The sequence below is a fragment of the Gordonia liuliyuniae genome (assembly GCF_021738805.1).
Taxonomy (GTDB): Bacteria; Actinomycetota; Actinomycetes; order Mycobacteriales; family Mycobacteriaceae; genus Gordonia; species Gordonia liuliyuniae.
Genome location: NZ_JAKKOR010000011.1, coordinates 167,777 through 224,628, shown reverse-complemented (window position 1 = coordinate 224,628; position 56,852 = coordinate 167,777). Strand labels below are relative to the sequence as shown.

The 56,852-nt window shown below is 66.8% G+C and carries 56 protein-coding genes and 1 pseudogene (1 of these 57 cut by a window edge); 12 read left to right on the top strand and 45 right to left on the bottom strand.

All coding sequences use genetic code 11. The features are described 5' to 3' along the window. Window positions 1-267 precede the first annotated feature (267 nt). Entirely contained in the window at window positions 268-666 is a 399-nt protein-coding gene (locus tag L5G33_RS15130) for a DoxX family protein (RefSeq protein ID WP_236999017.1), read from the top strand. A gap of 6 nt (window positions 667-672) precedes the next feature. Here L5G33_RS15130 and L5G33_RS15125 read toward each other — a convergent pair whose 3' ends face one another. The 10 genes from L5G33_RS15125 to L5G33_RS15080 form a co-directional block, all read right to left on the bottom strand. Further along, window positions 673-1,398, bottom strand: a complete 726-nt coding sequence (locus L5G33_RS15125) for a DNA alkylation repair protein (RefSeq protein WP_236999016.1) — start codon at window positions 1,396-1,398, stop codon at window positions 673-675. Next, a complete protein-coding gene (locus L5G33_RS15120; RefSeq protein ID WP_236999015.1) occupies window positions 1,399-2,598 on the bottom strand; it encodes an NAD(P)/FAD-dependent oxidoreductase in 1,200 nt (399 codons plus the stop codon). It abuts the gene before it with no gap. 78 nt (window positions 2,599-2,676) lie between these two features. Then, window positions 2,677-3,159, bottom strand: coding sequence for a hypothetical protein (locus tag L5G33_RS15115; protein WP_236999014.1), 483 nt, complete (start codon window positions 3,157-3,159; stop codon window positions 2,677-2,679). After that, the gene (locus L5G33_RS15110; RefSeq protein ID WP_236999013.1) at window positions 3,156-3,755 is read right to left on the bottom strand and encodes an Rv1363c family protein; all 600 of its coding nucleotides are present in this window, start codon (window positions 3,753-3,755) and stop codon (window positions 3,156-3,158) included. Before L5G33_RS15110 ends, L5G33_RS15115 begins: the two co-directional genes overlap by 4 nt. Then, window positions 3,752-4,249, bottom strand: coding sequence for a hypothetical protein (locus tag L5G33_RS15105; RefSeq protein ID WP_236999012.1), 498 nt, complete (start codon window positions 4,247-4,249; stop codon window positions 3,752-3,754). Before L5G33_RS15105 ends, L5G33_RS15110 begins: the two co-directional genes overlap by 4 nt. Continuing rightward, a complete protein-coding gene (locus L5G33_RS15100; protein ID WP_236999011.1) occupies window positions 4,246-4,833 on the bottom strand; it encodes an Rv1363c family protein in 588 nt (195 codons plus the stop codon). Before L5G33_RS15100 ends, L5G33_RS15105 begins: the two co-directional genes overlap by 4 nt. 10 nt (window positions 4,834-4,843) lie before the next feature. Then, window positions 4,844-5,719 carry an SDR family oxidoreductase gene (locus tag L5G33_RS15095; RefSeq protein WP_236999010.1) on the bottom strand — a complete coding sequence of 292 codons (876 nt, stop codon included), beginning with the start codon at window positions 5,717-5,719 and terminating at the stop codon, window positions 4,844-4,846. 43 nt (window positions 5,720-5,762) lie between these two features. Next, on the bottom strand, window positions 5,763-6,362 hold the full coding sequence (locus tag L5G33_RS15090) for a TetR/AcrR family transcriptional regulator (RefSeq protein ID WP_236999009.1): 600 nt from the start codon (window positions 6,360-6,362) through the stop codon (window positions 5,763-5,765). Then, complete coding sequence (locus tag L5G33_RS15085; protein ID WP_236999008.1) at window positions 6,359-7,699, bottom strand: cytochrome P450; 1,341 nt, start codon at window positions 7,697-7,699, stop codon at window positions 6,359-6,361. The genes L5G33_RS15090 and L5G33_RS15085 overlap by 4 nt, the downstream gene beginning before the upstream one ends. Before the next feature lie 104 nt (window positions 7,700-7,803). After that, window positions 7,804-8,748 (bottom strand): o-succinylbenzoate synthase, encoded by a 945-nt coding sequence (locus L5G33_RS15080; RefSeq protein ID WP_236999165.1) that lies wholly within the window; start codon window positions 8,746-8,748, stop codon window positions 7,804-7,806. Window positions 8,749-8,959: 211 nt separating this feature from the next. Here L5G33_RS15080 and L5G33_RS15075 point away from each other — a divergent pair, with 211 nt between their 5' ends. After that, window positions 8,960-9,880 carry an oxygenase MpaB family protein gene (locus L5G33_RS15075; protein ID WP_236999007.1) on the top strand — a complete coding sequence of 307 codons (921 nt, stop codon included), beginning with the start codon at window positions 8,960-8,962 and terminating at the stop codon, window positions 9,878-9,880. A gap of 66 nt (window positions 9,881-9,946) precedes the next feature. Here the strand turns inward: L5G33_RS15075 and L5G33_RS15070 are convergent, their stop codons facing one another. Continuing rightward, window positions 9,947-10,627: a nitroreductase gene (locus L5G33_RS15070; RefSeq protein WP_236999006.1), complete on the bottom strand. Its 681-nt coding sequence runs from the start codon at window positions 10,625-10,627 to the stop codon at window positions 9,947-9,949. Window positions 10,628-10,800: 173 nt separating this feature from the next. Between L5G33_RS15070 and L5G33_RS15065 the strand changes: the two genes are divergently transcribed. After that, on the top strand, window positions 10,801-11,208 hold the full coding sequence (locus tag L5G33_RS15065) for a VOC family protein (protein WP_236999005.1): 408 nt from the start codon (window positions 10,801-10,803) through the stop codon (window positions 11,206-11,208). A 1-nt stretch (window position 11,209) separates the two neighbouring features. Here L5G33_RS15065 and L5G33_RS15060 read toward each other — a convergent pair whose 3' ends face one another. From L5G33_RS15060 to rpsL, 7 genes and pseudogenes are all read right to left on the bottom strand, one after another. After that, entirely contained in the window at window positions 11,210-11,671 is a 462-nt protein-coding gene (locus L5G33_RS15060; protein ID WP_236999004.1) for a flavodoxin family protein, read from the bottom strand. A gap of 43 nt (window positions 11,672-11,714) precedes the next feature. Next, window positions 11,715-12,467, bottom strand: a complete 753-nt coding sequence (locus L5G33_RS15055; RefSeq protein WP_236999003.1) for an alpha/beta fold hydrolase — start codon at window positions 12,465-12,467, stop codon at window positions 11,715-11,717. 83 nt (window positions 12,468-12,550) lie between these two features. Next, a pseudogene (locus tag L5G33_RS15050) lies at window positions 12,551-13,053 on the bottom strand (SDR family NAD(P)-dependent oxidoreductase). A 297-nt stretch (window positions 13,054-13,350) separates the two neighbouring features. Continuing rightward, on the bottom strand, window positions 13,351-14,541 hold the full coding sequence (tuf, locus tag L5G33_RS15045; RefSeq protein WP_236999002.1) for an elongation factor Tu: 1,191 nt from the start codon (window positions 14,539-14,541) through the stop codon (window positions 13,351-13,353). Window positions 14,542-14,745: 204 nt separating this feature from the next. Next, window positions 14,746-16,851 carry an elongation factor G gene (fusA, locus tag L5G33_RS15040; RefSeq protein ID WP_236999001.1) on the bottom strand — a complete coding sequence of 702 codons (2,106 nt, stop codon included), beginning with the start codon at window positions 16,849-16,851 and terminating at the stop codon, window positions 14,746-14,748. A 116-nt stretch (window positions 16,852-16,967) separates the two neighbouring features. Next, window positions 16,968-17,438 (bottom strand): 30S ribosomal protein S7, encoded by a 471-nt coding sequence (rpsG, locus tag L5G33_RS15035; protein ID WP_161062017.1) that lies wholly within the window; start codon window positions 17,436-17,438, stop codon window positions 16,968-16,970. Window positions 17,439-17,443: 5 nt separating this feature from the next. Then, on the bottom strand, window positions 17,444-17,815 hold the full coding sequence (gene rpsL / locus L5G33_RS15030) for a 30S ribosomal protein S12 (protein ID WP_236999000.1): 372 nt from the start codon (window positions 17,813-17,815) through the stop codon (window positions 17,444-17,446). Window positions 17,816-18,274: 459 nt separating this feature from the next. Between rpsL and L5G33_RS15025 the strand changes: the two genes are divergently transcribed. Further along, window positions 18,275-19,546 carry a CynX/NimT family MFS transporter gene (locus L5G33_RS15025; RefSeq protein ID WP_372476915.1) on the top strand — a complete coding sequence of 424 codons (1,272 nt, stop codon included), beginning with the start codon at window positions 18,275-18,277 and terminating at the stop codon, window positions 19,544-19,546. Here the strand turns inward: L5G33_RS15025 and L5G33_RS15020 are convergent. From L5G33_RS15020 to L5G33_RS14985, 8 genes are all read right to left on the bottom strand, one after another. Further along, entirely contained in the window at window positions 19,543-20,286 is a 744-nt protein-coding gene (locus tag L5G33_RS15020; RefSeq protein WP_236998999.1) for an anti-sigma factor, read from the bottom strand. The two genes, L5G33_RS15025 and L5G33_RS15020, sit on opposite strands and share 4 nt — an antisense overlap. Then, entirely contained in the window at window positions 20,279-20,932 is a 654-nt protein-coding gene (gene sigK, locus L5G33_RS15015; protein WP_372476914.1) for an ECF RNA polymerase sigma factor SigK, read from the bottom strand. The genes L5G33_RS15020 and sigK overlap by 8 nt, the downstream gene beginning before the upstream one ends. A gap of 15 nt (window positions 20,933-20,947) precedes the next feature. Next, window positions 20,948-21,742 (bottom strand): DUF1295 domain-containing protein, encoded by a 795-nt coding sequence (locus L5G33_RS15010; protein ID WP_236998998.1) that lies wholly within the window; start codon window positions 21,740-21,742, stop codon window positions 20,948-20,950. Next, on the bottom strand, window positions 21,739-23,007 hold the full coding sequence (locus L5G33_RS15005) for an SAM-dependent methyltransferase (protein ID WP_236998997.1): 1,269 nt from the start codon (window positions 23,005-23,007) through the stop codon (window positions 21,739-21,741). Before L5G33_RS15005 ends, L5G33_RS15010 begins: the two co-directional genes overlap by 4 nt. Further along, a complete protein-coding gene (locus L5G33_RS15000; protein WP_236998996.1) occupies window positions 23,004-23,762 on the bottom strand; it encodes a DUF1365 domain-containing protein in 759 nt (252 codons plus the stop codon). Before L5G33_RS15000 ends, L5G33_RS15005 begins: the two co-directional genes overlap by 4 nt. Beyond that, window positions 23,759-25,111: an NAD(P)/FAD-dependent oxidoreductase gene (locus L5G33_RS14995; RefSeq protein WP_236998995.1), complete on the bottom strand. Its 1,353-nt coding sequence runs from the start codon at window positions 25,109-25,111 to the stop codon at window positions 23,759-23,761. Before L5G33_RS14995 ends, L5G33_RS15000 begins: the two co-directional genes overlap by 4 nt. 43 nt (window positions 25,112-25,154) lie before the next feature. Continuing rightward, window positions 25,155-26,501, bottom strand: a complete 1,347-nt coding sequence (locus tag L5G33_RS14990) for a TIGR01777 family oxidoreductase (protein WP_236998994.1) — start codon at window positions 26,499-26,501, stop codon at window positions 25,155-25,157. Window positions 26,502-26,605: 104 nt separating this feature from the next. Continuing rightward, entirely contained in the window at window positions 26,606-27,274 is a 669-nt protein-coding gene (locus tag L5G33_RS14985) for a fasciclin domain-containing protein (protein ID WP_236998993.1), read from the bottom strand. Between the two features lie 222 nt (window positions 27,275-27,496). Here L5G33_RS14985 and L5G33_RS14980 point away from each other — a divergent pair, with 222 nt between their 5' ends. Next, complete coding sequence (locus L5G33_RS14980) at window positions 27,497-29,242, top strand: cytochrome c biogenesis protein DipZ (RefSeq protein WP_236998992.1); 1,746 nt, start codon at window positions 27,497-27,499, stop codon at window positions 29,240-29,242. A gap of 24 nt (window positions 29,243-29,266) precedes the next feature. Here the strand turns inward: L5G33_RS14980 and L5G33_RS14975 are convergent, their stop codons facing one another. After that, window positions 29,267-30,151 carry an exodeoxyribonuclease III gene (locus L5G33_RS14975; protein ID WP_236998991.1) on the bottom strand — a complete coding sequence of 295 codons (885 nt, stop codon included), beginning with the start codon at window positions 30,149-30,151 and terminating at the stop codon, window positions 29,267-29,269. A 51-nt stretch (window positions 30,152-30,202) separates the two neighbouring features. Beyond that, complete coding sequence (locus L5G33_RS19450) at window positions 30,203-30,361, bottom strand: hypothetical protein (RefSeq protein WP_236998990.1); 159 nt, start codon at window positions 30,359-30,361, stop codon at window positions 30,203-30,205. Here L5G33_RS19450 and L5G33_RS14965 point away from each other — a divergent pair. From L5G33_RS14965 to L5G33_RS14955, 3 genes are all read left to right on the top strand, one after another. Continuing rightward, window positions 30,354-31,958 carry a helix-turn-helix domain-containing protein gene (locus L5G33_RS14965; RefSeq protein WP_236998989.1) on the top strand — a complete coding sequence of 535 codons (1,605 nt, stop codon included), beginning with the start codon at window positions 30,354-30,356 and terminating at the stop codon, window positions 31,956-31,958. The two genes, L5G33_RS19450 and L5G33_RS14965, sit on opposite strands and share 8 nt — an antisense overlap. Window positions 31,959-32,100: 142 nt before the next feature. Further along, window positions 32,101-33,597, top strand: a complete 1,497-nt coding sequence (locus L5G33_RS14960; RefSeq protein ID WP_236998988.1) for an aldehyde dehydrogenase family protein — start codon at window positions 32,101-32,103, stop codon at window positions 33,595-33,597. Between the two features lie 44 nt (window positions 33,598-33,641). Next, on the top strand, window positions 33,642-34,754 hold the full coding sequence (locus L5G33_RS14955) for an NDMA-dependent alcohol dehydrogenase (protein ID WP_236998987.1): 1,113 nt from the start codon (window positions 33,642-33,644) through the stop codon (window positions 34,752-34,754). Window positions 34,755-34,887: 133 nt separating this feature from the next. On the opposite strand, the gene pgi is transcribed toward L5G33_RS14955, so the two are convergent. The 3 genes from pgi to gnd are packed head-to-tail and all read right to left on the bottom strand — an operon-like array spanning window position 34,888 to window position 38,416. Next, window positions 34,888-36,513, bottom strand: coding sequence for a glucose-6-phosphate isomerase (gene pgi / locus L5G33_RS14950; protein ID WP_372476922.1), 1,626 nt, complete (start codon window positions 36,511-36,513; stop codon window positions 34,888-34,890). Window positions 36,514-36,515: 2 nt separating this feature from the next. After that, window positions 36,516-37,523 carry a glucose-6-phosphate dehydrogenase (coenzyme-F420) gene (gene fgd / locus L5G33_RS14945; protein ID WP_236998985.1) on the bottom strand — a complete coding sequence of 336 codons (1,008 nt, stop codon included), beginning with the start codon at window positions 37,521-37,523 and terminating at the stop codon, window positions 36,516-36,518. After that, a complete protein-coding gene (gene gnd, locus L5G33_RS14940) occupies window positions 37,520-38,416 on the bottom strand; it encodes a phosphogluconate dehydrogenase (NAD(+)-dependent, decarboxylating) (protein WP_236998984.1) in 897 nt (298 codons plus the stop codon). Before gnd ends, fgd begins: the two co-directional genes overlap by 4 nt. Window positions 38,417-38,561: 145 nt before the next feature. Between gnd and L5G33_RS14935 the strand changes: the two genes are divergently transcribed. Beyond that, window positions 38,562-39,314, top strand: a complete 753-nt coding sequence (locus L5G33_RS14935; RefSeq protein ID WP_236998983.1) for a DeoR/GlpR family DNA-binding transcription regulator — start codon at window positions 38,562-38,564, stop codon at window positions 39,312-39,314. 29 nt (window positions 39,315-39,343) lie between these two features. On the opposite strand, the gene L5G33_RS14930 is transcribed toward L5G33_RS14935, so the two are convergent. The 8 genes from L5G33_RS14930 to L5G33_RS14895 all read right to left on the bottom strand — a co-directional run bounded on the left by L5G33_RS14930 (window position 39,344) and on the right by L5G33_RS14895 (window position 49,385). After that, the gene (locus L5G33_RS14930; protein ID WP_236998982.1) at window positions 39,344-39,949 is read right to left on the bottom strand and encodes a TetR/AcrR family transcriptional regulator; all 606 of its coding nucleotides are present in this window, start codon (window positions 39,947-39,949) and stop codon (window positions 39,344-39,346) included. Beyond that, entirely contained in the window at window positions 39,946-40,740 is a 795-nt protein-coding gene (locus L5G33_RS14925) for an enoyl-CoA hydratase family protein (protein ID WP_236998981.1), read from the bottom strand. The genes L5G33_RS14930 and L5G33_RS14925 overlap by 4 nt, the downstream gene beginning before the upstream one ends. Before the next feature lie 50 nt (window positions 40,741-40,790). Further along, window positions 40,791-41,948: an acyl-CoA dehydrogenase family protein gene (locus L5G33_RS14920; protein WP_236998980.1), complete on the bottom strand. Its 1,158-nt coding sequence runs from the start codon at window positions 41,946-41,948 to the stop codon at window positions 40,791-40,793. Window positions 41,949-42,022: 74 nt separating this feature from the next. Then, on the bottom strand, window positions 42,023-44,044 hold the full coding sequence (locus L5G33_RS14915) for an acetyl/propionyl/methylcrotonyl-CoA carboxylase subunit alpha (protein ID WP_236998979.1): 2,022 nt from the start codon (window positions 44,042-44,044) through the stop codon (window positions 42,023-42,025). An 11-nt stretch (window positions 44,045-44,055) separates the two neighbouring features. Then, entirely contained in the window at window positions 44,056-45,651 is a 1,596-nt protein-coding gene (locus L5G33_RS14910) for an acyl-CoA carboxylase subunit beta (protein WP_236998978.1), read from the bottom strand. Then, on the bottom strand, window positions 45,648-46,808 hold the full coding sequence (locus L5G33_RS14905; RefSeq protein ID WP_236998977.1) for an acyl-CoA dehydrogenase family protein: 1,161 nt from the start codon (window positions 46,806-46,808) through the stop codon (window positions 45,648-45,650). The genes L5G33_RS14910 and L5G33_RS14905 overlap by 4 nt, the downstream gene beginning before the upstream one ends. A gap of 69 nt (window positions 46,809-46,877) precedes the next feature. After that, window positions 46,878-48,599 carry an acyclic terpene utilization AtuA family protein gene (locus L5G33_RS14900; protein ID WP_236998976.1) on the bottom strand — a complete coding sequence of 574 codons (1,722 nt, stop codon included), beginning with the start codon at window positions 48,597-48,599 and terminating at the stop codon, window positions 46,878-46,880. Continuing rightward, window positions 48,600-49,385, bottom strand: a complete 786-nt coding sequence (locus tag L5G33_RS14895) for a TIGR03084 family metal-binding protein (protein WP_236998975.1) — start codon at window positions 49,383-49,385, stop codon at window positions 48,600-48,602. 119 nt (window positions 49,386-49,504) lie between these two features. On the opposite strand from L5G33_RS14895, the gene L5G33_RS14890 reads away from it, so the two are divergent. After that, complete coding sequence (locus L5G33_RS14890) at window positions 49,505-50,410, top strand: PaaI family thioesterase (protein ID WP_236998974.1); 906 nt, start codon at window positions 49,505-49,507, stop codon at window positions 50,408-50,410. A 56-nt stretch (window positions 50,411-50,466) separates the two neighbouring features. Here the strand turns inward: L5G33_RS14890 and L5G33_RS14885 are convergent, their stop codons facing one another. The 6 genes from L5G33_RS14885 to L5G33_RS14860 are packed head-to-tail and all read right to left on the bottom strand — an operon-like array spanning window position 50,467 to window position 55,983. Next, window positions 50,467-51,732, bottom strand: a complete 1,266-nt coding sequence (locus tag L5G33_RS14885; protein ID WP_236998973.1) for a hypothetical protein — start codon at window positions 51,730-51,732, stop codon at window positions 50,467-50,469. Window position 51,733: 1 nt separating this feature from the next. Then, window positions 51,734-51,925: a ferredoxin gene (locus tag L5G33_RS14880; protein ID WP_236998972.1), complete on the bottom strand. Its 192-nt coding sequence runs from the start codon at window positions 51,923-51,925 to the stop codon at window positions 51,734-51,736. Next, entirely contained in the window at window positions 51,925-53,328 is a 1,404-nt protein-coding gene (locus tag L5G33_RS14875; RefSeq protein WP_236998971.1) for a cytochrome P450, read from the bottom strand. Before L5G33_RS14875 ends, L5G33_RS14880 begins: the two co-directional genes overlap by 1 nt. Before the next feature lie 31 nt (window positions 53,329-53,359). Then, on the bottom strand, window positions 53,360-54,145 hold the full coding sequence (locus tag L5G33_RS14870; protein WP_236998970.1) for an SDR family oxidoreductase: 786 nt from the start codon (window positions 54,143-54,145) through the stop codon (window positions 53,360-53,362). A 6-nt stretch (window positions 54,146-54,151) separates the two neighbouring features. Further along, a complete protein-coding gene (locus L5G33_RS14865; protein WP_236998969.1) occupies window positions 54,152-55,402 on the bottom strand; it encodes a cytochrome P450 in 1,251 nt (416 codons plus the stop codon). Then, window positions 55,399-55,983 (bottom strand): TetR/AcrR family transcriptional regulator, encoded by a 585-nt coding sequence (locus L5G33_RS14860; protein WP_236998968.1) that lies wholly within the window; start codon window positions 55,981-55,983, stop codon window positions 55,399-55,401. Before L5G33_RS14860 ends, L5G33_RS14865 begins: the two co-directional genes overlap by 4 nt. A gap of 153 nt (window positions 55,984-56,136) precedes the next feature. Here L5G33_RS14860 and L5G33_RS14855 point away from each other — a divergent pair, with 153 nt between their 5' ends. Together L5G33_RS14855 and L5G33_RS14850 are read left to right on the top strand one after the other, a co-directional pair. After that, window positions 56,137-56,802, top strand: a complete 666-nt coding sequence (locus L5G33_RS14855; RefSeq protein WP_236998967.1) for a hotdog domain-containing protein — start codon at window positions 56,137-56,139, stop codon at window positions 56,800-56,802. A 24-nt stretch (window positions 56,803-56,826) separates the two neighbouring features. Beyond that, window positions 56,827-56,852: the start of an amidohydrolase family protein gene (locus L5G33_RS14850; RefSeq protein ID WP_236998966.1), read on the top strand. It continues 883 nt past the right edge of the window; only the first 26 of its 909 coding nucleotides appear in the window; the start codon lies at window positions 56,827-56,829; its stop codon lies beyond the right edge, outside the window.

Here is a 56,852-nt window from a genome sequence, read left to right as displayed (position 1 = left end):
CGGAAACGCGAACCGAGCGCACGCATCGCCGCAGGAGACCCGCCGACACCACGTCGGGTGGGCACGAGCCGTCGCGGCATTCCCACGAACGTGCAGCCGATCGGTCGGCGAGACCCATACGCCGTGTAGGCGGAGTGCGGACGCTCAACTCAGTACCCCACCGGACCTCAGCACGCACGACCTCGGGCATCGCGCCCTGCGTCGCATACCACCCGTGCCGCAGGCGAACTAAGTCACCGCATTCGACACCCGGCTAGACTCGACCCCATGCTTCATGATCGTCTGGCGCGCATCCTGTCCGGCATTCTCCTGGTTCCCGGCGTCCTTCATTTCGTCGCGCCGAAGGCGTTCGACTCGATCGTTCCCGAGGAGATACCCGGCCCGAAGCGGTTCTGGACGTACGCGTCGGGTGTCGCCGAGGTCAGCATCGGCGCCGCCGTCGTCGTTCCTCGAACGCGCCGCACCGCGGCCGGGCTCGCCGCAGCCCTGTTCGTCGCAGTGTTCCCGGCGAACGTCAACATGATCCGGCTCTGGGTAGACAAGAGCCCGCTCCTCAAGTCGATCGCGTGGGCCCGTCTGCCCATGCAGATCCCGATGATCGTCCTGGCGCTGCTCGTCCGACGCGGCGCACCCGAGCGGGAGACGGACCGCACTCCCAGCGCGTGATCCGGTTCAATGCATCGCGCGGTACCGCGACCGTTCGTCGGACGTCAGATGTTCGGCTGCGTACGACAGCGCCGTGCGGCCCATCCGTGCCGCATGCGCGTCGAGGTAGTCGGTGAGGACGGCGCGGTCGACGCGCTTCCCGGTTTCCCGCAGCATCCATCCGAACGCCTTCTGAATCAGGTCGCGGCGGTCGTCGATGACAGACGGCGCGACGGCGAGGATCGCGTCGGACCGCCCGACCCGAATGAACGCGAAGGCGCCGATGATCCCCACTCGGCGCTCCCACAGATCGTCCGACGACGCCCAGTCGAGCAGCTCGGAGTAGTCGTCGGCGTCGACGAGGAACGCGCCCAGGATCGGCTCGGCCGAGCAGTCGACGAGATCCCAGTTGTCGACGTGGCCCGACCGCACAGCGTCGCGGTAGACGTTGACCCAGTGGGCGCGATCGGATCCGCGAGCGGCGAAGTTGACGCCCAACGTCAACAATGCGAGCTGTCTGGCCTCGTGCAGCGGGTTCGACACGAGTTCGGCGAGCACATCGCCGGGCAGCCCCCGCAGTCCGCGCGCGAGCTTCCGTAGCTCCGGCACACGGACGCCGACGAACTCGTCGCCCTCGGCGTACTCGCCGGGCCCCGTCTTGAAGAAGCGGCACGCGCCTGCGGCACGGACCGGATCACCGAGTTCGACGAGTACAGCGAGGATGTCAGCGGCCGAAGCCGTGTCGTCGAGCATTCACTGGTCCAACAGCGCCGACACGGGCGTCGGCGTCTGCAGGTACTGCCGCGTCTTCATCAGCTTCCCGACCCGGCCCGCACCGATCACACCGGTGAGCACACCGTCGCGACTGTAGTACGCCAGGAACTTGCGTCCGTCGTCGTCGACGACGTGCACCTCGTCGTCGGGGTGCGGCGACCCGAGCATCTGGATCTTGAGGCCGAACTGATCGCTCCAGAAGTACGGGACGCTCTGATGGGTGATCGCGTGGCCGAGCAGTTCGGCTGCGACGAGAGCGGCGTGGTCGACGACATGATTCCAGTGCTCGACACGGTGATGATCACCGTGTGCGTCGGCCCAGTTCGCGGCGTCGCCGAGGGCATAGACGTCGGGCACACTCGTCCGTCCGACACCGTTGCATGCGATTCCGCCGCCCGAGGACCGGGGCGCGAGTTCGATGCCGGAGCCATCTAGATAACCCAGTTCGGGGTACCCGCCGATGCCCACGACTACGACGTCGGCGTCCACTCGCGACCCATCCGAGAGCACTACCGCCGATGCCGCTCCGTCCTCGACAACGATCTCATCCACACCAATACCCGTGCGCAGGTCGACGTCGGCCTCGACGTGCAGCCGCGTCACCATCTGTCCCATCCGCGCACCGATCGCCACGGCCAGAGGCGTCGGCGTGGGCTCGATGAGGGTGACCGGAACATCGTGTTCACGCAGGCTGGCCGCTACCTCGCAGCCGATGAACCCGGCGCCGATCACCGCGGCGTGCTTCGCCGTCCCGGCAGCTTCCCGCAACGCGAGCGCGTCTTCGATCGTCCGGATCACGTGCACGCCGGACACGTCGTCGGCGAGGCCCGGGAATCGGCGCGCGACGAGGCCGGTCGCCAGCACGAGCGTCCCGTAGGCGACGTCGCTGCGCTGCCCGCCGCGCTCGACGGTCACGGTGTGCGCGTCAGGGTTCACTGCGACGACACGTGTCCCGGTCCGCAGATCGATGTCCTGCTCGGTGTAGAACTCGGCGGGTTTGAGATCCACGCGCTCGCTGTGCCCGGTCACGACACTCTTGGACAGCGGCGGACGATCGTACGGCGGATGCGTCTCCTGCCCGAGCAGCACGATGCCGCCCGTGTGTCCACCGTTGCGCAGGTTCTCGGCGAGGCGCACGCCGCCCAGCCCTGCGCCAACGATCACAATGGGGTCATTCACAGGTGTGTCCTTAGGGTCTCGATACTCGAGGCTCGCTTCACACCGCACCTGTCCGCGCAGCCGACCGGTGATCGCCGATCACTGCGGAGACACCGGGGTGAGCCGAGCCAACAACCAATGACCTTCGACTCTAGTCATCCACGCCCACCGTGCAATACCCACGTGCGATGGATCCGTATGCGCGCCAACGGCGACGGTCTGCTGGGCGAACACCAGTACCCGGGCCGACCGGTCGGCGCGCTCGACGGTCGCGGCGTCGGTGACGTCGACGGTCATCGTCGCCTCGGACGCGACCGCCGACGGGAAGACGACGTCCGGTCCCCGCAGCGCGTAGTCGGCGGCGAGCACACCGGTCAGCGATTCCTCGGCTCGGCGGCGCTCGTCCGCCGTGTCGTCCGGTGCGAACGTCATCAGCTTCCCGACCGCTGCCGCCGCCGCTTCCGCAGGCGCGATATCCGGGCCTGCGAGCTCGCGGTGCGCGTTCGCCGCCAGGAGGCCGAAGACCACAGCGACGATCAGCGCGCACGCGCCCACCACTGTCCAGAGCGCACGGCGCGTCACGAGAGCACCTCCGTGTCGGAGACGAGCCAGCTGTCGTCGCCGGGTGTCATCCGTACTCGGACGGTCACTCTGGTGTCTCCTGACGTGTCGCCGACCAGGCTCGGGTCCGTGGTCTGCGCGACAACCAGGACGTTGACCGAGTCGTCGGACGCCGATTCGACTCCCGCGGACACCACGCGACCGTCTGGTCGGACCTCGAGCCCACTCACGTACCCGACGAGGGCGTCGCGCCCGGAGTCGAACCGTTGCCGCTGTTCGCCGGTGCTGTCCCCGCTGATCGCGTCGACGTATCCCGACGCGTCGGCCGGGTCGGGCGTCAGCATCGTCGTGACGGCCGACGTCGCATCGGCGACGGCGGCATCGGTGGCAGCTGCATCGGCGTTCAGGTCGTCGGCTGAGAAGAACCCCCACAGTCCGACGCCGAGCGCGACGACCGCGACCACGACCGCGGCCACCGCCGCCAGCCGGAGCGCGGCGCGCAGGCGACGGGCCCGCGCGCGCAACTCGGGGGCCGCCGCGATCCGGGCGAGACGTTCCGCGCGGACGGCGTCGTCGTACTGCTCACGGGCTTTCCGTACCCGCGTCGGCTCGGTCATTTCAACTCGTCCATTCCCGTGACCATCCATCGGCCGTCGACGCATCGCAGACTCGTCTGCACGGTGCGGTTCGCCGTCTGCGGCGGTTTGCCGCGCGGGGTCACCGTCACGCGTGCGACGACGATCACGGTAGCCGTGTCTGCGTCGACGTCGACGGTCGCCGCATGCTGCGGCTCCCAGTCGACGGAGACGACGCCAGCTGCCGGGCCGCCCGCCAAGGCGGACGCCAGTGACGTCGACATAGGCTCGGCGAGGTACGTCGTCGCCTTCTGCCGATCCTGCCGCCAGGTCTTCTCCGACACCGAAAAGACGGCCGCGACGGCGTCGGCGGCCTCCTCGGACACTGTGTCACGGGCGGCGGCCGCGGCCCGCGCGTCCGAGCGGTGATCCACACCGACGACGCACACGGCGAACACACCCACCAGTACGACGAATGCGACGACCACGCCGATCAACGTGATCCGGGTGACCGGCCGTTCGAGTCGACCCCTCACCCGAGCACCTCCACCGCGGCGATCTTCAGTTCGCCGTCCTCGGGCGTCATCAACACGCGCATGCGGAACGCCGCAGGCGCTTCGTCCTGGCCAGTCGACGTCGCCACCCGCACGCTCGCGGCCACGAGCATCAACGCGGAGTCTCCTTCCCGTCGTGCGAGCCCGACCCCGTCCACCGAGCCGGCACCGCTCGTCTCCGCGGATGCCACGAACTGGGTGTACGCATCGGCCGACTGTGCGAACGAATCATGGAACGCGCCGGTCGCCCCCGACAAAATGCGTTCGGCGCGTCCCTGATCGTCGCTGTCCGCCTCCACGAGGAGGCGAACACGGTCGGTGGTCGCGGATACGTATTCAGCGTCCGAATAGTGATGCGGCGCAACCAGGTACTGCCACACCGCGACACCTGCCAGCACGACGGAGAGGACGGCGAACACGATCGGTAGAGAACGACGACTGCCCCGAGTCGGCCCACCTGACGACGAGCGTCGCTGCTCACTCAGGACGGTGTCGAGCTCGCCCCGACGAGTCCGACGTTCGACGCGGGCGGCACGCAAGGCTGCGAGATGGCGGTCGGACGGCATGCGAGCAACACTAATCGGAATGACTCACCTGACCGATCCGCTTGCTGTAGTCGGCGCGCGCCGACTGATCGGCGTGCAGGAAGATCGTGTCCGTCTTGGCGAACTTCGCCAGTCGACGCTTCAACCCGATCGGCGTCATCGGCATCATGTCGACCCAGCGGAGCGAGGCGGGTGCCATCGCGCGCGTCCGCCGCGTGGCGATCGTCGTCAAGACTTCGCGGCCGACGATGTCGGTGTCGACGGTCTTGACGAACGCGTTGGTCTTGAGGCCCGTGACGAGCCCGGTCTTGGTGAACGACGGGAGGACCGCCGAGACGCTGACGCCGTGCGGCGCGAGCTCGAAGTCGAGGGTCTCGGAGAATTCGATGACCCCGGACTTCGCACCGTTGTACACCGACAGTCCGGGCGCGGCGAGACGGCCGGCGACGGATGCGATGTTGACGACCTGGCCGCCACCGCGCGTAACCATCCTGCGTGCGGCTGCGCGGGTACCGAGGATCACGCCGAGGAAGTCGATCTCGATGGTGCTGCGGATCAGCGCCTCATCGTAGTCGAGGAACGAACCGACGGGCATGATCCCGGCGTTGTTGACGAGGACGTCAATCGGCCCGACTCGCTCTTCGACGACGTCGAGGAATCTCTCGAACGACGCGGCGTCGGTGACGTCGAGTTCGGCGCCCTCCACACCGAGGTCGGCGGCCGCTTTTCCGACGGCGTCACCGTCGATGTCGCCGAGTGCGACCAGGCCGCCCGCGGCGAGCACCTGTTCAGCGATCTCGAATCCGATACCGCGCGCGCCACCGGTGATGGCGACGACCTTGCCGGAGACGCCTGCGCGTGTCTGCGCCAGACGGTGTTCGGACGAGAACCGATCGAGAATAGACATGGAGCTCCTTGTCGAGCAGGCGGGGTGGTCAGCAGTGCGAGGGTCAGTAGATCATCGGCGCGAGGTAGGTGGCCGCGAGGTGCGCCGCGTACTCGACAGTCTGTTTCTCGGGTTCCGTGTTGGGGACTTCGAGGAACGAGATGACCAGGCGCACATGCAGTTCGACGGCTTGCAGCAGATCGTCGTCGGGCATCTCGGCGCCGGCCCGGCGCAGCGTCCCACCGACCCTGGCGGTCACCATCTCGATGAACAGACCGCTCATGGTAGCCGCGGTGATGGTACGCAGTTCGACGTCTTCGAGCACCATGCGACGCAACAGCGGATCGGTGTGAACCATCTCGGCGCCCGCGGTGAACGCCGCGACGACGGCCTCGGACGGGCCGAGGCCTGCGGTGGCGTCCTCGAGCCGGGCCAGGCCCTGCTCGAAGGCGTCGTTGGCGACAGCCAACAGCAGGCTGTCTTTGTTCGGAAATCGCCGGTACAGCGTCGAACGGCTGACCCCTGCCGCCTTCGCGACCTCGTCTATGTTGGCGCGGCGTGCGCCGACCGTCGAGAACTCGTTCGCGGCAGCGGCCAGGATCGCCGCTTCCTGCGCGGGCGGCGATGACGTGACCCTAGCCTTCCGTGAGGTCCCGGCGGTCATGAGCGGCGCCGGACCTGCACGGGCAGCTTGTCCTTCGGAACTGGCAGTGCGCTGTAATCCATCGGCATCTCGTAGCCCGCGGGCACCGTCCACTCGTAATTGCGCAGCAGGTGGTGCATGATCGTCTTGATCTCCATCTGGCCGAAGTACAGGCCGATGCACTTGTGGACGCCGCCACCAAACGGCATCCACGCCATCCGGTGCGCCTTGTCCTCAGCCCGGTCGGCCGAGAACCGCTCGGGGTCGAACATGTTCGGGTGAGAATAGATCTCGGGATCGCGGTGATTCGACATCTGTGGCACGACGACCATGGTGTCCTTCGGGATGAAGAAGCCCTGCACCTGGGTGTCCCTGATCGCCATCCGCGGCTGGGCGGGGACTGGCGGGCACAGTCGTAGCGACTCGCGCATCACGAGGTCGATGACGTCCATCGAGCCGAGGTCCTCGTACGTGAGGCTCTCGCCGAACTCGAACGCCTGCTCGCGCGCACGCTGCTGCCATTCGGGATGTGTGGCCATGTGGTAGGCCATCTGCGTCATGGTGATGGTCGACGTGTCGTGCGCCGCCATGAGAACGAAGATCATGTGGTTGACGACGTCTTCGTCGGTGAACGTGTGCCCGTCGTCGCTCTCCGCGTGGCACAGCACCGAGAAGAGGTCGGGTGTGGCCGTCGCGCGCTTGTCCGCGATGTGCTCGTAGAAGAATTCTTCGAGGATCTTGCGACCGCGCAGACCCTTCCACCACCGGCCGCCGGGCACCGGTTTGCGCACGAAGGCGACGCCTGCGCGGACGGTGTCGATGAACGCCTTGTTGATGCGGTCGGCTTCGGCCTCGGGCAGTTCGAGGCCGAGGAACACTTCGAGGGCGACGTCCAGGGTGATCTGCTTGAGCTCGGTGAACATCCGGACGTCACCGGTCGGGAACCGCTGCATGCGGTCGGCGATCATCGGCTGCATCTCGTCCATGTAGCCCTTGAGGACCTTCGGCGTGAACGCGGCTTGCAGGATGTGGCGGTGGTGGCGGTGCTCGTCGAAGTCCAGGAGCATGACGCCGCGATTGAAGAACGGGCCGATGAAGTAGCTCCAGGCCGGCGCGTTGGCGAACGCCTTCTCTTTGTTCATCAGGATCTCGCTGGCCGCCGCCGGGCCTGCCGCAGTCACCATTCGGACACCGAGTGCGTTGAGGCCCATGACGTTCCCGTAGCGCACCAGCTTCTCGTCGGCGAACTTGAACGGGTCCCGCCGCATGCTCAGCACTTCGAGGACGCCGTTACGATCGCTCATCGGAATCGGCCGCAGTTCGCTGCCGGCCTCCGGCCTCGCGAGGATGTCGGTCATCGCTTCTCTCCCAACCTTCGTGCGACGCCCACAGTGACATCGCCCATACTCATTGGAACAGATTTGTCGATTTGTTTCTAGTCCCGATCTCCTCTCGCCGATCCTCACCCGCCAACGAGCAGCGAGTGGCACCGACGCAGCCGGTCATGCCACCACTGAGTGCGCTCGGCCGAAGCGAGCGGCAGGTCGTTCGCCGGGACGATGCTGCGGAACTCGACTCGACCGTCGACGACGGCGAACGGGGCGGCCACGTCGCGACCGAACATCGCACCGGTCCCCAACCCGCACGCGCGGTGCAGTCCCGGCAGCGCCGCCGCCGCGGCGACCCCCGCGGACATGCCGACCGCCGTGTCGAGGGCGCTGGAGACGACGACGTCCATCGGCAGCCGAGCCGCGACCTTGAGTAGAGCCCGCATTCCGCCGAGCGGTGCGACCTTGAGCACCGCGATGTCGGCCGCGTCGGCCCGCGCGACCCGCATCGGATCGGTCGAGCGACGGATCGACTCGTCGGCGGCGATCGGGACCGTCACGGCTCGACGAACCTGGGCCAACTCGTCGACGGTGCGGCAGGGCTGCTCGACGTATTCGACGTCGCCGATCGCGGCGATCGCTTCGATCGCCTCCTCGACGCCCCACGCGCCGTTCGCGTCGATCCGCACCGTCGGAACGAGTTCGCGTGCCGCCGCGACCCGGTCGACGTCGTCGGCCAACGACTGTCCGGGCTCGGCGACCTTCACCTTCACGGTCCGCACACCCGGGTATCGACCGATGATCTCAGCGACGTCGTCGGCAGGCACCGCGGGGACCGTGGCGTTGACGTCGACGACGTCGCGCACCGGATCGGGCGTGCCGAGATAGGCGGCCTCAATCCCTGCGGCGAGCCACACGCGCGACTCGGCGTCGTCGTACTCAGCGAACGGCGCGAACTCGCCCCACCCCGCCGGACCGGAGAAGATCATCGCCTCACGGACGGTGATGCCGCGGAACGCGGTGCGCATCGGCAATGCGACCACACGTGAGGCCGCGATCAGATCGTCGGCGGTCGGCATCGCAGGCGGCGGCGCGTCCTTCGGCTTGAGGCGGAACGTCGCCTTCGCGTCTCGCCGGTCGTCGGACGTACCGAACGGCGACTGTTTGTTCTTTCCTGACGGCTGCGAGAAGACCATGGCGCCAGGGTAGTTCGTCATGGCTCGACCCGAGACAGTGTCGAGGTTGGCACAAAGTCTTCATTTTGTTCCAAAGTCAGGTTACGCTGTCGCCATGACCTCAACTACGGATTTCGACGAGCACGTCCGCGAGGCGGAACCCGCCGTCGTCGACGACGTCGACGTCGATTCGCTCGACCTGCGACTCGGGGCCGACTCGTTGGTGTGGAAGTTTTACGGCGACAGCCGAGGACTCCTCGGGTTCCAACGACTGGCCGGCACCGAGAACTGCATCGAACAGCTCGCGCAAGGCGTAGAAGACCACTCGATCATCTTCAGCGACTTCCTCGGCCGTGCGAAGCGCTCCGGCCCACCGATCATGCGCACGGTGTACTCCGACAACCCCCACCAGTGGGGCCACCGAGTCCGCGACTTCCACCGCGGCATCAAAGGCACCATCAGCGACGGCTCGCGGTACCACGCGCTCAACCCCGAACTGTTCTACTGGGCGCACGCGACGTTCGTCGACCAGGTCCTGTACATCACCGATACGTTCATTCGCAGACTCACCTACGCCGAGAAGGTGCAGATATTCGAAGAGAGCAAGGTCTGGTACCAGCTGTACGGCGTCTCGGCCCGCAGCCAACCGCAGACGTACGAGGAGTTCTGTGAGTACTGGGACTCGATGCTCGACCGCTTCGTCCCGACGCGGACCATTACGTACGCGACCGGTTATCTCCGAAAGGGCGTCCCCGGGCCGAAATGGATGCCGAAGCCGGTGTGGCGGATCGCGTCCGCACCGCTGAACAGCGCCCTCCACGTCGTGATCGTCGGAACCCTGCCGCAACAGATGCGCGACGTCTGCGAGTTGGAGTGGAGCGACCGCGACCAGCGCAACTTCGACCGTTTCGCGGCGTTCATGCGCAAGATCAACCCGCTGATCAACAAGCTGCCAGTCAAGGCGCTCTACGTCCCGTGGGCCCACGAGGCGTGGGAGCGGACCGGCATCGATCCGCGCAAGCTCCACAACACGTAGACGCGGTCACCCTAGCCCGACGGTCTCATTGCGCGGTCACCCTAGCCCGACGGTGCCATTGCGCGGTCACCCTAGCCCGACGACGACTCCGTCGACGTCGGTCCGCTCGGTGCGGAACCCGTTGGCCGGGTGTGCATCGTCTGCGTAGCCGATCGAGACGGCACAGACGATGTTCCGGTCGTCGGGGATGTCCAGGTGGTCGTGGACGAAGTCCGAGTACATGGCGATCGCGGCCTGAGCGATGGTCGCGAGCCCGAGGCTCTGCGCGACGGTCAACAACGACGACACGTACGCGCCGCAGTCGACGGCGCCGTACGGCCCCAAAGACTTCGGCGACGAGATCACCGCGACGTGTGGAGCGCCGAAGAAGCGAAAGTTTTCTGCCATCTGACGCATCCGGCCCTCGGTGTCGTCGCGCTCGACGCCGACCGCGTTGTACAGCGCGAAACCGGCGCCCCGGCGCCGCTCCTGGTACACGCCCTCGTAACGGGTCGGCGGATCGATATCCATGACCTGCGGCTTCCCCGAGGCGACCCACGCGGTCAGCGCGTCGCCGAACTCGGCCGCGTCGTCGGCGCTGACGAGCGTGACCTGCCAAGCCTGCGAATTGCACCAGGACGCGGTGCGCTGGGCGCTGGCGAAGAGCGCCCGCAACGTCTCACCCGGAACTCGGTCAGGCAGAAACCCTCGACAGCTGTAGCGTTCGGCGAGCGCCCGGTCCACGGTGTCGTAATCGGAGTTCGTCATATCGACAACTCTTGCACGCGCTCCGCAGCAGACGACGACCGCTCCTGTGCTGACCGCGTCGACGCACTCCTCTTGTGCCGCCGCATGGCTGCGTGAACACTGAATGTGCGGACACCGGGATCGGCGACCACCGGCGACCACCGGTCGATCAGACCTCACAGGGAGAAGAGTCCATGGCGCACCTCAATCCGTACATCTCATTCAGGAACAACGCCCGCGATGCGATGGAGTTCTATCACGAGGTCCTCGGCGGAGAACTCGTCGTCAGCACTTTCGAAGACTTCCCCGACATGGTCCCCGACCCCAGCGAACGCACCCTGGTGATGCACGCACAACTCACCACCGACGACGACCTCGTCCTGATGGCCTCCGACACCCCCAGCGTCATGCCGTACACCGCTCCGACCGGGATCTCCGTGTCGTTGTCCGGCTCCGACGTCGACGAGTTGCGGCGCGCCTGGGCCGGACTGACCGACGGAGCGACGGTGACGATGCCGTTCGACCAAGCGCCATGGGGCGCCTACTTCGGCATGTTCACGGACCGCTTCGGCATCGCCTGGATGATCGCGAGCGACGGATAGATCAGGACTCGCGGACGCGCCGCGCGAACGCTTGCGCGGCGGCCAGGTCGTTCGTCGTCGGCGCCCCCTTGTTGACCCCGCCGATCAGGGCGAGCGGCCCCATCGTGTCGAGGCCGCGACAGGCGAACACATCGTCGGCGACGGTGAAGCCGCGGCCAGCGAGTGACTCCACCAGGGCGCGGCTGTATCGGCGAAGCGGTGTCTCGGGAAGCCCGCTCGTGGAGAAAACGAAGGCGCGGCCGCGGCCACGCGCATCGAGCCGCTGGACGCGACGTCGCAGTTCGGGAGCGAACGACATCCAGTAGATTCCCGAACCCCACCCGATCAGATCAGCGGCGTCGATCTCGGCGTCGTACACCTCGTCGGGCGTGACGACCCGGGCGTCGAGCGTCTCCGCCATCGCTTCCGCGATCCGACGAGTGTTTCCATGCGACTTCGACGCGACGACGATCAGAGAGTTCATTCCTCGATCGTCACACGAATGGACTCATCAGAACAGGGGCGTCTCACGACAGGTGAGCGAGAACCACCTCGGTGAACTCGTCGCGACGATCGCGGTGCACGCTGTGGCCCGCCTCGATCGTCAGGAAATCGCCTGAAGGCAGCGCGTAGGCAAGGTCACGCAGATGCCTCGGCGGCAGGAAGCTGCGTCGTCCACCCGACACGACAAGTGTCGGTGCCGTGACCTGCTGAAGACTGCACCACCACGCGGGCTCGGCGATGGCAAACGCCGACATCACCGGATCACCCAGAGCACGGTCGAACCGTAGAAATGGTCCAGGGTTGGCGACGAGCGACCCTATCCCCCGGATCCGCTCCCCCAACGTCGCGGACGGGGTGACCTCCTCGGCGAGATCGGCGGCATCGCGCGGGATCGGCGGAACCTCTTCGAGCACGATCCGGCGGGCGCGTTGGGGTGTGGAAATGGCGAACCGGAGTGCCGTGTGGGCACCCAGCGAGTGTCCGACGAGGTCGACGCGCTCGGCACCGAGGTCATCGACGACGGCGGAGAGGTCGTCACGGAAGTCGTCGAGGAGATACGACTCTGCGGGCCCGGTCCGCCCATGGCCACGCATGTCGAAACTGACCACCGTCCGACCGGCCTTGCGGAGCTTGCTCGCCAGCGGACGCCACGTCGTACGATCGCCGCCCATGCCGTGGACCAGGACCACCGGGACACTGGCCGGGTCGAGCGGCCCCGACACCTGGATCGACAACGACAGCCCGGCACGCGTCAGCGTGCGACGTTGAGACACCATGACATCCAGACTAATGTCGGCCGATGCGGCGCCGCGCTCCGGGAACCTCAGTTCCGGGAGTCCCAAGCCCGGAACCTCGGTCCTCACCGTCGCCGAATGACTGTGTTGACCCGAACACCGTGCTTTCCGAGGACCATCGCGAAGTTCCGCATCAACGAGAGGATGGCGCTCTTCGCGGCTCCGTAACCCATCTGTCCGGGGTTGAGCATCTCCGGCTTGTACGCGACTCCGATATAGCTGGATGTCGAACCGGTGATCACGATCGCGCCGCCACGGTCCCGTTCGATCAGCCCGGGCGTGACCGCACGCAGCGTGTAGTAGACGCCGTTGAGCATGATGGCGACGGAGTCGTCCCAGGCCGCCATGTCGTGCTTCTTCTCGCCGTAGCTCGCCATGACTCCCGCATTGGCGAGGAGATGTCGATCCCGCCGAACTCTTCTTCGACGCGGGCGACGGCGGCTTCGACGGCCTCCTGATCGCGGACGTCGCACTGGATCGCCAGCACCTCCACGCCGAGGTCTTTGAGTTCACGCTCGGTCGACGCCAGATCCTCCGGCGTCGCCGTCGGATACAGGACCGAGTCCACCTGGGCGGCGATGTCGAGGATCGCGACGTCGGCCTTGACCCGCCGATTAGCCCTGCTCGTACGGGACGTCGCTCGACACACGAAAGAGCCCCGCTCCGACGAATCGGAGCGGGGCTCTTTCAGACCTCGATGCGAGATCAGCGGGTGGGCATCACTTGATGATCCGTGATGTCCCGCCGGGCACCGCAAAGTTCACTTCCGCTTCTGCGCCCGGCGGGTGGTCATCACTTGATGATCCGTGATGTCCCGCCGGGCACCGCAAAGTTCACTTCCGCTTCTGCGCCCGGCGGGTGGTCATCACTTGATGATCTTCGTGACGCGACCGGCACCGACGGTGCGGCCACCCTCGCGGATCGCGTAACGCAGGCCTTCGTCCATGGCGACCGGCTGGATGAGCTTGACGCTCATCTCGGTGTTGTCGCCCGGCATGACCATCTCGGTGCCCTCAGGAAGGGTCACGACACCGGTCACGTCCGTGGTGCGGAAGTAGAACTGCGGACGGTAGTTGTTGAAGAACGGGGTGTGACGGCCACCCTCGTCCTTCGACAGGATGTACGCCTGGCCCTCGAACTCCGTGTGCGGGGTCGTGGTGCCCGGCTGCACGATGACCTGACCGCGCTCGACGTCCTCACGCTTGAGGCCGCGGAGCAGCAGACCGGCGTTGTCGCCAGCCTGTGCCGAGTCGAGGAGCTTGTGGAACATCTCGATACCGGTGACGGTGGTCTTGGTGCTCTTCTCGCGGATGCCGACGATCTCGACCTCAGCGTTGACGTTGATCTCGCCACGCTCGACGCGACCGGTGACAACGGTGCCACGACCGGTGATCGTGAAGACGTCCTCGACGGGCATCAGGAACGGCTTCTCGGTCTCGCGGACCGGGTCCGGGATCGACTCGTCGACGGCAGCCATCAGGTCCTGGACGGACTTGACCCACTTCTCGTCGCCCTCGAGCGCCTTCAGCGCCGAGATCGGCACGACCGGTGCGTCCTCGTCGAACTCCTGGGCGGCCAGCAGTTCGCGGACCTCCATCTCGACGAGCTCCATGATCTCTTCGTCGTCGACCATGTCGGCCTTGTTCAGTGCGACGAGGATGTAGGGGACGCCAACCTGGCGGGCCAGGAGGACGTGCTCGCGGGTCTGCGGCATCGGGCCGTCGGTGGCGGCCACGACCAAGATCGCGCCGTCCATCTGGGCGGCACCGGTGATCATGTTCTTGATGTAGTCGGCGTGACCCGGAGCGTCGACGTGAGCGTAGTGACGCTTCTCCGTCTGGTACTCGACGTGGGAGATGTTGATCGTGATACCACGAGCCTTCTCCTCAGGCGCCTTGTCGATCTGATCGAAAGCGAAGCTCTCGTTCAGGTCCGGGTACTGGTCTGCCAGCACCTTGGTGATGGCAGCCGTGGTGGTGGTCTTGCCGTGGTCGACGTGACCGATGGTGCCGATGTTCACGTGCGGCTTGGTCCGCTCGAACTTCGCCTTCGCCACTTGATGTCCTCCTGGACTTCTCTGCGCCACCGGGTGGTTCCCGGTCGACGGTGTATGGGTTCCCTGTACCGATACTCATCTGTACCACTACGGGGAGGCTTCTTACATGGTCCCCGATCGACGGCGGGAGCCGCCGATCGGGGTATTGGTTTGTCCACGCTGGCGTGGTCCGCCAATGGGTTCCGCCAAGACGGCGAGCGGTTTCTACTCGCCCGTCGCCTTCGCGATGATCTCCTTCGACACGTTCGCCGGAACTTCAGCGTACGAGTCGAAGACCATGGAGTAGTTTGCGCGGCCCTGGGTCTTCGACCGAAGGTCTCCGATGTAGCCGAACATCTCCGACAGCGGAACCTGAGCCTTCACGACTCGAGCACCGCTGCGCTCCTCCATGGCCTGGATCTGACCACGGCGGGAGTTGAGGTCGCCGATGACGTCGCCCATGTAGTCTTCCGGAGTCGTGACCTCGACGGCCATGATCGGCTCCAGGATGACGGGCTGTGCCATCTTCGCAGCCTCTTTGAGGGCCTGCGAACCGGCGATCTTGAAGGCCATCTCCGACGAGTCGACGTCATGGTACTGACCGTCGAGCAGGGTGACCTTCAGGTTGACCAGCGGGTAGCCGGCCAGCACACCGTACTGCATCGCGTCCTGCGCACCGGCATCCACCGAAGGGATGTACTCGCGCGGGACACGGCCGCCGGTGACGGCGTTCTTGAACTCGTAGGTAGCGCCTTCTTCGCCGTCGACCAACGGTTCGAGCTTGATGATCACCTTCGCGAACTGGCCCGAGCCACCCGTCTGCTTCTTGTGGGTGAACTCGTGCTTGTCGACGGCCTTGCGGATCGTCTCGCGGTAGGCGACCTGGGGCTTGCCGACGTTCGCCTCGACCTTGAACTCGCGCTTCATGCGATCGACGAGGATGTCGAGGTGGAGCTCGCCCATGCCGCCGATGACGGTTTGGCCGGTCTCGTCGTCCAGGTTCACCGAGAAGGTCGGATCCTCTTCGGCGAGCTTCTGGATCGCGGTGCCCAGCTTCTCCTGGTCGGACTTGGTCTTCGGCTCGATCGAGACGTTGATGACCGGGTCCGGGAAGCTCATCGACTCGAGGACGATCGGAGCGCTGGTGTCACACAGGGTGTCACCGGTCGTGGTGTCCTTGAGGCCGATCATCGCGTAGATGTGGCCGGCCACCGCGTCTTCGACCGGATTCTCCTTGTTGGCGTGCATCTGGAAGAGCTTGCCGATGCGCTCCTTCTTGCCCTTGGTGGCATTCAGGACCTGCGTTCCCGGGTCGACGCGACCCGAGTACACACGCACGAACGTCAGCTTGCCGAAGAACGGGTGAGCAGCGATCTTGAACGCGAGCGCCGAGAACGGCTCGTCCTTCGACGGCTTGCGGGAGATGATCTCCTCTTCGTTGCCGACGACGTGGCCCTCGATCTCGCCGACGTCGAGCGGGTTCGGGAGGTAGTCGATCACGGCGTCGAGCATGGGCTGAACGCCCTTGTTCTTGAACGCCGAACCACACAGCACCGGGTAGATCTCGGAGTTGATCGTCAGCTTGCGGATCGCACCCTTGATCTCGTCGATCGACAGTTCCTCACCGGAGAAGTACTTCTCCATGAGGGCTTCGTCCGACTCGGCGACCGTCTCGAGCAGCTTCTCGCGGTACTCGGCAGCCTTGTCGGCCAGCTCCGCGGGGATCTCCTCGATGGTCGGCGCAGCGCCGATCTCGACGGTGCCGCGCCAGGTGATGGCCTTCATCTCGATCAGGTCGACGACGCCGTCGAAGGCATCCTCGGCACCGATCGGGAGCTGCATGACGAGAGGCTTCGCACCGAGACGATCGATGATCGTCTGCACGGTGAAGTAGAAGTCCGCGCCCATCTTGTCCATCTTGTTGACGAAGCAGATACGGGGGACGTCGTACTTGGTGGCCTGGCGCCAGACCTGCTCGGACTGGGGCTCGACGCCCTCTTTGCCGTCGAAGACGGCGACGGCGCCGTCGAGGACGCGAAGCGCGCGCTCGACCTCGACCGTGAAGTCGACGTGGCCGGGAGTGTCGATGACGTTGATCTGGTTGTTGTCCCAGAAGCAGGTCACGGCGGCGGAGGTGATGGTGATACCACGCTCCTTCTCCTGCTCCATCCAGTCAGTCGTCGACGCACCGTCGTGGGTCTCACCGATCTTGTAGTTCACACCGGTGTAGTAGAGGATGCGCTCGGTGGTGGTGGTCTTGCCGGCATCGATGTGGGCCATGATGCCGATGTTGCGGACCTTGGTCAGGTCGGTCAGCACTTCCTGTGCCACTTATTCGCCTCGCATTTTCGCTAGAGGTTGGAATTGGTTCTTCGACGACCATCCGCCCGAGGGCAAAGGGCCGATGAACGCGGATCGGGGGTGACCCGATCCGCGTCCGGCGGTTGTCACCAGCGGTAGTGCGCGAACGCCCGGTTGGCTTCAGCCATCTTGTGGGTGTCTTCGCGGCGCTTCACCGAAGCTCCGAGACCGTTCGACGCGTCGAGCAGCTCGTTGGCGAGACGCTCGACCATCGTCTTCTCACGACGCTGACGGCTGAACGTGACGAGCCAGCGGAGAGCCAACGTGTTGGCGCGGCCCGGCTTGACCTCGATCGGCACCTGGTAGGTGGCACCACCGACGCGGCGGCTCTTGACCTCGAGGGTCGGCTTGACGTTGTCGAGTGCACGCTTGAGCGTGACGACGGGGTCGGTGCCGGTCTTCTCACGAGCCTGCTCGAGAGCCTGGTAGACGATCCGCTCGGCGGTCGACTTCTTGCCGTCCAGCAGGATCTTGTTGACGAGCTGCGTGACCAGGGGCGAACCGTAGACCGGGTCGTTGATCAGCGGGCGCTTGGGAGCGGGTCCTTTACGTGGCATCTAGATCAGCTTCCCTTCTTGGCGCCGTAACGGCTACGAGCCTGCTTGCGGTCCTTGACACCCTGGGTGTCGAGCGAGCCGCGGATGATGCGGTAGCGAACACCGGGGAGGTCCTTCACACGTCCGCCGCGAACGAGCACCATCGAGTGCTCCTGCAGGTTGTGGCCCTCACCCGGAATGTAGGCGGTGACCTCGACGCCACTCGTCAGGCGCACGCGGGCGACCTTACGAAGAGCGGAGTTCGGCTTCTTGGGGGTGGTGGTGTACACGCGAGTGCACACGCCGCGCCGCTGCGGGCTCCCCTTCAGGGCGGCGGTCTTCTTGATCGTCGCCTTGTCCTTGCGGCCCTTGCGGACCAGCTGGTTAATAGTTGGCACTGAGTTCTTTTCTCCTTGTGGGCCGACTCCCGTCGGTCCTTCTTCTCGTCACGGTTAGTGCTCCGGGCACGTCTTCCGGTCCGCACGCAGGCATGCACCCGCATACGCTCCGAACGATGTCCGCAACTCGCCCCACCGGCGCGTCTGCGCCGGTCAACTGCAATATCGCCACCCCGAGGTCGGGCGTGTCAGCCACGCCGTATCCGGCTCGCGATCCCGCCTCCCCCAAACCGGGTTCGGAAGAGAATTCGGGCAGCACCTACCGTGGGCAGGTGCCGACGCAATACTTTACCGCCCCGGTTTACCCTGGTCAAAATCATTGACATGCGAGGTTGAACACGGTCCGAACAGCCGGAAACACCCGCAACGCATGTCCCGTCACGCTGCGGGGCAGCATGTGACCGGTCGCACCGCAAAAGAACTCGCGTCGCCCCGACGACGGCTGCGACCATTGGTCCGGTGACGACCATGCCGCAGACTCAGACGTTCGAACGATACGGATCGGGAAGTCTGCGAGGTCGGATCATCGTCCTTCTCGCGATCGTCGTGTTCGCGTTCTCGCTGCGCACCGCGGTCACCTCGCTCACTCCTCTCCTCGAACGCGTCTCCGAGGACGTCGGATTCGGCACCGCCGTCAGCGGATTGCTCGGCATGCTGCCGACGCTCGCGTTCGGCGTCGCGGGGATCGTCTCGCCGGGGCTGGGACGCCGGTTCGGCATCGAACAGGTGATGCTCGCCGCCGTCGTCATCACCGGTGTCGGCATCGCAGCACGGTCGCTGAGCCAGAACGTCGCCGTGCTGGTCGTCCTCTCGTGTGTCGCCCTGTTCGGCATGGGTATCGGAAACATCCTGATCCCGCCGCTGGTGAAGCGCTACTTCGCCGACCGGATCGCCCCGATCAGCACGGCATACATCATCTTCGTGCAGGCGGGGACCGTGATCCCGGCCGCGGTCGCGATCCCGTTGGCCGACGCGGTCGACTGGCGGTTCTCGCTCGGCGTGTGGGCGCTCGTTCCGCTCGCTGCGCTCGGCCCGTGGCTGTGGGTGGTCCGCGAACGGCGCGCGGCCGCCCGACGCGAAGTTGCGGGCCGACGAGACGCGGCCGTCGTCGACGAGTCGACGCCCCCTGTTCCAGACGCCACGATCTCGATGTGGCGCAGCCCGATGGCGTGGGGCATGACGTTCATGTTCGGCATGACGTCAGCAGGCACATACGCGATGTTCACGTGGATGCCGAAGATCATCACCGATGCCGGCGGCAGCGAGTCGCTCGGCGGCACGGCCGTCGCTGTGTTCTCCGGTGTCGGCCTGGCCGCCACATTCGTCGCACCGACGTTGTCGACGCGGTTCGCCAACCCGTTCGGTTTCACCGTGCTGTTCGCGGCGTGCTGGTTCGCGGGTTTCGCGGGACTCATGTGGGCCCCGCTGTCGGCTCCGTTGGTGTGGGCTCTCCTCTGCGGTCTCGGCCCGACGACATTCCCGATGGCGTTGACCCTCATCAACGTGCGGACGCGGACGAGCGCCGCGTCGGCGTCACTGTCGGGTTTCGCGCAGGGCGTCGGCTATCTGCTCGCCTGCGCGGGCCCGTTGCTGTTCGGCGTGCTGCACGACGTGACACACGGCTGGGGCGCCCCATTCCTACTCGTCGTCGGCATGGTCCTCGTGATGTTGTGCGGGGCGTGGGTCATCTGCAAGCCGCGCTACCTCGAGGACCAGGCGGCGGGACGCTAACCGAGCGACATCTCGGAGACGGTCGGCCCGATACGCAGTTCGGGCGTCGCCATGTCACCGACGGTGAACGCCATCGCCGTCGCATCGCCGAGATCGTCGAGAACCACCGTCGTCGACGGAGCGACATCGTCCGGAGCCATCACTCCGCCCAGGCGGGTTCCGTCCGGCCCTACCAACCACAGCTGATAGACCTTGCCCGCGTCCGGCGGGGTGACGTCGTTCATGACGAGGACGCCCGCACCCGCCGACGGTGAGAACGTCACCGACGCTCGCCCCTTCGCCAGTTCGCCGCTCACGGTGCGCACGTCTGTCGCCTCGAAGACGCGTTCGGCCGTCGTCTGGGTAGGTTCGTCTCGACCGGACATCGTGTAGCCGACCACGCCGCCGCCCACGGCGATGACGGCCGCGACCGCTGCCGCGGCGGCGCCCCACCGGATCCGGCTTGCTCGCCGTCGGTCGGCGAGCCGATCGCGCTCGGCAGCCGCGAGCAGTTCGTCGCGCAGGCCCGCGCGCGGCGCCTGTTCGGTGAGTTCGCCGATGTCGGCCAACGTGTCACGGACGGCGGCGACTTCGACGTCGAAGGCGCGACGAGTCATCGCATCGGCGCGTTGGACACGCTTCTCGACACTCGCGCGTTCGGACTCGGAGAGTGCATCGAGCGCAACCAGCGGTGCGAGATCAAGTAGATCGTCGGCGTCCACGTGGCCGGTCTCCCCAGCACCGCTCATATCGTCACTCACTTTCCAAACACCCCCTCAGCTTCTTCAATCCGTCGCGGATCCGGCTCTTCACCGTCGGCAGTCGGACCGCCAGCGCCTCGGACACCTCTCGATACGACAGCCCCTGGTAGTAGGCGAGGCCGATTGCCTGCGACTGCAGTTCACTGAGACCGCCCAGGCATCGTCGTACGCGGCGGCCCTGTTCGCGCATCTGGACCGTATCGCCGACCTCATCGCCGAGTTCAACGAGTTGCTTTGCGCCGTAATAGGATTCGCGGCGCGATGCCGACGACTCCGATCGCACCCGGTCGACGGCGCGTCGGTGAGCTATCGCGAGCAGCCACGCGATCGGTGATCCGTCGGTGCGGCGATACTTCTCTGCGCCCCGCCAGACCTGCAGGTACACCTCCTGAGTGACCTCTTCGCTGTATCCGGGATCGCGCAGCACGCGCAGCACCATGCCGTAGATACGCGCACTGGTTTGGTCGTACAGTTCGGCGAAGGCGTCCATCTCGCCCGCTGCAGTTGCCTCTATCAGGGCGTCCAGACCGGTATCGGTCGCCGCGGAACGCGTCACTGCAGGTCTCCAGGTCTCATCGGACATCAGCTTAGCCCTCGACGCCGTCGGTCGGGTGGGCCCGATGGGAGTCTCAGCGATGGCCGTCATGGCGGATCGACTCCATCAGGGGCTCCGGCGCGGTGGACGCGGCAGGAAATAGGAGGTTCGCGCACAGTAGTCGGCGTATCCGGGTCTGCCGGCCATCGCCGCTTCGAGACGGCGTGCCCCGGTCGCGTAGACGATGAAGTAGGTCATCGCGACCGGTGACAGCACGGTCAGGACTGCGGGCAGCCCTCCCGATGCGGCGATGAGCCACAGCCCCCACCACAGGCAGGCATCGCCGAAGTAGTTCGGGTGGCGCGTCCACCCCCACAGCCCCCGATCCATGATCGGGCCCCGGTCGGGGTCGGCCTTGTACTCACGCAGTTGGGCGTCGCCGATCGCTTCGAAAGAGAATCCGACGAGGGCCGCCGCTACACCGACTACGAGGAGAATCCAGCCCGGTCCAGTCGTCGCCCCGCATACCGCGGAGACCACGATCGGCAGGCCGACCCAGAGTTGGGAGCCTCCCTGGGTCGCGAAGACCTTCCCGATGACCGTACCCACCGTCGGGTCCTGTCCCAGGTAGTCGACGTAGCGAGGATCCTCGCCGTGGCCGCGCGTCTTGACGTGCATGTGCCAGGACAGGCGCAGACCCCATACGGCGACTACGACGGCGAGCACGGTACGGCGTGTGAGGTCGCCGCCGCCGAGCACGAGCGCAACGACGCCGATGCCGACGAAGCCGAGACCCCAGATCACGTCGACGACGTTGTATCGCCGGATGCGGTGGCCGACGGCGAACGCGGTGCCCTGCAGGACGACGATCCACACCGCGCATACCGCGAGGATCGTCGCTGCTCCCGAGATGCCCGTCATCGGCCTGCGCCCTTCGTGTAGACGAGGTGCCAGACGTCGAGGTACCGCGAGGCGAAGCCCGCCTCGGAGTAGGCGAGGTAGAACGTCCACATCCGGACGAACGTGTCGTCGAATCCCAGTTCTGCCACCCGATCCCGGTGTGCGCTGAAGCGTTCGCGCCAGAGTTCGAGAGTCTTCGCATAGTGCAGGCCGAACGATTCGGCGTATGTCGGCGTGAGGCCGGACACCGCCGCCGCGTGGCGAAGCGCCTGCTCGGACGGGATCTGACCGCCGGGGAAGATGTATTTGTGCACCCAGGTGTAGGTGCCGGTCGAGGCCAGCACCCGGTCGTGCGGCATGGTGATCGCCTGGATCGCGGCCCGCCCGCCCGGTGCGAGGACTCGGTTGATCGTGGCGAAGTAGTCGCCCCAATAGTCGCGTCCGACGGCTTCGACCATCTCGACGGAGACCACGGCGTCGTAATCACCGTCGATGCTGCGGTAGTCGGCGAGATCGACCCGGATGCGGTCGGCGAGGCCTGCGGAGGTCGCGCGTCGTCGTGCCGCCGCCTGCTGCTCGTGCGAGAGCGTGATGCTCCGGACGACGGCTCCCCGCTCCGCCGCGCGGACCGCGAGCTCACCCCAGCCGGTCCCGATCTCCAACAGCCGAGTGCCCGACTCGACGCCTGCCTGATCGAGGAGCCGGTCGATCTTGGCGCGCTGCGCATCGGCGAGATCGTCCCAGTCGGCATGCGCGGCCGCATCGTCGGATCCGAAATGCGCACTCGAGTAGGTCATGGTCTCATCGAGAAACGATGCGAAGAGGTCGTTGGACAGGTCGTAGTGACGCGAGATGTTCGATCGCGTGTTGGCCAGCGAATTCTCCTCGTCGCGCGGATGGCTCGGCAGGATGATCGGACGGAGCCGCTGCAACGCCGCAGGCACGATGTCGGCGATGCGCTGTGCGAGCGGGGTGAGAGTCGCGACCAGGTCGTCTGCCGTCCACTCCCCCGCCATATACGATTCGCCGAAACCGATGAGCCCCGCCGTCCCGACTCGCCGGAACAGTGCGTCTTCATCGTGGACGATCATTCGCGGAGCGTCCGGCGGAAGGCCGGCCGTCGCGCGCCGGAACAATGCTTCGGCGGCCCGACCGCGAATTCGCGCCGTCACCGATTCCGGGCGGGCGGCGACGTCCGGCCACCTCGCGGGGTCGACGGCCGAACCCCTGTCGTCGAGGTCGCGGCTCTGCGCGATGTCGTTCTCGTACAGTCGGTCGATGGTCATCGAAGGGCCTTTCGGTTGCAGGTCTTCTCGGGTGCGGGGCGGGGGACGATGGGCAGGCCGCGCATCCACAGCGCGATGCCCTGTACGCGGATTCGAGCGGCGACCATCCATGGCGCTAGCGGGGCGGACAGTTGAGCGCGGAGGACGGCGCGCGGTGTCGCGGGACGTGACCGGCCCACGAGGGTCGCGATGAACGGCGCGTGGTCGGGCCGGTGGAGCGTGATACCGAGCGAGACCCGGCCGTGCTCGTCCGGGCTCGGCAGGCGGAGGCGATAGCTGCCGTCGACGTCGTTGAACGGTGACACGTAGAACTCTTTGGGCACACTGGCGCGGCCGTCGGCGTCGGGATGCACCACGTAGCAGTGCCGCTGCGAATACGTGTTGTGGACCTCGGCGACGACACAGGCGAGGGTCCCGTCTGCGTGGTGGCACCAGAACACGCTGAGCGGGTTGAAGACGTAGCCTGCGACCCGCGGGGACGTCAGGACGATCACCCGACCGGTCGGCGCTTGAATGCCTTCTGCGGCGAGGAAGCCGGTGAGCCGATCGCGGAGCGTCTGTCCGTCGGTCACCGGCTGCGCGAAGTGGTCGGCGGCCCAGAAGCGGGCCAGCCATCGTCTGCCGACGCCGAGGTCGGGCAGCGCGTCGATGTCGACGAGCCAGTGCATGCTGCGGTAGACGAACCGGTTCTCCACGGGTTCGGTGCGCACGTGGGTGATCCGACTGGCCACGAGTCGCGGCGTGTGGACGCTCATCGCGCCCGCCCGATCAGGCCGTCGCCGTCGAGTGCTTCGCGATTCGACACGGTCGACCACCCATTCCCGAGCCGCCCATTCCCGAGCCGCTCGGCTGCACGGGCGCCCGACGCCGCGCCGTCCTCGTGGAATCCCCATCCGTGGTAGGCGCCTGCGAACACGATCCGCGCGGTGTCGATGTCGGGCAGTCGCTTCTGCGCGGACACGGACGCCAGATCGTAGACGGGGTGCTCATAGGTCATGGCCGAGACGATGTGCTGCGGATGGACGAGATCGGTGCGTCCCATCGTGACGAGGACGCGCTCGCCGCCGGTGGACAGACGCATCAGGCGCGTCAGATCGTAGGTGACGGCGACGTCGTCGCCGTCGCCACGGATCTGGTAGTTCCACGATGCACGGGCCCGCGGCGATCGCGGAAGCAGCGACGTATCGGTGTGCAGGACAGCATGTTTGGGTAGGTACGCGATGTCGCCCAGTACCTCCCGCTGCATGCCGGTCGGTCCGTCGAGAGCGGCGAGCGCCTGGTGCGGATGAGTCGCGACAACGACCGCGTCGAACGTCTGGTTCAGACCGGGAGCCTCGATCCGCACGCCGTCCTCCGTTTCGCGGATGCCGCGGACCGGGGCGTCGACGAGCACGCGTCCGCCGGCCGACGCCAGTCGATCGGCGACGGCCTGCACGTAGGTCGCGGAGCCGCCGGTGACGGTCCGCCACGTCGGCGAACCGAAGACGGTGAGCATCCCGTGGTGGTCGAGGAACTCGAACAGGTAGCGAGCCGGATAACGCCCCGCGGTGGCCGAGTCGCACGACCACACGGCGGCCACGAGCGGAAGCAGGAAGTTGTCGAGGAAGTAGTCCGACAGCCCTGCCTCCCGGACGAATTCGTCGAGGGCGACGTCGTTCCCCGGGTTGGTGAGGACCTCGTGGGCGAGTCGATGGAATCTCCGCACTTCGATGAGCATTCGGATGTGTCTGGGGCTCACCGCGTTACGCGGGTGCGGGAACAACCCGAGGGCGCCGCGCGCTCCCGCGTACTCCAGTCCGGTGAGTTCCGACCGCACGGACATCGACATGTCGGTGTCTTGCGTGGCGATCCCGAGTTCGGCGAACAGTGTCAGCAGTGTCGGGTACGTGCGGTCGTTGTGGACGATGAATCCGGTGTCCACCGAGACGTCGCCATCGAGCAGAGACACGGTCTGTGTGTGAGCGTGTCCGCCGAGACGGGAGTCGGACTCCAGGAGAGTCACGGTGTGGGTGCGCGCGAGGAGATGCGCAGCGGTCAGGCCGGCGACGCCACTGCCGACGACGGCGACCCGCGAATGCGGTGGCAGATGTTTCGGTGCGGTCATGCCGGTCATTCGGAGCCGACACCGAATCGGATGGGTCGCCGGGCTACCGCCCAAGCTGGTGACGCAGCGAGTCCTCCAGTGTATCGAACCGGAACCGGTGGTCGGCCTCAGCGAGGACACGGCTCCCGATTCGCTGGTCGGCGAGCGCGAGTTCGTCGGCGCCCTGCTTCCCGAGGAGCAGCCTCGGGCCGAAGGCAGGCACCGGGAGGATCGCCGGACGGTGCACCACTCGGCCGAGGATCGCTGCGAAGTCGGACCCGGTCACCGGTTCGGGGCCGACGGCGTTAACCGGGCCGTCGAGACTCTCGTCGACGATAGCCCGCAGATAGACATCGATGAGGTCGTCGATGTCGATCCATGACAGCCACTGTCGGCCGTCACCGAGTCGGCCGCCGAGACCTGTTTCGAACAGTCGCCGCTGCAGGCGGAGCACCCCGCCTTGTGGGCTCTGGACAATTCCGGTGCGGATCTGCACCGACCTCGTTCCGCCCACCGACGCGGTGCGGGCGGCGGCCTCCCACTCGTCGACGACGCCGGCGAGGAATCCCTCTCCTCTGGCCGAGGACTCGTCGAGGAGTTCGTCTGGCCGATGCGCGCCGTAGAACCCGATCGCGGACGCGCTCACGAACACCCGGACCTCGGGACTGGCTGCGGCGAGCGCGGCGAGTCTCCGCGTGGGTTCGATCCGGGAGTCGACGATGGCGGCGCGGTGGCTTCCGGTGAACCGTCCGGCGATCGACTCACCGGCCAGGTGGATCACGGCGTCGACGCCGTCGAACAGGCCCGATGACGGGTCAGCCGGATCCCATGTCCGTTCGTCGGAGGTCTGCGCGGGGCGCCGAACGAGTCGGATCACACGGTGCCCGCCTGTGGAGAGGAATGCACACAGCGCGGAGCCGACGAGCCCCGATGCGCCGGTCACCGCGATGACGGACGGCGTCGATCCGGCGGCTCGTGCCCGCGCATGTGCGGCGAGATCGTCGGCGATCTGTCGGTGTCGGTACTCGAAGGTCGGACGCAGCAGCTTCGCCGGGACGGCGGTGTGCACGCGGTCGATGACCCGGGTGCGTCCTATACCGTCGTCGACGAATTCGTGTTCGTGCCGCCAGGATCCGGCGAATGCGGTCGGCAGGCCGCGGACACCGTCGGTGATCCGTTCGTCGACGAACGCGTGTGGCGGACGGTAGTCGTCTGCTCGGTGCTGCGCCGTCCACCGGAGCCCGCCGGGCAGCCCGAGGACGGCCTGTCCGTCGGCCAACGACTCGGCTTCGCTGATCGCGGACATCGGCTGCCAGGGCGGCAGCAGTCTGTGAAGCGCTCCCGGCCTGGAGAACCACTCGAAGACGTCGTCGATCTCAGCGTCGACGGTGCTCGTGAATTCGATGCTCATATCGTCAACCTCTTCCGTCCATCGGGGCGTGCCATCGACTGTACGGTCGACCCCTGAGGCGGGGCCGACCGTACGGTCTCGGATCGTCGAACCGGAGTGGGTCTCTACTTGTCGTCGGCCAGCGGCATGAGTACACCGTCGATGAGGTAGACGGTGGCGTTGGCGGTCTTGACGCCGCCACAGATCACGCCGGCGCCGTTCACCTTCAGGTCGTCACCGCTGCCGGTGACCTCGAGCGTGTCGCCCTGAACGGTCTTGTGCTCGCCGACAACCTTGTCGGGTGCGGCCTGGCCCTCGACGACGTGGTAAGTGAGCAGCGAGGTCAGGCCGGGTGCGTCGGTCTTGAGCGAGTCGATGGTCGCCGCATCGACCTTCTCGAAGGCGTCGTTGACCGGTGCGAACACGGTGAACTCGCCGCCGTTGAGTGTGTCGACGAGGTTGACGTCGGGGTTGAGCTTGCCCGACAGCGCCGACGTGAGGGTGGTGAGCAGGGGGTTGTTGGACGCGGCGACTGCTACCGGTTCGGTTGACATCCCGGTCACCGAACCCGGTCCGGTCGGCACCTGCTTCCCGTAGTCGGCGCAGCCCGGGCCGACGAGGCCTGCGGCCGGATCGGACGTCATCGCACTCGTGCTCATCGCGCCCGTGGTCATCGTCGAGTCAGCCGACTCGGTGGACGAGTCGTCGCTCGAGCACGCGGTCATCGTTGCGGCCACGGCGATCGCGAACGCCATCGCCGTCACCCGTGCACCGGTCGTCTTGGTGATGCTCATCTGCTGTCTCCCTTGTCGTGGACTGTCCGGCGATCGCCGGGCATCTCCTGCTGTTGCAAGGAGCCATTCGGAGCCGCACTCGAATCGGATGGGCGGGGATCGAAAATTCTCTTCTTCGTCGCGTTCGGCGGGCGTCGAACGACCGTCACGCCGCGTGTCTGCGGACATACCACGGGATGTCGACGTACCCATCCGATCGCGCATCCGCACCGAATGCCCGGCATGTACTCCATCGTGCTCATCGGATTCGTCGGCGGCCTGATCACCGGCATCTCTCCGTGCATCCTTCCGGTGCTCCCGGTCGTATTCCTCGCAGGCGCTCACGAACCCCACGGCGAGACACCGACGTCCAGTACGGAAACTGCTTCCGCGGGCAGTCGGCGTCCACGGTTCTCGCAGAAGAGTCGGCCGTATCGTGTGATCGGCGGTCTCGTCGTCAGTTTCGCGACCGTGACGCTGGTCGGGTCGAGTCTGCTGTCACTGCTGCATCTTCCACAGGACGCGTTCCGGTGGGCGGGTCTGATCGTCCTGACGACGATCGGTGTCGGCCTGATCGTTCCAGCGGTCGAGCGTCTACTCGAGAAACCGTTCTCACGTCTTCCCACTCGGTCGGTCGGCACGGGCAAGTCCGGATTCAGTCTGGGCTTGGCGCTCGGCGTCCTCTACGTGCCGTGCGCGGGCCCCGTCCTCGCGGCGATCGTCGTGGCAGGCGCGACCGGCGATATCGGTATCGACACGGTGGCGTTGACATTGTCGTTCGCAGTCGGGGCGGCGCTTCCGCTTCTCGTCTTCGCGCTTGCCGGACGACGGGTGGCCGAGCGAGTGGCGGGCTTCCGTCGACACCAGCGCGGCATCCGCATCACGGCGGGTGTGGTGATGATCGGTCTCGCCATCGGCCTGGTGTTCAACGTACCGGCGGCATTGCAGCGCGCGATCCCGGACTATGCGAGCGCACTGCAGGATTCGGTCGGTGGTACCGACGATCTGACGGCGAGACTCGACATCGGCGGCATCGTCACCGATGAGAACCGTGAACTGTCCAACTGCACCGATGGCGCCGAACAGCTGCAGAGTTGTGGCACGGCGCCGCGCCTGTCGGGGATCAGCGAATGGTTCAACACGCCCGATGAGGCTCCGCTCGCGCTGTCGGAGTTGCGCGGCAGGGTCGTGCTCCTCGACTTCTGGGCGTACTCATGCATCAACTGCCAACGCAGCATCCCGCACGTCGTCGACTGGTACGAGAAGTATCGCGCCGCCGGATTGGAGGTGATCGGCGTCCACACGCCCGAGTACGCATTCGAGAAGGTTCCCGCGAATGTGAAGAAGGCAGCGGAGCGGCTGCGCATCACGTATCCGGTCGCTCTCGATCCGGCGTTCTCGACGTGGACGACATACCGCAACAGTTACTGGCCCGCCCACTATCTGATCGATGCGTCGGGGACGGTTCGCCACATCGAGTTCGGTGAGGGCGGATACGCGACCTCCGAGCGCCTGATCCGAGAACTGCTGATGCAGGCCGATCCGACCGCGACGTTGCCGCCGCCGTCCGAGCGGAGCGATACGACGCCCACCGAATCGACGACGCCCGAGACGTATCTGGGAGTCGGGAAGATGGTCAACTACCGCGGCCCGACACCGTACGTCGCCGGACCGAACGAGTTCCGCCGTCCGGACACCCAACCGGCGGACACCTTCTCCCTCAACGGACCGTGGGACCTCGACTACCAGGGGGCGACGGCACGCGGTGACTCGTCGATCGGCCTCGACTACCACGCGAAGAACGTCTACATCGTGGTCGGTGGAACCGGAAGCATCACCGTGCGCAGCGACGGCGCCGACCCGACGGTCATCCCGATCAGCGGGCCGCCGACTTTCCACAAGATCGTCGGTTCCGCAGAGAATCAGCGCGGTCGCGTCGACGTGACTCCCACGCCCGGACTGCAGGTGTTCTCGTTCACCTACGGGTGAGACGGGCGCGGGTGGGGGTGGGTGTCAGTCGGCGACCGTGTGAGGCAGCTTCACCGATCCCGCTGCGACCTTCGCCGGTCGAGACGGCGGCGGCACCACGGGCCCGACGTTTCCGTCGGGAGCGGTGTCGAGGTCGACGAAGACCGGCGCGTGGTCACTCGGCTTGGTCCCCTTGCGGGCCTTGCGGTCCACCCACGCCGCCTGAACCCGGTCGGCGACGGGGCCGCCGGCGAGGATCAGGTCGATCCGCATTCCGAGATCCTTGTGGAACATCCCTGCGCGGTAGTCCCAGTAGGTGTAGATCCGTTCGTCCGGCCAGTGCTCGCGCATCGTGTCACGCAGTCCGAGGGCTTCGAACGCGGTGAGCGCATCGCGTTCGGGAGCCGTCACATGTGTGTGTCCGATGAACGCCGACGGATCGAAGCTGTCGTGGTCGGTCGGGATGATGTTGAAGTCACCGCACAGCATGGTGGTGTCGGATTCGTCGACGATCGAGGCGCGCAGGGTCTCGAGCCAGGCGAGCTTGTAGTGGTAGTGGTCGGCGTCCACCTCGCGACCGTTGGGAACGTACAGCGAGTGGACGCGGACACCGTCGCACACGGCCGAGACGGCCCGCCCCTCAGGCGCGTCGTCGGAGTCTGGGAATCCCGGCGCACCGGCGAACGCGACACGCACATCGTCGAGCCCGACCCTGCTGAGCAGTGCGACCCCGTTCCACTGGCCCTGTCCGGCATGTGCGAACTCGTATCCGCGCGCAGCGAGCGCATCCCCGAGTTCGGCCGCGAACACCTCGTCGGACACCTTGGTCTCCTGGAGGCAGACCACGTCGGGGCTGCGCTCGTCGAGCCACGGGAGAAGCCGGGGCACACGCTGTTTCACCGAGTTGACGTTCCAGGTCGCTACACGCATGCGAACCACCGTAGCGCCACCACGATTTCGGCCCGATATTCGCTCTACGGGCTAGTCCTGACGCCATACGCGTTGGTACGACGATCCGGCAGTCACCGACGCGGTGATGCCGCCCATGATTACGAGGAACTTCCAGACGAGCGCGACGACCCCGGCGTCCGGACCGCTACCGGCCAGGTGTAATCCATGCCACAGTGGAGCCGTGACCACCTCCCTCCCCCATCGTGACGTGATCGCGGCATCGTGGCAGCGGGTCGCGTCGTCGGGACTGCAACGAGACGCCCGACCGGTGCCGAACGTCTCCGACATCGCATCCGCCGACCCGTTGCTGGACGCAGCGCGCCCGGTCCTCGCACGCGCCGTCGAGATCTTGAGTGGAACCGAGACGGCCCTGCTCCTGGTCGACAGTGAGAGTCGGATGGTCGCCCGCGTCTCGGCCGACACCACCCTGGAGAACCGGTTGTCGGACGCCGGAGCCGTCGATGGCGCGGCCTTCGGTGAGGACGCGATGGGCACTACCGCGCTCGGCACCACCGCCGAGGTGCGCGGCGATGTGGTCATCAACGGCGGCGAGCACTACCTCGAGCAGTTCCGGTCGCTCAGCTGCTTCGGCCGACCCATCATCCATCCGGCGACGCGACGCCTCGCAGGCATCATCTGCATGACCGAAGTCGCCGACCGCGTGAACCCGCTGTCGGTGCCGTTGATCCGCGGCCTCGTCGACGACATCGCTGAACGACTGCTCAATCGGACGCACACCGACCACCGCGCTGTGGTCTCCGCGTTCGAACGCGCCTCGGCGCGCCGCGACACCGCGGTCGCAGCGGTCGGTGACGACCTTCAACTCACCAATTCGCTCGCCGCCCAACTCCTGGCCCCCGGCGACTTCGGCACGCTCGCACTCCTCGTCGGCGAACGGAATGCACCGCCCGCCATCACCCTGGTCTCCGGGGTGGTCGCCGACGTCGCCGTCGACCGGGTGCCGGGAGTACGGCACGCAGCCGTCTTCCGCCTGCGCCCGCGGATCGAGGACGCCGTGCCCGCCTCGCCGCTCCGGTTGCCGAGCGAGATCGCTGCGACCACCGCGATCTGCGGCGAGGCGGGAACCGGCCGCACGACGCACGCCTACACGCGGGTGCCGCCAGAGGATGCGACGACCATCGACGTCGCCGCATCGATCCTGGACGGCTCGCCGGTCGACGTCGCGGCCGTCCTGCGCACAGCCCGAATGTCGGGTCGCGGGGTAATCATCGACGGAGCCGACCTCCTCGATGAACGGTCGATGCGGCTGCTGCACGCAGCGGTCGCCGGGCGCGGATCGTCCGACCCGGCCCTGGTGGTCGTCACGGGGCCCGTCGAATCGTTGTCGAGTCCGGCTGCCGCGCTCACCGCCTGCTGCACGCGGCGGATCATCCTTCCACCGTTGCGCCAGCGCACTACAGAGTTGGCGTCTATCGGACAGGAAGTGTTGCAGCGCATAGATTCCCGGGTGAAGTTGCAGTCGGACGCCGCGGACGCGCTGGTGTGTCAGGAGTGGCCGGGCAACCTCATCGAGTTGACGATCGTCCTGCGTCGAGCCGTCGACTCGGCTCTCGCTCGCGGATCGCGCGCGGTCGGAGCGATTGACTTCCCGGAGGAGTACCGCGGGTCCACGCGAGCCTCGAAGCTGCTGGGTCTGGAACAGGCCGAACGGCAGGCGATTCGGGAAGCTCTCGACGTGGCCCGCGGCAACAAGAGCCACGCGGCGTCGGCGTTGGGCATCAGTCGCACCACGCTGTACGCGCGAATACGCGCGCTCGGCATCTGACACCGCCGCTACGGGCGAGTGACCGCCGCGTGTCCACGCGGAGTGTTCAGTTTCCGTACACGCAGCGACGTCCCCGGCATGGGAGAAATAGTGCACCGCCACAGTGGCGCACTTCACATATCGCTCTCGTCAGGAGGCACCGATGACCACGACTCTGGATACGGCACTTCTCCCCGCCGTCGCCGACTTCGTCTCGAAGGACCGCAAGATGCTGATCGGCGGCCAGTGGGTCGACGCCGCGTCCGGCCGTACGTTCGCCACCCACGATCCGGCCACCGGGCAGGTCATCACGAACGTCGCGCACGGCGAGGCCGCCGACATCGACCGCGCCGTCGCCGCGGCCCGGGCTGCGTACGAGGGGCCGTGGTCGCGGATGAAGCCGAACGAACGCGAACGTCTCATCTGGCGGGTCGGCGACATCCTCAGCGAACGTGCCGACGTGTTCGGTCAGCTCGAAGCCCTCGACAACGGCAAGTCCGTGGCCATCGCGACCGCGGTGGACGTCAGCTGGGCCGCCGACGTCTGGCGGTACAACGCCGGTCTGGCCACCAAGATCGCCGGATCGTCGATCACTCCGTCGATGCCGTTCGCGCCGGGCGGCCAGTTCCACGCCTACACCCGGCGCGAATCGCTCGGCGTGTGCGGCCAGATCGTTCCCTGGAACTTCCCGATCCTGATGTCCACCTGGAAGCTCGCGCCTGCGCTCGCGGCAGGAAACACTGTCATCCTCAAACCTGCCGAGCAGACGCCGTTGAGCGCACTGATGCTCGGTGAGGTGTTCGAGGAGGCAGGCTTCCCGCCCGGCGTCGTCAACATCGTTCCCGGATTTGGCGACGCGGGAGCGGCCCTGTCCGCCCACATGGACGTCGATAAGGTCGCGTTCACCGGGTCCACCGAGGTCGGCAAGAAGATCGTGCACGCCGCGACCGGCAACCTGAAGAAGGTCACGCTCGAACTCGGCGGCAAGAGCCCGAACATCATCTTCAACGACGCCGACATCGAAGCTGCGGTCGCCGGTTCGGTCGCCGCGTGGATGTTCAACCACGGCCAGTGCTGTGTCGCCGGGACACGCATGTACGTCCAGCGCGACATCTTCGACGACTTCACGCAGGCCGTCGCCGACGCCGCCGCACAGTCGAAGATCGGTCCGGGCCTGGACCCGACGACCGAACTCGGCCCGTTGGTGTCGCAGGAGCAGTTCGACCGAGTCAACGGCTTCATCCAGCAGGGTCTGGCCGACGGAGCCCGCGCCCTCACCGGCGGCAAGAGGTGGGGCGATGAGGGCTACTTCATCGAACCGACCGTGTTCGTCGACGTGCAGCCCGAGTTCTCCATCGTCGAAGAGGAGATCTTCGGACCGGTCGTCTCCGCACTCCCGTTCGACGACGAAGAGGACGTGGTCCGCGCCGCGAACGACTCGATCTACGGTCTGGCCGCAGGTATCTGGACGAAGGACCTGTCGAAGGCCCATCGCACCGCGGCCGCCGTCCAAGCCGGTTCGGTGTGGGTCAACCAGTACAACGGCTTCGACACCGCCCTCCCGTTCGGTGGATTCAAACAGTCCGGGTGGGGCCGTGAACTCGGCGACTCCGCGATCGACCTCTACACCCAGACCAAGTCCGTCAACATCGCACTCTGACCTCCCTGTTCGACCTCTGACCCCGTTCGGAAGGAAAATTACCAATGAAGACCAAAGCAGCAGTGCTCCTCGAAGCAGGCAAGCCGTTCGAGATTATGGAACTCGAGCTCGACGGCCCCGGCGCGGGCGAAGTCCTGATCAAGTACACCTCGGCGGGCCTGTGCCACTCCGATCTGCACCTCACCGACGGCGACCTTCCGCCCCGCTACCCCATCGTCGGCGGCCATGAAGGCTCGGGCATCATCCAGGAGGTCGGGCCCGGCGTCACGAAGGTGAAGCCCGGCGACCACGTCGTGTGCAGCTTCATCCCGAACTGCGGCACCTGTCGGTACTGTTCGACGGGTCGCCAGAACCTGTGCGACATGGGCGCGACCATCCTGGAAGGGTCGATGCCCGACGGCACGTTCCGCTTCCACGGGAACGGTGACGACTTCGGCGCGATGTGCATGCTCGGCGCGTTCTCCGAGTACTCGACCATCTCTCAGCATTCGGTGGTCAAGGTCGACGACTGGCTGCCGCTGGAGACGGCTGTCCTCGTCGGCTGCGGCGTGCCGTCGGGCTGGGGCACCGCCGTCAACGCAGGCAATCTCCGTGCGGGAGACACCGCGGTGATCTATGGCATCGGCGGTCTCGGCATCAATGCCGTGCAGGGCGCCGTCTCGGCAGGGTGCAAGTACGTCGTCGCGGTCGACCCGATCGAGATGAAGCGCAACGAGGCTCTCAAGTTCGGTGCGACGCACGCCTTCGCGACCGCTGAGGAAGCCCAGGAGAAGGTCACCGAACTGACGTGGGGCCAGGGCGCGGACGCCGCATTGATTCTGGTCGGTACCGTCGACGTCCCCGTCGTGCAGGCGGCGACCGCGATCATCGGTAAGGGCGGCAAGGTCGTCATCACCGGTCTCGCTGATCCGACGAAGCTGACCGTGCAGGTGTCCGGCACCGATCTCACGCTTAACCAGAAGACGATCATGGGCACCCTGTTCGGGTCGATGAATCCGCAGTACGACATCGTCCGACTCCTGCGCCTGTACGACGCCGGTGAACTCAAGCTCGACGAACTCGTCACCAAGAGGTACTCGCTCGAAGACGTCAACCAGGGGTACGACGATCTCCGCAACGGATTGAACGTCCGCGGCGTCATCGACCACGCCGTATAGAGGTTGGTCAGACCCAGAAGGTCGTGAAACCTACACCGCAGCGAGGCCGCATCACCCTATGGATCGATGCAGCCCCGCTGCGGTGTAGGTTTCACAGTTCATCAGCCCACGATGGTCACGGCGCCATTTCGCGCTATGTCCGCTCGCGCCAGAACGCCGCGACGAGCCCCCTGGTCGAGCTGTCCATCGCGTCGGAGGGCCCGCCACCCGCGGCCAGCGCGGGGGCGAGTTCCACGGCCGACGCCTTCCCGAGTTCGACTCCCCATTGGTCGAAGGAGTCGATCCCCCACACCGCGCCCTGCACGAACACCTGATGCTCGTACAGGGCGATCAACTGACCTAGCGTCGACGGTGTCAGCTCGGACGCCAGGATCGTCGTCGACGGCCGATCCCCGGGCATCACCTTGTGCGGCGCCAGCACCGGGTCGACGCCGTCGGCGATGACCTCTGCCTTCGTCTTCCCGAACGCCAGCACCCGCGACTGCGCGAACATGTTGGCGGTCAACACCTCATGCATGCTCGTGGCGCCGTCGAGAGAGATGAAGTCCTCCCCCGCCCGCGCGAATCCGATGAAGTCCGCCGGAACGAGTCTGGTCCCTTGATGCAACAACTGGTGGAAAGCGTGCTGACCGTTGGTGCCCGCCTCCCCCCAGATCACCTCTCCGGTCGGCACGCCGACGGGTGTGCCGTCGCCGCGCACCGACTTGCCGTTCGACTCCATGGCCAGCTGCTGCAGGTAGGCGGGCAGCCGGGCGAGGTCATTCGCGTACGGCAGGATCGCGCGGGCGTCCGCGCCGAGCACGCTCGCGTACCAGACGCTCAGCAGACCGAGGATGACCGGCGCGTTCGCGTGGATGGGCGCGGTCTGGAAGTGTTCGTCGACCGTACGGAACCCAGCGAGGAACTCCGCGAACCTGTGCCTGCCGATCGCTGCCATGACCGACAGCCCGACGGCTGATCCGACGGAGTAGCGGCCGCCGACCCAGTCCCAGAATCCGAAGACGTTCGACGATTCGATGCCGAAGTCGGCGACCAGTGCCGCGTTGGTGGACACCGCGACGAAGTGTCCGGCGACGGCATCCTCGCCGAGCGCGTCGACGAGCCATCGACGTGCGGCGTGTGCGTTCGCCATCGTCTCGAACGTCGAGAACGTCTTCGAGACGACGACGAACAGCGTCGTCGCCGGATCGAGGTCGGCGAGTGTGGACAGCAGGTCAGCCGGGTCGACGTTCGACACGAACCGCACGTCAGGACCGTCGCAGTACTCGCGCAGCGCGGCGTGCACCATCGCCGGGCCGAGGTCGGAGCCGCCGATGCCGATGTTGACGACGGTCGTGATCGGGCGTCCGTCCGCGCCGCGCCATGACCCGTCGCGCAGGCTGTCGGTAAACTCGCCCATCGCGTCGAGGACGCCGTGTACGTCGGGCACCACGTCATGTCCGTCGAGCCACAGTGACTCGTCGCGTCGTTTGCGCAGCGCGATGTGCAGCACCGGGCGGTCTTCGGAGACGTTGATGCGTTCGCCGCGGAGCATCGCGTCCCGCTTCTCGAAGACGTGCGTCTCGCGGGCCAGCAGATGCAGCAGACGCATGGTCGCACCGTTGATTCGATGCTTGCTGTAGTCGACGTACAGGTCTCCGACGGAGACGGTCATGGCCGTGCCCCGCGCGGGGTCGGCCGCGAACAGATCCCGGAGGCTGCGTTCGGTGATCGTCGCGCTGTGCTCGGTGAGCGCCGCCCACGCCGTCGCATCTGACACGCTCATGTCAGCGCCCTCAGTCGGGGTGCGAGGTCTCGCTCGAACAGGTCGAGGAAACGGCGCTGATCGTGGCCCGGGGCGTGGAACACCAGGTGGTTCAGACCCGCGTCCAGGTAGGGCGTGATCTGGGCGACGGCCTCGTCCGGGTCGGAGGCGACGATCCACCGTCTGGCGATCTGCTCGATCGGCAACGCGTCGGCCGCGGCCTCCATCTCGATCGGATCCTCGATGCTGTGCTTCTGTTCGGGTGTCAGCGACAGCGGAGCCCAGAACCGCGTGTTGTCCAGCGCCACTTGCGGGTCGGTGTCGTAGGACAGCTTGATCTCGATCATCCGGTCCACGTCGTCGAACACACGGCCCGCCTTCGCCGCCCCCTCCTCGACCGCCGGGAGCAACTTCTCGGTGTACAGGTCCATGCCCTTGCCGGAGGTGCAGATGAAACCGTCGCCCGCGCGTCCGGCGTATCGGGCGACGACCGGGCCGCCCGCCGCGATGTACACCGGGACCTTCCCGGACTCTGGAACGTCGTAGATCGACGCGCCCTTCGTCTTGTAGAACTCGCCCGAGAAGTTGACGCGCTCGCCCCGCCACAACGCTCGCATCAACTCGACGGCTTCTCGCAGCCGCGCGAACCGTTCCTTGAACGCGGGCCATTGACCGTCGAATCCGGTCGCGATCTCGTTGAGCGCCTCGCCCGTGCCGACGCCCAACATGACTCGATCGGGGTACAGGCAGCCCATCGTCGCGAACGCCTGCGCGACCACCGCCGGGTTGTATCGGAACGTCGGCGTCATCACCGACGTGCCCAACTGGATCCGGCTCGTCCGCTCGCCGACCGCGGTCATCCACGAGATCGAGAAGGGAGCGTGGCCACCGTTGTGTCGCCACGGTTGGAAGTGGTCCGAGACGGTTGCCGAATCCATGCCGTGCTGTTCGGCGAGAACGGCGAGTTCGACCAGTTCGCGCGGCGCGAACTGCTCTGCCGACGCCTTGTATCCGAGTTTGATCATTTCCCTGCTTCCGGGTCGGTGTGAACCTGATGTCCCCCGAATCGATTGCGTAGTGCCGCCACAGCCTTCATCGCAGGCGACTCCTCCTGCCGAGAGGAGAACCGCGCGAACAGCGCAGCGGCGATGACCGGTGTCGGCACGGCGTGACCGATCGCCTCCTCGACCGTCCACCGCCCCTCGCCGGAGTCTTCGGTGTACCCAGTGATCTCAGCGAGCCCCGGGTCGTCGGCGAGAGCGGCGACGAGGAGTTCGAGAAGCCAGGAGCGGACCACGGTGCCCGATTGCCACGCCCGCATCACTTCGTCGGGTGCGGTGATGAGGGACTCCGCGGCGAGCAGCTCGTACCCCTCGGCGTACGCCTGCATGAGTCCGTACTCGATGCCGTTGTGCACCATCTTCGCGTAGTGCCCCGCCCCGGTCGGGCCCGCGTGCACGAAACCGCGCTCGCGCGGCCCCTCCGGACGCAGCGTGTCGAAGACCGGCATCGCGCGCCGGACGTCGGCGGCCGAACCGCCGACCATGAGGCCGTAACCCTCGGTCCTCCCCCACACCCCGCCGGACACTCCGCAGTCGAGGTAGGCGATGCCTCGCTCGCCGAGCGAGGCGGCGTGCACCGCGTCCTCGGTGAAACGGGAGTTGCCGCCGTCGATGACGAGATCACCGTCCGTGAGCAGATCAGCCAGTTCGTCGATCACCTCGCGGGTCGGGGCGCCCGCAGGCACCATCGTCCACAGGACGCGTGGAACGGCGAGGCCCTTGACGAGATCGTGCAGCGAATAAACGTCACCGACACCGGGGGCGGCGTCGTATCCGATCACCGTGTGGCCGTCCGCGCGAAGACGATCACGCATGTTCGCACCCATTCGGCCGAGGCCGATCACACCGATCTCCACCAGGCACTCCTCCACGCGACGTTATGGAACACACCAACGATTGCACGAAATCGCGCACCTTGTGCACGTAATCATGCAATTGGTCTTCGGGTGTGTCAATATTCACGCATGAGTGAATCCGTGCCGTCCCGCCGTGGGATGTTCGATGGCCGCTGACGACAGGCGGCGGGAGATACTGCGACGACTCCAAATCGACGGATACCTGGAGGCCGCAGCGCTCTCTCGCGATCTCGGCGTCGACGCATCGACCATTCGACGTGACCTCGACGCACTCGCGCGATCCGGGCAGGCCGAACGGACCCACGGCGGCGCGCGGAGTACGATCGGGGCGCCGAACGACATTCCGTACGCCGTCAAAGAAGGCGAACGACGCCACGAGAAGATCGCGATCGCCCGCGCGGCCGCCGCCGAGGTGCGCGACGGCCAGACCGTCGTTCTCGACAGCGGTTCGACGACGTTCCAGATCGCTCTCGAGCTACGGCACAAGCACGAGATCACGATCATCACCAATGACCTGCGCATCGGAAAGTACGCGGCCACGCTGCCGAGCGTCCGACTCCTCGTTACCGGCGGCGAACTCCTCGGATCGGTGTTCACGCTGGTCGGCGAACGATCCGTCGACTTCCTGTCCGATTACTCGGCCGACTGGGCGTTTCTCGGCGCCGACGCTATCGACCCCACCGCAGGCATTACCAACACGAACACCTTGGAGATCCCAGTCAAGCGGGCCATGATCCGCGCAGCAGACCGGTCGATCGTCGTCGCCGACAGCTCCAAGTTCGGTGCGCGCGCGCTCGCACGGGTGGCGACGCTCGACGAGGTCGACCGGATCATCACCGACCGCGAGCAGGCCATCGACCAGGTCGCCGACTACGGGCCGACCGTCACGTTCGCTTAGCTCCGCTGGGATCGCGACCTGTAGGTCGTTCAGTCGCGCCTCAGCGCCGCGGTCAACTGGTCCGCCCACGTCCCGACCACCTGGGCGCGCCGACGCGAATCGTCCGACAGCGTGCCCGCGAGGCCGAGACCGCGCGCGAGGTCGAGGGTGGCTTGCACGAGTCGGTGCGCGTTCGGGTCGGTCCCCTCGGGGTCGAGTCCGGCGAGCGTCATCGCGTGCGCGGCGCGCGCGAATTTGGCCTCTAACGGAAGAATTCGTTCGCGCAGCGCTTCGTCGGAGGCCGCGGCGGCCCACACCTGCAGCGCCGCACGGAAGTTCGGCCCCACGTAGATGTCGACGGCCCGTTCGACCACGACTCTGATCCGCTCGGGCCCCGGGGGAAGATCATCGAGGTCCTCCGCGGCGAGGGCGGTCAGGTCGGTGAACATCTGCTCCAACGCCGCAGTGATCAGTGCTTCGCGTGTCGGGAAGTGATGCTGTGCCGCTCCCCGTGAGACGCCCGCTTCTTCGGCGACGTGGGCGACTGTCGCGGCAGCCCACCCCTGGTCGGCGAGAATGTCGACGGCCGACGCGAGCAGGCGCTCCCGGGTGATCCGCGACCGGTCCTGCTGAGGTTCGCGCGCCGACGCGGTCACGACGCGCTCACATCCCACGACGGCTTCCGCTTGGACAGGAACGCGGTCATGCCCTCGCGTGCGTCGTCGGAGGCGAACAACGCAGCCGACTCCGCGGCGCGTGCCTGAGCGCTGGCGCGGAACTCGGCGAGGACGCCTGCGGCGGTCAACGCCTTCGACACGGCGAGTCCCTGCGGCGACGACCTTCGGACGCCCTCACAGATGCTGTCGAGTTCGGCGTCGAGGTCGGCGGCCGAGCCGAGCGCACGGGACACGACACCGAATTCCTCGGCCTGGTCGGGAGTGAACGTCTCACCGGTCAAGAAGTAGCGGCCGGACGCACGCGCCGACATCTTGGGCACCAGGACGAGGGAGATCATCGACGGCGCGAGCCCCAGCCGTGACTCGGTGAGCGCGAACGTCGCCTTCGGGCCGGCGAGCGCGATGTCGGCGGCTCCGAGCAGCCCGAACCCGCCCGCACGGACGTGCCCGTTCGCGACAGCGATCACGGGTTTCGGTGTCTCCAACATCGTTCCCATCAGTTCGATCATCGCCTGCGTGCCTTCCGCCGTCGCCTCCTCGGGGGACAGCCCACGGCCGAGAGCCTCCTTCAGATCGCCGCCGGCGCAGAACGTTCCGCCCGTGTGCGTCAACACCACCGCGCGGACCGCGTCGTCGGACGCCGCGCCCGCCAACGCCGCCTGCAACTGCGCCACCAGAACTGAACTCAACGCGTTCCGGTTGTCTGGAGAATCCAGCGTGATGATCGCGACGGCGGCGACGATCTCAGTGCGTACGAGAGTCTCGATCATGGGGGTCCTTGGGTAGTGGGGCCGATGCAGGTTCCGGTCGAGAGCCGACGTCAGTATGACTTCGGCAAGCCCAGGCTCGTCTGGGCGACGAAGTTGAGGATCATCTCCCGACTCACCGGAGCGATACGGGTCAGGCGCGAGAGCGGAACCATCGCGGCCACACCGTATTCGACCGTGAGACCGTTGCCGCCGAGGGTCTGCACCGCCTGGTCGACGGTCTTCACACAGGCTTCGCCCGCCGCATACTTGGCCATGTTGGCCGGTTCGGCCGCGCCCCAGTCGTCGCCGGAGTCGTACAAGGTCGCAGCCTTCTGCATCATCAACTTGGCCATCTCGAGTTCGATCTTGCACTGGGCGAGCGGGTGCGCGATCGCCTGGTGCGCGCCGATCGGAGCCTTCCAGACCGTGCGCTCGTTCGCATAGGCGACGGCCTTCGTCAACGCGAAACGTCCCATGCCGACGGCCGACGCCGACGCCATGATGCGCTCCGGGTTGAGACCCGCGAACAACTGGCTCAACGCGGCGTCCTCCGACCCGATGAGGGCGTCGGCAGGTAGCCGGACGTCGTCGAGGAACAGGGTGAACTGCTTCTCCGGGTTCTTCAGGTCCATGTCGATGATGGTGGAGCTGAAACCGGGCGCATCGGTCGGCACGATGAAGAGAGCGGGCTTGAGGCGGCCGGTCTTCGCGTCCTCTGTCCGCGACACGATCAGCACGGCCTGCGCCTGGTCCACCCCCGAGATGAAGACCTTCTGCCCGTTCAGGATCCACTCGTCGCCGTCCCGGCGGGCCGTGGTCGTGATGTTGTGCGAGTTCGATCCGGCATCGGGTTCAGTGATGCCGAACGCCATCGTGATGCTGCCGTCTGCGAGACCCGGGATCCACTGCTGCTTCTGCTCATCGGTACCGAATTTGGCGATGATGTTGCCGCAGATCGCAGGCGACACGACGAGCATCAGCAGCCCGGTGCCTGCTGCCGCGATCTCCTCCATCACGATCGACAGTTCGTACATACCTGCCCCGCCGCCGCCGTACTCCTCGGGAAGGTTCACCCCGATGAAGCCGAGTTCGCCTGCTTCACGCCACATCTCGTCGGTCTTGCGGTCGTGTTCGGCGCAGTCGAGGAAGTACTGCTGGCCGTACTTGTTCGCGAGTGCTCGGACGGCTTCGCGCAATGCGGTGCGCTCGTCGTTCTCGATGAAGGTCATGGAATTCCTATTCGTTGGTGTGGTGGTGGGCGAAGCGCCCAGTCGGATAAGTGGCGCTGGTCAGGGAAGCGCAACTAGTCGGGTTCGGCGATGACGGCGAGGACGTCGCCGACGGAGAGCTGCCGTCCGGGCTCGACAGCCATCACGGACACGACACCGTCGGACGGGGCGCTGATCGTGTGCTCCATCTTCATGGCTTCGAGCCACAACAGCGGTTGGCCTGCGGTGACGGCGTCGCCTTCAGCGACCACGACTCGGATGACCGACCCCGGCATCGGCGCCAGCAACGACCCGGGTCGGGCCTGTGCCGCCGGGTCGACGTAGCGCGGGACCCGCGCGAACGCGACGGACGCACCCGGCCAGTCGACGTTCACCGTCTGCGCACCGGATGCTCGTTCGGTGCTGACCGACACCGTGTAGCGACGGGTCACACCCCCTGTCGCGATGACCACCTCGTCGGACGAGACCGAAACGACCGTCGACTCCGGGAGGTCGGGCAGTTCGACGCCCGAGCTGCCGAACCGGTAGCGCGCGACGATCTCGTCCCCGTCCACTGTCCCCCCGCACGCGGTGTACCTCTTCACCTGGTAGTCGGAGGCGATGTTGCGCCAACCGGACGGCAGCGAACCGAGCGTGCGTGCCGTCGACCGATTGATCGCCGATTGTGCGAGCGCTGCTGCGACAGCCGCGACGCGGACGTCCTCGGGTGACGCCAGCGGTGCCGACAGGACGTCGAGACCGACGGTGTCGAGGTACGCGGTGTCGGTGTCGCCGGACAGGAACGTCTCGTCGCGCAGTGTGTTGACGAGCATGTCGCGATTGGTGACGACGCCGTGGATCTTCGCATCGCTCAACGCACGCGCCAGCATCGCGGCGGCACGCTCCCGGGTCGGCGCCCACGAGATGACCTTCGCGAGCATCGGGTCGTAGAACGTCGAGATCTCGCTGCCGTCGGCAACGCCGGAGTCGACGCGCACCCCCGGCCTCGACAACTGTTCGAAGTGCGCCGAGGCAGGCAGGTCGATCGAGGTGACCGTGCCCGACTGCGGCTGCCAGTCGTTCGCCGGGTCCTCCGCGTACAGGCGGACTTCGATCGAATGCCCCGCGGAGACCGGCTCCTGTTCGGGCAGCGCCTCCCCTTCGGCGACGCGGATCTGCCACGCGACCAGATCGGTTCCCGTCGTCAGCTCGGTGACCGGATGCTCCACCTGAAGACGAGTGTTGGTCTCCAAGAAGAAGAACTTCCCGCTCCCGGCTCCGCTCCCGGCGTCGGCTAAGAACTCCACCGTCCCGGCGCCCCGGTACCCGATCGACTCCACGGCCAGACGCGCCGCCGAGTACAGACGTTCGCGCATATCCGGACCGATCCGCTCCACGAGCGGAGCCGGAGCCTCCTCGATCACCTTCTGGTGGCGACGCTGGATGGAGCATTCGCGTTCACCGACCGCCCAGACAGTTCCATGGTCGTCGGCCATCACCTGGACTTCGATGTGATGGCCGCGTTCGATGTACGGCTCGCAGAACACCGTCGGGTCGCCGAACGCCGACTCGGCTTCTCGGCGCGCCGCCGCCACCGCGTCCGCGAGTTCGGCGACCTCACGGACGATCCGCATACCGCGGCCGCCGCCGCCCGCCGACGCCTTGATGAGCAGCGGCAAATCCGCTTCCGTCACGGCGTCGGGGTCAATGTCGGTGAGGACGGGGACGCCGGCGGACGCCATCAGGGCCTTGGCGTTGACCTTCGAACCCATCGCCGTGATCGCAGCGGCGGGCGGGCCGATCCACACCAGCCCCGCGTCGACGACGGCCTGCGCGAACTCGGCGTTCTCCGACAGAAATCCGTAACCGGGATGGATGGCGTCGGCGCCTGCCGCGTGCGCGGCGGCGATGATCTTGTCCGGTCGCAGGTACGTCTGCGCCGACGTCGAACCCGGAAGGGCGACAGCAGAATCGGCCATGCGCACGTGAGGTGCGTCGGCGTCCGGGTCGGAGTAGACGGCGACGGTCCGCAGTCCCATCGTTTGGCAGGTGGTGAACACTCGACACGCGATCTCGCCACGGTTGGCGACGAGCACGGAGGTGATGGTCTGTGTCATGAAGTTCTCCCTCACATCCGGAAGACGCCGAAATTGCTGGTGCCCTCGATCGGGGCAGTCGCAATCGCGGACAGGGTCTGGCCGAGAATCGTTCGGGTGTCACGCGGGTCGATGACCCCGTCGTCGTAGAGCATCCCGGACAGGAAAGTCGGCACTGATTCGATCTCGATCTGGGCCTCGATCATCGCGCGCATCCCGGCGTCAGCCTCCTCGTCGACGACGCCGCCGCGAGCCTCGGTGGCGGCCCGGGACACGATCGAGATGACTCCGGCGAGTTGCTGCGCGCCCATCACCGCGCTCTTGGCGCTCGGCCACGCGAACAGGAACCGCGGATCGTAGGCGCGACCGCACATGCCGTAGTGGCCCGCCCCGTAGCTGGCACCCATCAGGATCGAGATGTGCGGGACCGTCGAGTTCGACACCGCGTTGATCATCATCGCCCCGTGCTTAATGATGCCGCCCTGCTCGTACTCTTTGCCGACCATGTAACCGGTCGTGTTGTGCAAGAACAACAGCGGCGTGTCGCTACGATTGGCGAGCTGAATGAACTGGGTCGCCTTCTGGGCCTCCTGCGAGAACAGCACGCCCTGCGCGTTGGCGAGAATGCCGACCGGGTAGCCGTGCACGGTCGCCCACCCCGTGCACAGCGAGCTACCGTATTCGGGTTTGAACTCGTCGAAGTCGCTGCCGTCGACGAGCCGCGCGATCACCTCGCGCGGATCGAACGGGATCTTCAAGTCGCCGGGCACGATCCCGAGCAGATCCTCGGCGTCGTACAACGGTTCGGCGACGGCGACCGGTTCGGGTCCCCGCTTACGCCAGTTGAGGCGGGCCACGATGCGTCGGCCGATGCGCAGCGCGTCCTGTTCGTCCGCGGCGAGGTAGTCGCTGAGGCCGGACACACGCGCGTGCATCTCGGCGCCACCGAGCTCCTCGTCGTCACTCACCTCGCCGGTGGCCATCTTGACCAGCGGAGGACCGCCGAGGAACACCTTCGACTGGTCTTTGATCATCACGACGTGGTCGCTCATGCCGGGGACATATGCGCCGCCTGCCGTCGAGTTGCCGAAGACGAGCGCGATGGTGGGGATGCCCGCCGCGGAGAGCCGCGTCAGGTCGCGGAAGAGTCGTCCGCCGGGAACGAACACCTCCTTCTGCGTCGGAAGGTCCGCGCCACCCGACTCGACCAGCGAGATCACCGGGAGACGGTTAGCGAGCGCGATGTCGTTGGCACGCAGAATCTTACGCAACGTCCACGGGTTGGACGTGCCGCCTTTGACGGTCGGATCGTTCGCCACCAGCATGCATTCGACGCCGTGGACGACGCCGATGCCGACGACGACGGACGCGCCCACGGTGAACTGCGAGCCGTGTGCGGCGAGCGCACACAGCTCGAGGAACGGTGAGTCCTCGTCGACCAGCAGTTCGATGCGCTCGCGTGCGGTCATCTTGCCGCGCTTGCGGTGGCGCTCCACGTACTTCTCACCACCACCGACGAGGACGGTGCGGAATTCGACGTCCAGATCGGCGAGCTTCGCGTTCATCGCTTCGACGTTCGCGATGAACTCGTCTGCGCCCGTGTCGATTCGGGACTTGAGTACGGTCATGCCTGATACCCCAATCGTTTCGCTGCCAGGCCGGTGAGGATCTCTGTGGTCCCGCCGCCGATGCCGAGGATGCGCATGTCGCGGTACTGGCGTTCCACTTCGGATTCGCGCATGTACCCCATGCCGCCGAACAGTTGGACGGCCTTGTTCGCCACCCACTCCCCGGTCTCGACGGCGGTGTTCTTCGCGAAGCAGATCTCTGCGATCAGATCGTCTTCGGACTGCACCCTCCGCTCGACGACGGCGCGCGTATAGGTGCGAGCGACGTCGATGCGCCGAGCCATCTCGGTCACCGAGTCCTGCACCGACTGCCGCGCGATGAGCGGCTTCCCGAACGTCTCCCTGTCCCGGACCCATTCGAGGGTCAGGTCGAGGCAGCGCTGTGCGCTCGCGTACGCCTGCACGGCCAGAGCCGCGCGCTCGGTGACGAATGCCTGCGCGATCTGTGCGAACCCCGAGTTCTCCGGTCCGACCAGGTTCTCAACGGGCACCCGGGCGTCGACGAACGACAACTCGGCGGTGTCCGACGAACGCCACCCCATCTTGTCGAGTTTGCGCGCCACCTCGAAGCCTGGCGTGCCCTTCTCGACGACGAGCAGCGAGACGCCTGCCGCCCCGGGCCCACCCGTGCGGACCGCCGTGACGACGAAGTCGGCGCGTACCGCCGAGGTGATGAACGTCTTGGCTCCGTTCACGACGAAGTGGTCGCCGTCCTTCACCGCGGTCGTCGTGAGATGTCCGACGTCGCTCCCGCCGCCCGGTTCGGTGATGGCCAGACTGCCGATCAGACGTCCCTCGAGTGTCGGCCGCACCCACTTGTCGATCTGTGCCGGATCGCCCGCCGCGATCAGATGCGGCAGCGCGATCCCGTGGGTGAACAACGACGCGAACACGCCGCCGGCCCCGCCCTGGTAATGGAACTCCTCGCCGAGGATCGTCGCGTCGATGAGGTCGCCCCCCGAACCGCCGACCGTTTCGGCGATACCGAGACCGAACAGTCCGAGTTCAGCGGCCGCACCGTGGACGTCGCGCGGGATCAGACCGGTCTGCTCCCATCCGTCTTGCTGACCGATGATGTGGCGATGCGTGAACCCGGCGACGCTCGCGCGCAGCGCGAGACGTTCGGGACTGTCCCACAGAGGACTGGGGATGGGCACGTAATACTCCTTACGTCGTGTTCCGCGGGTTGCGCGGGATTCGTTCTCAGCGAGCGGGGCGGGCCCTTCTCAGCGCGCGAACTGTTCGGGGATGTCGACGACCCTCGACCGCAGCCATTCGCCGAGGCCTTTGGCTTGCGGGTCGAAGCGGACGTTCTCGGCGACGCCGCGGCCGAGCACGCCTTCGATGACGAAGTTGAGCGCATTCATCTGCGGCAACCGGTAGCGGTGGACAGTCAGGTCGGCGACCTCGGGCAACAGATCCTTCAGGTTGTCGACGGTCAGGATTTGGTCGAGCCAGGTGAATTCGGCCCTGCCCTTCGTCCAGACGCCGATGTTGGCGCTGCCGCCCTTGTCGCCGCTGCGCGCGCCGACGATCTCGCCGAGCGGCGCCCTTCGGGTGGGACCCCAGTCGTCGACGGGCCCCGAGTCGGGGACGCTGTGGTCGCGTCCGGGCTCGGTGCGCAGCGGTGACGGTTCGATGAGGACGGACACGCCGTCGGGTTGATTGACCCGATGTTCGACGAGCCCGGCGTCGACGTAACCCGGTTCGAACACGCCGTACGGCGCGCCGTTGCCCGGAGGAGAGGTCATTGTGAAGCCGGGGAAGCTGGCGAGGGCCAGTTCGACGGCGGTCGCGCTGAACGGCCGGCCGACGACCTTAGGGTCGGGGTCGCGGGCGACGCACCGCAGCACCGCGCTCGCCTGCTCCTGCGTGTCGGCGTCGGCGCGGTCGAGTCGGGACAGCTCCCAGGTGAGTTCTGCGGGGCGGCTGGGCAGCGCGGCTTCGAACTGTGTCTGGAAGAGCGCGGCCTTCGCTTCGACGTCGAGGCCGGTGATCACGACGTCGACTTCGTTGCGGACACCGGCGAGGTGGTTCAGCGAGACCTTGAGATCTCTTGGCGGGGCTTCTCCGCGCACGCCGGTGATCGCGACCCGATCGGGTCCGGCCTGTGCGAGTGCGATCGTGTCGAGCAGCGCCGTCGCGTCCGGGTTGTAGTAGCGCGGCCCCTGCACCTCGTACAGGAGTTGCGCGGTCACCGTGCCGACACTCACGGCGCCACCGGTGTCGTCGTGCTTGGTGATGATCGACGATCCGTCGGAGGCGACCTCGGCGATCGGGAAGCCAAGGGGTCGGTCCATCGGGATCTCGGAGAAGAACGAGTAGTTGCCGCCGGTCGCCTGCGTTCCGCATTCGATGACGTGCCCCGCGACGACTGCTCCGGCGATCGCGTCGAGGCCGTCGTAGCCCCAGCCGAAGGCCGCTGCTGCGGCCCCGACGGTCAGCGACGCGTCGGTGACGCGGCCGGTGACGACGACATCGGCGCCGCGATCGAGGGCGGCTTTGATGCCGAAGCCGCCGAGGTAGGCGTTGGCCGTAATCGGCGTGCCGAGACCGAGCTCGGCGGCCCGCGGCGCGAGATCGTCACCGTTCACGAATGCGATGTGGGCGTCGACGCCGAGCTGCTGGGCGAGTTCGCGCAGCGCGACAGCCAACCCGTGGGGGTTGAGACCACCCGCGTTGACTACGACTTGCACGCCCTTCTCGACGGCGAGGCCCAGGCTCGTCTCCATCTGTCGCAGAAACGTCTTGGCATAGCCGCGGGACGGGTCCTTCATGCGGTCCTTGCCGAGGATCAGCATCGTCAGTTCGGCGAGGTAGTCGCCGGTCAGATAGTCGAGCTGTCCGCCGTCAAGCATTTCGTGGACGGCAGTGAGCCGATCGCCGTAGAAGCCGGACGCGTTGCCGATCCGGACCGATCCGGACGTCGAAGTCGGGTCGGGAGCCATTCAGTGTCCTTCCTGCGAGGGTTCCCGTCCGGGTCCGGGCGGGCCTGCGAAGCATTGCGCAATCGACGCCCACTCGACCGCGTCGTCACCGATGAGCTCGAGGTCGAGGTCGGCGAGCGCGCGCCGTTGCGTGACGAGTTCGGCGAAGTGCAGGGCCGATCCGCGGACGATGTTCGACGCCTCCGGCGGCCCCCACGTCCAGATCTGTCCGTCGGGCGCGGTCACCTCGACGCGGAACGGATCGGTCGGCGGCGTGCGGCCATGTACCAGGTAGGCGAAGTCGCGGGTGCGGACGCCGATGTGCGCCACGTTGCGGAGCCGGTCGGTCGGCTCTGGGACGACGCCGAGCGCGTCGGCGACGTCGAGTCCGTGCGCCCAGGTCTCCATGATCCGCGCGGTCATCATCGACGACGGCGACATCGGCGGCCCGAACCACGGGAGCTTGACACCGTCGGGCACTGCGACGAGCGCGTCGACGAGCCTGGTCCGTGTCTCTCGCCAGTCGGCGAGCAGGTCGGCGGGCGCCCGCGCCGCCTCGATCCGGGCGGCGGTGTCGACGAAGCCCGCCGGATCCTGCGTACCGACGGCCAGCACCTGCGCCGAGAACTCCTCGGGGTCCGTGGCAGCGATCAGCGACACCCGGTCGGTCCAGAGGACGTGGCCGATCTGATGGGCGATGGTCCAACCCGGCGCGGGAGTCGGTTGTGACCACTGGTTCTCGTTCAGGTCCGCCACGAGGGCGTCGAGCGCGGCGTATTCGGCGCGCAGATCGTCGGCAATGCTCACGCGATGAGCGTCACACACGATCAGAAAATAATCAAGCACGCCTGATTGTTTTAGTGAATCTGCTGAAAGTCCCCCACCGCGACCCAGGTCACACCACTGCTCCTGCTAGACAGATCGGTATGAGCCCGGACCCCACCGATGCGACTCCCACCGGCGCGACCCCCGCTGATCCGTTCACGGCCTTCGCCGTCGGGCGGGACGTCGGCTTCGACGGCGCGGTGATGCACCAGGCACTCGGCTCCCGCGTCACCGACCACCGCGGGCTCATCGACCTGCCGGCCCTCGCCGTACTGTTCGACGACCTGGGCGGATACCGATTCTTCATTGAGGACCCCGCTGCCACGTCGTTGCAGTCCCGGCTGACGATGGCGATGCTCGACCGCCCGGACGTCGACGAACGCGTGCAGGCCACCGCGGACCTGCGCATGTCGTCGCCCGGCTACGGGACGACGACCGTCGAGATCACCGGTGACGGCGGACGCGTCCTCTGCTCGGGTCTCGCACGCAACGTCCGCGTCGGACGCGCGGCGAGTGGGCCCGCCGAGTTGAACCTCGCGGTACCGCAGGCTCCGAACGACGTGCCGATCGTCGACGCGCTGCCCGGGGGTCCCACCGGCCGGGAAGTGATCGACGCGATCCGGCAGGGCGCCCCGATCGGCCCGATCGCCACGATGCTCGGCGGATCGATCTCCGCCGCGGACGACGACGGCCTCACCTACACCACCGAGACCGCTGCGTGGATGGGCAACATGATGGGCACCATGCACGGCGGCATCATCGGCGCGGTCGTCGCCCAAGGGTGCTCATTCGGAGCACAGCTCTACACCGGTACCGGCCAGAGGTACCAAATAGTCGACTTCACTGTCGCCTTCCTCCGCTCCCCCGCCGTCGACGGCCGTCGCATCCACACACGCGTCAGCCCGGTCAAACTCGGACGACGCCTCTCGGTGTTCGACGCCGACCTGCGCGACGAGGACGGCACGCTGCTCGCGCACGCGACGGCAGACGTCCGCTTCGATGTGTGAGGGCCGCAAGCAGCGACAGCGTCGTTGAGATCTCGACGCGGAAGACTCACACAGTCTCACACGACGGTCAGCGGGAGGCTCTGCGACGGACCGCGGTCGGCGAAACTGAACGAGGCGCCCCCGGAGAACCGGACGATCGCGACCTCGCCGGATTCGCTCTGCGGCTCGCCGCGACCGATCCGGATAACCGTCTCGACCGGCCCGCCGAACGATTCGCCGACCACCCATGTCGGGTCGACCGCCGTCGACGCGGACTGCAGCGCGCCGAGCCGCCCGCCGGCGAGCAGACGCATCCACCCGCCGTCGGCCAGCGCGTCGGAGTCGCTCGGAATGTGGACGTCGACGCGCTCGTCGTCGACCGCCTCCGCGTACAAGCCGGTGTACTGTCTCGGCCCGAACACCGGGTTCAGGTTCAGCACGTCGGCGAGGGTCTGCGCGTCCGAACGGTTCTCGAAGACCGCGGCACGCACACGTTCGGACGCGATGCCCGCGATCCCGATGAGCTGCTTGTCGAAGATGTCGTCGGCCGCGGCGTCGTCCGCGCGACGGAACACCGAGTCGAGAAATCCCAGCGCCAACAGCTGATGCTGGAGGGTCACCTCCTCCAGGATGCGCCGCAACGCCGACGCCGACCATTCGGCGAAGTTCAGGTCTGCGACGAGCGGACCACGGTAGTCCACCAGTCCGTCGGTTGACGCGGGGTCGATGGGGCTGAGTTCGACCGTCGCCGCTCGGCGGGCCAGCATCGGCTTGGTCACTTCGGGCAACGGCAGTTCGTCGCGGTCGGGTTCGATCGTCACCGCCCACTCACAGTGCGGCGTGCGATCGACCGGCATTCGCGGCGGACGATGCACCGGCCGGATCCGTGCGCGACGATTCGTCGCGATGGCAGTGGCGTCGAACGTCGGATCCTCGATCGTGTGGCACATCGCGGTGACGTAATCCTCGCCCATCGGCTCCACGTCGAGCAGTGCGCCGCAGTGGTCGAGCACGAACGACCCGTGGTATTCGTCGTCGACGCGGTAGCGGAAGTCCATGAACTGGGGCGGAGCCCCGATGTCGAGCTGCAGGCACTTGAACATGTCGACGACACCGTCGCCGTCGATTCCGAGCGCGGCACGCATTCGTCCCGTGTACACCGGGCTCGCCGCCATCCACTCTTCGATCGCGACCTGCGCCATGCCGTCCCGGCCGAACGCCGAGATCAGGTGCGCCATCCCGCTCCGGTCGATCAACTGCCCGGTCAACAACAACTCCGGCACCAGCATCGCCAGCTGATCGCCGGTCAGTCGATCGAGGGTGGCATTCGGGTCGGTCGTCATCTCAGTCCTCCACGATCTTCAACGCCTGCGTCGGGCAGTAGCGGACCGCGGCCTCGATCTCACCGCGGAGCGACTCGTCCGGCGTCTCGTCGAGCAGCGTGACCGCATCGCGCCCAGCTTCGAAGACATCCGGGGCCTCCATCTCGCACATGCCGTGCCCCTGACACAGATCCAGGTCGACGACGACGCGCATCACGCCGTTCCCGTCGCCGATTCGGCCTCTGCCCGACGCCGGTACGCGACCCGGCACGGCTGCTGCAGTTGGACGACCATCTTCGAGTGGTCGTTGCGGTAGCTCTCGGGGTCCTGCACGAGCGAGAACTCGTAGTTGCGCAGCAGCACCGAGAAGATCGCCTTGAGCTGCATCATCGCGAACTGTGCGCCGACGCAGCGGTGGCGGCCCGCACCGAATGGAATCCACGTCCACCGGTTGACGAGGTCCTCCTGTCGACCGTCCCCGTATCGTTCGGGGTCGAACTCGTCGGGGCTCGGGAAGTCTTCCGGCAACCGGTTGGAAACGGCGGGCGACACCGCGATCGACTGTCCCGGTTCGACCGTCACCCCGCCGACCTCGAACGCCTCCTGCACGACGCGCATCAGGATGATCAGCGGCGGATGCAGACGCAGCGCTTCCTTCAGCGCACCCTCCAGCTTGGGGATCTGCCGCATCGCGGCGAACGAGTACTGTGTCACGTCCCCTCGCTCCGCTCCACCGTCGCCGGCCTCGTAGATCCCGTCCAGCTCCTCGGTGACCTGCGCGAGATAGTCGGGGTGCTTCAACAGTTCGATGAGCGTCCACGCGGCCGTGCCCGACGTGGTGTGGTGCCCGGCGAACATCATCGAGATGAAGATGCCGGTGACGGTGTTGGCGTCGAACATAGGTGAACCGTCGTCGTTCATCAGCGAGACGAGCACGTCGACCAGGTCGCGGTCGTCTTTGCTCTCCGGCGGGTTCGCGACCCGGCCCTCCATTATCTGCCCGATGAACTCGACGAGTTCGGCGCGTGCGGCGTCGCGACGCCGGAAGCTCTCGATGTCCGCGTGCATGTCGACGTACGCGATCGGATCGGTGCCCTTCTCCAGATCGTGGAACAGGTGCGCGACGTGGACGTTGAGCTCCTCGCGGAACTTGCCGCCGATCAGGCAGGACGACGACGTGTAGAGAGTGAGTTCGGCGAAGAACTCGAGCAGGTCGATCTCGCCTTCGTCGCCCCAGTCGGCGATGATCCGCTCTACCTCTTGCGGAATGGTCACCGCGTGCTGCTTCATGTGCGCGCCCTTGAGCGCCTGGTTGTGCAGCATCTCGCTGCGGCGTTCCGGGCTCGTGTCGAAGACGACGCCCTCACCGAACACCGGGGTCATGAACGGGTAGGCGGCCGCTTGGTCGAGCACTTCGTCGGGCGCGCGGAAGAACTCCTCGTTCGCGGCCGCCCCGCTGACCAGGACCACTTCGCGGTCGGCCAACTGGAACGTTCCGACTTCTCCGCACTCGTCGCGCACCCGTTGAAACAGGGCGATCGGATCGGTGGCCATCTCGTCGAGATGTCCGTGCTCGCCGGCACCGCCGGACACACGCTTTGACGTGACAGCAGTCATGTCGGTTCTCCTTGGGTCGGGTCGGTTCTGCTTAACCGGTGGTCGTCGCAGTCAGCTTGCCTTCGGCTTCGACGTCGACGGCTTTCATGTGCGCCCCCGGCGGGAGCGTCACCATCGACTCGACGGCGTGGGCGAGGTTGTCGGGTTCCAGGAAGTGGCCGTGGCGGGCGAGACCGAACGCGATCCAGTCGTTGAGCATGCCCTCGGTGGCCGTCTGATCCAGGTTCATGCCCATCCCGGTCATCGTCTGCCCGGGCCGGACCAGCCCCGCGCGGACGCCGGTGCCTTCGAGCTCCATGTGCGCGGTCGCGACAAGCCCTTCGACGCCGCATTTGGCGGCAACGTACGCCGACGACCATGGACGCGGATGCGAGACGACGTCGGAGCTGATGAAGACGAAGTCGCCGCGCCGCCGCCCGATCATGTCGGGGACCACGGCTCGGTACATGCGGTACGCGCCGACCAGGTGGACGTCGATCTGCGCGGCCCACTCGTCGACGGGCATCTCGTGCGCGCGGCCGATCTGCAGGTCACCTGCTCCGGACACGGCGATCTCCAGTGGGCCAAGCGCCTCCTGCGCGGACTTCACCGCCGAGATCACCGACTCGTCGGACGTGACGTCGAGTTCGACGGCGACCGCTTCCCCACCCGCGCTGGTGATCTCGTCTGCGAGCTCGGTGAGCTTGTCGACGCGGCGGGCGCCGAGCGCCACCGGGTAACCGAGGCCGGCCAGGCGACGTGCGGTCGCCTCACCGATACCGGAGGACGCGCCCGCGACGAGGACCGGTCGACGTTCGGGGTGGGGTTGGAATCGCATCGGTGGTCACCGGGCCTTCACGGTCATGGGGAGGTCGGCGAACCCCCGGACGTTTACGGAGTGGACGCGCGCGGCCCGCGCGAAGTCGATGTCGAACGAGCTGACCGTCTGCGCGATCTTCGCAAGACCGATCTCGGTCTCCAGGCGGGCGAGGTGTGCGCCGAGGCAGAAGTGAGTGCCGAGACCGAAGCTCATGATGGCGCGGTCGCTGTCGCGGCCGATCACGAACTGGTCGGCATCGTCGCCGAAGACCTCTTCGTCACGATTAGCCGAACCGATCAGCAGGAGGACCCGGTCGCCTGCCGGGATCGTGAAGTCGCCGTACTCGACGTCTTCGACGACCCGACGGATCAGCATCTGCGTCGACGTGTCGTAGCGGAGAGTCTCCTGCACCCACGGTGCGACGGCGTCGAGCGCCGCATCGTCGTCGGTCGCCGCCGCGATGATGGGCGCCACCTGGTCGGGGCTCCGCCCACCCCAGAACATCGAGTTCGCGAGGAGCTTGGTGGTCGTCTCGTTGCCCGCGACGACCATCAGCATCATGAAGCCGACGATCTCGCCGTCGGTCAATGCGGTCCGTTCGCCGCCGTCGACGAGTTCGGCCGTCGTCAACGCGGACACCAGATCGTCGCCTGGGTTCTTGCGCCGCTCGGCCAACAGCGACGTGTAGAAGGCGTGCAGGTCGAGGTAGGCACTGATCGCCGCGGGCGGGACGTCGGTGACTCCCTCCTCGCGGTGGATCAGCAGGTCGGACTGCTTCCGCAGGTGCGCGCGGTCGGACGTCCCGACACCCAGCAGCTCCGACACCACGTCCATCGGCAGCAGACCGGCGAAGTCGTGGACGAAGTCGAACTCGCCCATCTGCAGGCACTTGTCCCAGTGCTGCGCCGTCAGTTCGGCGATACGCGGCGCGAGCTCACCGACGCGACGAGGCGTGAAGCCTTTCGAGACGAGTTTGCGTAGACGCAGATGGCGCGGATCGTCCATCGCGAGGAAGCTCATCGCGTATTCGGCGTTCTCGTTGTACGCGGTCGGGTCCATCGACACACCCCAGCTGTTCGACAGCCTGGTGTTGTCCCGGAACGCTTCGGAGACGTCAGCGTGACGCGACAACGCCCAGAAGTCGCTGTCCGTGTTCCGATAGACCGGGGCCTGCGCCCGCAGCGTCGCGTACGTCGGATACGGGTCCTCATGGAACTCGTAGTCGTACGGATCGAACGGAACTCTGTTCTGCATTCCGGAGTCGGCAATAGTCATGACTGTCCCATCAATCGTGCGGCGGCGGCGATCAGCCGCGCAGACGTTGCTTCGTAACTGAGGTGGCCCATGCCTGCGGTCACCAAGCCGCCCGCGTAGAGCATCTGGAGCGCGTCGACGAGCCCCTGCGGATCGTCGACGCCGTCGCCCACGGCGGCCGCCAGTCGATCGTGGATGAACCCGCCGATCCGCAACCGCAGATGCTGCGACTCCGGGTCGTCGGACAGCAGCGCGACGGTGACCGCGCCGCCGAGCTGCCCTTCCCCGGCGACGACCATCGACACGCCGTGCAGGACCTGCGCGACCCGGTCGAACGCGGACAACGACGGATCGGGCTCTGGAACACCCACTGCGAGTCGTCGCCAGAACACTTCGGCGACGAGGTGCCCTTTGGAACTGAAATAGGTGTACGCGGTGGCCGGAGCCACGCCTGCCCGTTTCGCCACGTCGCGCACCGACAGCTTGTCGAATCCGTCGGCCAATACGATCTCGACGGCCGCGTCGGTCATCTTCGCGATCTTCTCCGCCTGCTGCGGAGTGAGACGTCGACGGGTGGATTCGGTTTCCAGAGGCGTGGACATGCGATCGACGGTACCCCGGCGTCGAAACAAAGTCCAGACACCTGTCCAGAATGGAATCCGGCGTCCGGTACGGGCCAAGACTGCAACGCGTTCTAGTATGGGTGTCGGCCCCGAGCCTCGCTTCCGAGGTTCCCCTGACACCCGAGGTGACCCGTGGACTTTAGATTCGAGGACATCGGCCCCGCCGAAGTGAAACGTCGGATCAGCGCTGTCGAGCCGCTCACCGAATCGGTGCGCGACCTCGTGGACGCCGTGATCCGCACCGAGGTCGACGACACGGCCCTCGACGATGCGCGCCGACAGATCGACGACATCGTCGCTCGCCTGCGCACCGAGGAGAAGCCGGGCGGGTTCGGAGTCCCGTTCACGCGGGACCTCGTCGGAATGCCGTGGGGCAACGCGGCGACCGGCGTCCGCAACGCGATCGCCCCGCCGTTGCGTCCGGTCACCCACGCGGGCGTCTCGACCGCCGAGGTGACGCTCGGCGCCGCGTACGAGGGGCCAGGCGGCCACGTGCACGGCGGCGTCCTCGCCCTCCTCTTGGATCAACTCGTCGGCGAATGCGCGAGCAGCGGTACGTCGATGCCGCACTTCACCGGAACTCTGACCGTGCGCTACGTCCGTCCCACGAAGCTCGGGCAGGTGTCCTTACGTGCCGAGGTGACCGGTACGCAGGACCGCAAGGCCTTCGTCAGCGGCGAGATCCACGACAGCGAGGGCGTCACCGCCGAAGTCGAAGCGATCATGATCCGTCCCAAGGAGTTCGCGGGACGCGACGAGGTGATGGCCGCGATCGCGGAGGCTACGGCGCGCGACTGACCGCGAGTCGGTAGCGTCAGAGCAATGTGCGACGAACACGAGGTGCAGCC

Excerpts from the sequence above, each read along its gene's own strand:
- L5G33_RS15010 (WP_236998998.1), bottom strand. The coding sequence starts at position 21,742 with ATGACGGGCATCTCGGGAGCAGCGACGATCCTCGCGGTATGCGCGGTG.
- L5G33_RS14870 (WP_236998970.1), bottom strand. The coding sequence starts at position 54,145 with ATGCGATTCCAACCCCACCCCGAACGTCGACCGGTCCTCGTCGCGGGC.
- rpsG (WP_161062017.1), bottom strand. The coding sequence starts at position 17,438 with ATGCCACGTAAAGGACCCGCTCCCAAGCGCCCGCTGATCAACGACCCG.
- L5G33_RS14915 (WP_236998979.1), bottom strand. The coding sequence starts at position 44,044 with ATGACACAGACCATCACCTCCGTGCTCGTCGCCAACCGTGGCGAGATC.
- L5G33_RS14980 (WP_236998992.1), top strand. The coding sequence starts at position 27,497 with ATGTACTCCATCGTGCTCATCGGATTCGTCGGCGGCCTGATCACCGGC.
- L5G33_RS15110 (WP_236999013.1), bottom strand. The coding sequence starts at position 3,755 with ATGACCGAGCCGACGCGGGTACGGAAAGCCCGTGAGCAGTACGACGAC.
- L5G33_RS15000 (WP_236998996.1), bottom strand. The coding sequence starts at position 23,762 with ATGAGCGTCCACACGCCGCGACTCGTGGCCAGTCGGATCACCCACGTG.
- L5G33_RS15090 (WP_236999009.1), bottom strand. The coding sequence starts at position 6,362 with ATGACCGCCGGGACCTCACGGAAGGCTAGGGTCACGTCATCGCCGCCC.
- L5G33_RS14860 (WP_236998968.1), bottom strand. The coding sequence starts at position 55,983 with ATGTCCACGCCTCTGGAAACCGAATCCACCCGTCGACGTCTCACTCCG.
- L5G33_RS14880 (WP_236998972.1), bottom strand. The coding sequence starts at position 51,925 with ATGCGCGTCGTCGTCGACCTGGATCTGTGTCAGGGGCACGGCATGTGC.
- L5G33_RS15075 (WP_236999007.1), top strand. The coding sequence starts at position 8,960 with ATGACCTCAACTACGGATTTCGACGAGCACGTCCGCGAGGCGGAACCC.
- L5G33_RS15080 (WP_236999165.1), bottom strand. The coding sequence starts at position 8,748 with ATGCCGACCGCCGACGATCTGATCGCGGCCTCACGTGTGGTCGCATTG.
- L5G33_RS14960 (WP_236998988.1), top strand. The coding sequence starts at position 32,101 with ATGACCACGACTCTGGATACGGCACTTCTCCCCGCCGTCGCCGACTTC.
- L5G33_RS15095 (WP_236999010.1), bottom strand. The coding sequence starts at position 5,719 with ATGTCTATTCTCGATCGGTTCTCGTCCGAACACCGTCTGGCGCAGACA.
- L5G33_RS14900 (WP_236998976.1), bottom strand. The coding sequence starts at position 48,599 with ATGGCTCCCGACCCGACTTCGACGTCCGGATCGGTCCGGATCGGCAAC.
- L5G33_RS14955 (WP_236998987.1), top strand. The coding sequence starts at position 33,642 with ATGAAGACCAAAGCAGCAGTGCTCCTCGAAGCAGGCAAGCCGTTCGAG.
- L5G33_RS14920 (WP_236998980.1), bottom strand. The coding sequence starts at position 41,948 with ATGACCTTCATCGAGAACGACGAGCGCACCGCATTGCGCGAAGCCGTC.
- L5G33_RS14885 (WP_236998973.1), bottom strand. The coding sequence starts at position 51,732 with ATGACGACCGACCCGAATGCCACCCTCGATCGACTGACCGGCGATCAG.
- L5G33_RS14935 (WP_236998983.1), top strand. The coding sequence starts at position 38,562 with ATGGCCGCTGACGACAGGCGGCGGGAGATACTGCGACGACTCCAAATC.
- L5G33_RS15085 (WP_236999008.1), bottom strand. The coding sequence starts at position 7,699 with ATGACCGACATCCTCGCGAGGCCGGAGGCCGGCAGCGAACTGCGGCCG.
- L5G33_RS14910 (WP_236998978.1), bottom strand. The coding sequence starts at position 45,651 with ATGACCGTACTCAAGTCCCGAATCGACACGGGCGCAGACGAGTTCATC.
- L5G33_RS14975 (WP_236998991.1), bottom strand. The coding sequence starts at position 30,151 with ATGCGTGTAGCGACCTGGAACGTCAACTCGGTGAAACAGCGTGTGCCC.
- L5G33_RS15060 (WP_236999004.1), bottom strand. The coding sequence starts at position 11,671 with ATGAACTCTCTGATCGTCGTCGCGTCGAAGTCGCATGGAAACACTCGT.
- L5G33_RS14925 (WP_236998981.1), bottom strand. The coding sequence starts at position 40,740 with ATGATCGAGACTCTCGTACGCACTGAGATCGTCGCCGCCGTCGCGATC.
- L5G33_RS14995 (WP_236998995.1), bottom strand. The coding sequence starts at position 25,111 with ATGACCGCACCGAAACATCTGCCACCGCATTCGCGGGTCGCCGTCGTC.
- L5G33_RS14875 (WP_236998971.1), bottom strand. The coding sequence starts at position 53,328 with ATGACTGCTGTCACGTCAAAGCGTGTGTCCGGCGGTGCCGGCGAGCAC.
- L5G33_RS15065 (WP_236999005.1), top strand. The coding sequence starts at position 10,801 with ATGGCGCACCTCAATCCGTACATCTCATTCAGGAACAACGCCCGCGAT.
- L5G33_RS15005 (WP_236998997.1), bottom strand. The coding sequence starts at position 23,007 with ATGACCATCGACCGACTGTACGAGAACGACATCGCGCAGAGCCGCGAC.
- L5G33_RS15130 (WP_236999017.1), top strand. The coding sequence starts at position 268 with ATGCTTCATGATCGTCTGGCGCGCATCCTGTCCGGCATTCTCCTGGTT.
- sigK (WP_372476914.1), bottom strand. The coding sequence starts at position 20,932 with ATGACGGCCATCGCTGAGACTCCCATCGGGCCCACCCGACCGACGGCG.
- L5G33_RS15055 (WP_236999003.1), bottom strand. The coding sequence starts at position 12,467 with ATGGTGTCTCAACGTCGCACGCTGACGCGTGCCGGGCTGTCGTTGTCG.
- L5G33_RS14985 (WP_236998993.1), bottom strand. The coding sequence starts at position 27,274 with ATGAGCATCACCAAGACGACCGGTGCACGGGTGACGGCGATGGCGTTC.
- L5G33_RS14990 (WP_236998994.1), bottom strand. The coding sequence starts at position 26,501 with ATGAGCATCGAATTCACGAGCACCGTCGACGCTGAGATCGACGACGTC.
- L5G33_RS15125 (WP_236999016.1), bottom strand. The coding sequence starts at position 1,398 with ATGCTCGACGACACGGCTTCGGCCGCTGACATCCTCGCTGTACTCGTC.
- L5G33_RS15070 (WP_236999006.1), bottom strand. The coding sequence starts at position 10,627 with ATGACGAACTCCGATTACGACACCGTGGACCGGGCGCTCGCCGAACGC.
- fgd (WP_236998985.1), bottom strand. The coding sequence starts at position 37,523 with ATGATCAAACTCGGATACAAGGCGTCGGCAGAGCAGTTCGCGCCGCGC.
- L5G33_RS15100 (WP_236999011.1), bottom strand. The coding sequence starts at position 4,833 with ATGCCGTCCGACCGCCATCTCGCAGCCTTGCGTGCCGCCCGCGTCGAA.
- L5G33_RS14890 (WP_236998974.1), top strand. The coding sequence starts at position 49,505 with ATGAGCCCGGACCCCACCGATGCGACTCCCACCGGCGCGACCCCCGCT.
- L5G33_RS14865 (WP_236998969.1), bottom strand. The coding sequence starts at position 55,402 with ATGACTATTGCCGACTCCGGAATGCAGAACAGAGTTCCGTTCGATCCG.